Source organism: Alishewanella longhuensis (assembly GCF_014653435.1).
GTDB classification, from domain to species: Bacteria; Pseudomonadota; Gammaproteobacteria; order Enterobacterales; family Alteromonadaceae; genus Alishewanella; species Alishewanella longhuensis.
The window spans coordinates 93,757-151,219 of sequence record NZ_BNAO01000002.1; the positions used below are offsets into that span (position 1 = coordinate 93,757).

General features: G+C 48.6%; 61 protein-coding genes and 2 pseudogenes (1 of these 63 cut by a window edge). 30 read left to right on the forward strand and 33 right to left on the reverse strand.

Annotated features, from left to right (window positions below; translation table 11 throughout):
• Together IE163_RS17735 and IE163_RS04395 are read left to right on the forward strand one after the other, a co-directional pair.
• Positions 1-1,626 (forward strand): ice-binding family protein (locus IE163_RS17735; RefSeq protein ID WP_229833427.1); only part of this gene is annotated, 1,626 nt, incomplete at its 5' end.
• 29 nt (positions 1,627-1,655) lie between these two features.
• Positions 1,656-2,789, forward strand: a complete 1,134-nt coding sequence (locus IE163_RS04395) for an OmpA family protein (protein ID WP_189430636.1) — start codon at positions 1,656-1,658, stop codon at positions 2,787-2,789.
• 56 nt (positions 2,790-2,845) lie between these two features.
• Here the strand turns inward: IE163_RS04395 and IE163_RS04400 are convergent, their stop codons facing one another.
• Complete coding sequence (locus IE163_RS04400; protein WP_189430637.1) at positions 2,846-4,735, reverse strand: diguanylate cyclase; 1,890 nt, start codon at positions 4,733-4,735, stop codon at positions 2,846-2,848.
• 310 nt (positions 4,736-5,045) lie between these two features.
• On the opposite strand from IE163_RS04400, the gene IE163_RS04405 reads away from it, so the two are divergent.
• Positions 5,046-6,782: an Ig-like domain-containing protein gene (locus IE163_RS04405; protein WP_189430639.1), complete on the forward strand. Its 1,737-nt coding sequence runs from the start codon at positions 5,046-5,048 to the stop codon at positions 6,780-6,782.
• A 1-nt stretch (position 6,783) separates the two neighbouring features.
• Positions 6,784-8,577 carry a hypothetical protein gene (locus IE163_RS04410; RefSeq protein ID WP_189430641.1) on the forward strand — a complete coding sequence of 598 codons (1,794 nt, stop codon included), beginning with the start codon at positions 6,784-6,786 and terminating at the stop codon, positions 8,575-8,577.
• Between the two features lie 128 nt (positions 8,578-8,705).
• On the opposite strand, the gene IE163_RS04415 is transcribed toward IE163_RS04410, so the two are convergent.
• Positions 8,706-9,146, reverse strand: a complete 441-nt coding sequence (locus IE163_RS04415; protein WP_189430643.1) for a VOC family protein — start codon at positions 9,144-9,146, stop codon at positions 8,706-8,708.
• Positions 9,147-9,247: 101 nt separating this feature from the next.
• Between IE163_RS04415 and soxR the strand changes: the two genes are divergently transcribed.
• Positions 9,248-9,709, forward strand: a complete 462-nt coding sequence (gene soxR / locus IE163_RS04420; RefSeq protein ID WP_189430645.1) for a redox-sensitive transcriptional activator SoxR — start codon at positions 9,248-9,250, stop codon at positions 9,707-9,709.
• Here soxR and IE163_RS04425 read toward each other — a convergent pair.
• Entirely contained in the window at positions 9,706-9,924 is a 219-nt protein-coding gene (locus tag IE163_RS04425) for a DUF6500 family protein (protein ID WP_189430648.1), read from the reverse strand. The genes soxR and IE163_RS04425 overlap by 4 nt on opposite strands.
• Positions 9,925-10,354: 430 nt before the next feature.
• Here IE163_RS04425 and rsgA point away from each other — a divergent pair, with 430 nt between their 5' ends.
• The 3 genes from rsgA to IE163_RS04440 all read left to right on the forward strand — a co-directional run bounded on the left by rsgA (position 10,355) and on the right by IE163_RS04440 (position 12,674).
• On the forward strand, positions 10,355-11,395 hold the full coding sequence (rsgA, locus tag IE163_RS04430; protein ID WP_189430650.1) for a ribosome small subunit-dependent GTPase A: 1,041 nt from the start codon (positions 10,355-10,357) through the stop codon (positions 11,393-11,395).
• Between the two features lie 217 nt (positions 11,396-11,612).
• Positions 11,613-12,260 (forward strand): hypothetical protein, encoded by a 648-nt coding sequence (locus tag IE163_RS04435; protein WP_189430652.1) that lies wholly within the window; start codon positions 11,613-11,615, stop codon positions 12,258-12,260.
• A gap of 234 nt (positions 12,261-12,494) precedes the next feature.
• Positions 12,495-12,674 carry a hypothetical protein gene (locus IE163_RS04440; RefSeq protein ID WP_189430655.1) on the forward strand — a complete coding sequence of 60 codons (180 nt, stop codon included), beginning with the start codon at positions 12,495-12,497 and terminating at the stop codon, positions 12,672-12,674.
• Here the strand turns inward: IE163_RS04440 and IE163_RS04445 are convergent.
• From IE163_RS04445 to IE163_RS04465, 5 genes are all read right to left on the reverse strand, one after another.
• The gene (locus tag IE163_RS04445; protein ID WP_229833428.1) at positions 12,660-13,976 is read right to left on the reverse strand and encodes a sensor histidine kinase; all 1,317 of its coding nucleotides are present in this window, start codon (positions 13,974-13,976) and stop codon (positions 12,660-12,662) included. The two genes, IE163_RS04440 and IE163_RS04445, sit on opposite strands and share 15 nt — an antisense overlap.
• Positions 13,973-14,680: a response regulator transcription factor gene (locus IE163_RS04450; RefSeq protein ID WP_189430657.1), complete on the reverse strand. Its 708-nt coding sequence runs from the start codon at positions 14,678-14,680 to the stop codon at positions 13,973-13,975. Before IE163_RS04450 ends, IE163_RS04445 begins: the two co-directional genes overlap by 4 nt.
• A 38-nt stretch (positions 14,681-14,718) precedes the next feature.
• Entirely contained in the window at positions 14,719-15,837 is a 1,119-nt protein-coding gene (locus IE163_RS04455) for a type 1 glutamine amidotransferase domain-containing protein (RefSeq protein WP_189430659.1), read from the reverse strand.
• A 143-nt stretch (positions 15,838-15,980) separates the two neighbouring features.
• On the reverse strand, positions 15,981-18,455 hold the full coding sequence (locus IE163_RS04460) for an ABC transporter permease (RefSeq protein WP_189430661.1): 2,475 nt from the start codon (positions 18,453-18,455) through the stop codon (positions 15,981-15,983).
• A complete protein-coding gene (locus IE163_RS04465; RefSeq protein WP_189430663.1) occupies positions 18,448-19,146 on the reverse strand; it encodes an ABC transporter ATP-binding protein in 699 nt (232 codons plus the stop codon). The genes IE163_RS04460 and IE163_RS04465 overlap by 8 nt, the downstream gene beginning before the upstream one ends.
• Before the next feature lie 339 nt (positions 19,147-19,485).
• On the opposite strand from IE163_RS04465, the gene IE163_RS04470 reads away from it, so the two are divergent.
• The 10 genes from IE163_RS04470 to IE163_RS04515 all read left to right on the forward strand — a co-directional run bounded on the left by IE163_RS04470 (position 19,486) and on the right by IE163_RS04515 (position 27,651).
• Positions 19,486-21,879 carry a VolA/Pla-1 family phospholipase gene (locus tag IE163_RS04470; RefSeq protein ID WP_189430665.1) on the forward strand — a complete coding sequence of 798 codons (2,394 nt, stop codon included), beginning with the start codon at positions 19,486-19,488 and terminating at the stop codon, positions 21,877-21,879.
• Positions 21,880-22,003: 124 nt separating this feature from the next.
• Positions 22,004-22,642 (forward strand): TetR/AcrR family transcriptional regulator, encoded by a 639-nt coding sequence (locus tag IE163_RS04475; RefSeq protein ID WP_189430667.1) that lies wholly within the window; start codon positions 22,004-22,006, stop codon positions 22,640-22,642.
• Entirely contained in the window at positions 22,639-23,091 is a 453-nt protein-coding gene (locus IE163_RS04480) for a hypothetical protein (RefSeq protein WP_189430669.1), read from the forward strand. The genes IE163_RS04475 and IE163_RS04480 overlap by 4 nt, the downstream gene beginning before the upstream one ends.
• Before the next feature lie 100 nt (positions 23,092-23,191).
• Positions 23,192-24,112 carry a phosphate/phosphite/phosphonate ABC transporter substrate-binding protein gene (locus tag IE163_RS04485; protein ID WP_189430671.1) on the forward strand — a complete coding sequence of 307 codons (921 nt, stop codon included), beginning with the start codon at positions 23,192-23,194 and terminating at the stop codon, positions 24,110-24,112.
• 23 nt (positions 24,113-24,135) lie between these two features.
• Complete coding sequence (locus IE163_RS04490; RefSeq protein WP_189430673.1) at positions 24,136-24,516, forward strand: VOC family protein; 381 nt, start codon at positions 24,136-24,138, stop codon at positions 24,514-24,516.
• A 73-nt stretch (positions 24,517-24,589) separates the two neighbouring features.
• Positions 24,590-24,976, forward strand: coding sequence for a VOC family protein (locus tag IE163_RS04495; protein WP_189430675.1), 387 nt, complete (start codon positions 24,590-24,592; stop codon positions 24,974-24,976).
• Positions 24,977-25,006: 30 nt separating this feature from the next.
• Positions 25,007-25,807, forward strand: coding sequence for an SDR family oxidoreductase (locus IE163_RS04500; protein WP_189430677.1), 801 nt, complete (start codon positions 25,007-25,009; stop codon positions 25,805-25,807).
• Positions 25,808-25,846: 39 nt separating this feature from the next.
• Positions 25,847-26,437 (forward strand): dihydrofolate reductase family protein, encoded by a 591-nt coding sequence (locus IE163_RS04505; protein ID WP_189430679.1) that lies wholly within the window; start codon positions 25,847-25,849, stop codon positions 26,435-26,437.
• A 304-nt stretch (positions 26,438-26,741) separates the two neighbouring features.
• Complete coding sequence (locus IE163_RS04510; protein ID WP_189430681.1) at positions 26,742-27,380, forward strand: DUF2959 domain-containing protein; 639 nt, start codon at positions 26,742-26,744, stop codon at positions 27,378-27,380.
• Between the two features lie 43 nt (positions 27,381-27,423).
• The gene (locus IE163_RS04515) at positions 27,424-27,651 is read left to right on the forward strand and encodes a hypothetical protein (protein ID WP_189430683.1); all 228 of its coding nucleotides are present in this window, start codon (positions 27,424-27,426) and stop codon (positions 27,649-27,651) included.
• Between the two features lie 59 nt (positions 27,652-27,710).
• Here the strand turns inward: IE163_RS04515 and IE163_RS04520 are convergent, their stop codons facing one another.
• The 14 genes from IE163_RS04520 to IE163_RS04585 form a co-directional block, all read right to left on the reverse strand.
• Positions 27,711-28,862 carry a serine hydrolase domain-containing protein gene (locus IE163_RS04520; RefSeq protein WP_189430685.1) on the reverse strand — a complete coding sequence of 384 codons (1,152 nt, stop codon included), beginning with the start codon at positions 28,860-28,862 and terminating at the stop codon, positions 27,711-27,713.
• A 198-nt stretch (positions 28,863-29,060) separates the two neighbouring features.
• Positions 29,061-29,693 carry a response regulator gene (locus IE163_RS04525; protein WP_189430687.1) on the reverse strand — a complete coding sequence of 211 codons (633 nt, stop codon included), beginning with the start codon at positions 29,691-29,693 and terminating at the stop codon, positions 29,061-29,063.
• A complete protein-coding gene (locus IE163_RS04530; protein ID WP_189430689.1) occupies positions 29,690-31,465 on the reverse strand; it encodes a PAS domain-containing sensor histidine kinase in 1,776 nt (591 codons plus the stop codon). The genes IE163_RS04525 and IE163_RS04530 overlap by 4 nt, the downstream gene beginning before the upstream one ends.
• 71 nt (positions 31,466-31,536) lie before the next feature.
• Positions 31,537-32,580: a protein-glutamate methylesterase/protein-glutamine glutaminase gene (locus tag IE163_RS04535; protein ID WP_189430691.1), complete on the reverse strand. Its 1,044-nt coding sequence runs from the start codon at positions 32,578-32,580 to the stop codon at positions 31,537-31,539.
• Positions 32,577-32,999 carry a chemotaxis protein CheD gene (locus IE163_RS04540; protein ID WP_189430692.1) on the reverse strand — a complete coding sequence of 141 codons (423 nt, stop codon included), beginning with the start codon at positions 32,997-32,999 and terminating at the stop codon, positions 32,577-32,579. Before IE163_RS04540 ends, IE163_RS04535 begins: the two co-directional genes overlap by 4 nt.
• A 76-nt stretch (positions 33,000-33,075) precedes the next feature.
• Complete coding sequence (locus tag IE163_RS04545; RefSeq protein ID WP_229833429.1) at positions 33,076-33,972, reverse strand: CheR family methyltransferase; 897 nt, start codon at positions 33,970-33,972, stop codon at positions 33,076-33,078.
• Positions 33,908-34,480 carry a chemotaxis protein CheW gene (locus IE163_RS04550; RefSeq protein ID WP_189430694.1) on the reverse strand — a complete coding sequence of 191 codons (573 nt, stop codon included), beginning with the start codon at positions 34,478-34,480 and terminating at the stop codon, positions 33,908-33,910. The genes IE163_RS04545 and IE163_RS04550 overlap by 65 nt, the downstream gene beginning before the upstream one ends.
• A gap of 11 nt (positions 34,481-34,491) precedes the next feature.
• Entirely contained in the window at positions 34,492-36,126 is a 1,635-nt protein-coding gene (locus tag IE163_RS04555) for a methyl-accepting chemotaxis protein (protein ID WP_189430696.1), read from the reverse strand.
• Positions 36,127-36,151: 25 nt separating this feature from the next.
• On the reverse strand, positions 36,152-38,176 hold the full coding sequence (locus IE163_RS04560) for a chemotaxis protein CheA (RefSeq protein ID WP_189430697.1): 2,025 nt from the start codon (positions 38,174-38,176) through the stop codon (positions 36,152-36,154).
• Positions 38,176-38,481 (reverse strand): STAS domain-containing protein, encoded by a 306-nt coding sequence (locus IE163_RS04565; protein WP_189430699.1) that lies wholly within the window; start codon positions 38,479-38,481, stop codon positions 38,176-38,178. Before IE163_RS04565 ends, IE163_RS04560 begins: the two co-directional genes overlap by 1 nt.
• Positions 38,478-38,846 (reverse strand): response regulator, encoded by a 369-nt coding sequence (locus IE163_RS04570; protein WP_189430700.1) that lies wholly within the window; start codon positions 38,844-38,846, stop codon positions 38,478-38,480. Before IE163_RS04570 ends, IE163_RS04565 begins: the two co-directional genes overlap by 4 nt.
• 17 nt (positions 38,847-38,863) lie before the next feature.
• On the reverse strand, positions 38,864-40,033 hold the full coding sequence (locus tag IE163_RS17740) for a methyl-accepting chemotaxis protein (protein ID WP_229833430.1): 1,170 nt from the start codon (positions 40,031-40,033) through the stop codon (positions 38,864-38,866).
• A gap of 163 nt (positions 40,034-40,196) precedes the next feature.
• A complete protein-coding gene (locus IE163_RS04580) occupies positions 40,197-40,379 on the reverse strand; it encodes a type II toxin-antitoxin system antitoxin (protein WP_189430702.1) in 183 nt (60 codons plus the stop codon).
• A gap of 12 nt (positions 40,380-40,391) precedes the next feature.
• Positions 40,392-41,231, reverse strand: a complete 840-nt coding sequence (locus IE163_RS04585) for an SPFH domain-containing protein (RefSeq protein ID WP_229833431.1) — start codon at positions 41,229-41,231, stop codon at positions 40,392-40,394.
• Between the two features lie 313 nt (positions 41,232-41,544).
• On the opposite strand from IE163_RS04585, the gene IE163_RS04590 reads away from it, so the two are divergent.
• The 4 genes and pseudogenes from IE163_RS04590 to IE163_RS04605 all read left to right on the forward strand — a co-directional run bounded on the left by IE163_RS04590 (position 41,545) and on the right by IE163_RS04605 (position 43,565).
• A complete protein-coding gene (locus IE163_RS04590; protein WP_189430706.1) occupies positions 41,545-41,748 on the forward strand; it encodes a tautomerase family protein in 204 nt (67 codons plus the stop codon).
• 273 nt (positions 41,749-42,021) lie between these two features.
• Complete coding sequence (locus IE163_RS04595; protein ID WP_189430708.1) at positions 42,022-42,222, forward strand: hypothetical protein; 201 nt, start codon at positions 42,022-42,024, stop codon at positions 42,220-42,222.
• Between the two features lie 80 nt (positions 42,223-42,302).
• Positions 42,303-42,473: pseudogene (locus IE163_RS04600) on the forward strand (PepSY domain-containing protein); the annotation flags it as partial.
• Positions 42,474-42,608: 135 nt separating this feature from the next.
• Positions 42,609-43,565: a DMT family transporter gene (locus IE163_RS04605; protein ID WP_189430710.1), complete on the forward strand. Its 957-nt coding sequence runs from the start codon at positions 42,609-42,611 to the stop codon at positions 43,563-43,565.
• Positions 43,566-43,725: 160 nt separating this feature from the next.
• Here IE163_RS04605 and IE163_RS04610 read toward each other — a convergent pair whose 3' ends face one another.
• From IE163_RS04610 to IE163_RS04620, 3 genes are read right to left on the reverse strand one after another with little or no spacing between them, the layout of a single operon-like run.
• Entirely contained in the window at positions 43,726-44,148 is a 423-nt protein-coding gene (locus IE163_RS04610; protein WP_189430712.1) for a hypothetical protein, read from the reverse strand.
• Between the two features lie 50 nt (positions 44,149-44,198).
• Positions 44,199-44,402, reverse strand: a complete 204-nt coding sequence (locus tag IE163_RS04615) for a hypothetical protein (RefSeq protein ID WP_189430714.1) — start codon at positions 44,400-44,402, stop codon at positions 44,199-44,201.
• Positions 44,374-44,637, reverse strand: a complete 264-nt coding sequence (locus tag IE163_RS04620) for a hypothetical protein (RefSeq protein ID WP_189430716.1) — start codon at positions 44,635-44,637, stop codon at positions 44,374-44,376. The genes IE163_RS04615 and IE163_RS04620 overlap by 29 nt, the downstream gene beginning before the upstream one ends.
• A 278-nt stretch (positions 44,638-44,915) precedes the next feature.
• On the opposite strand from IE163_RS04620, the gene IE163_RS17745 reads away from it, so the two are divergent.
• The gene (locus tag IE163_RS17745; RefSeq protein WP_229833432.1) at positions 44,916-45,134 is read left to right on the forward strand and encodes a hypothetical protein; all 219 of its coding nucleotides are present in this window, start codon (positions 44,916-44,918) and stop codon (positions 45,132-45,134) included.
• Here the strand turns inward: IE163_RS17745 and IE163_RS04625 are convergent.
• Positions 45,073-45,222 (reverse strand): hypothetical protein, encoded by a 150-nt coding sequence (locus IE163_RS04625; RefSeq protein ID WP_189430718.1) that lies wholly within the window; start codon positions 45,220-45,222, stop codon positions 45,073-45,075. The genes IE163_RS17745 and IE163_RS04625 overlap by 62 nt on opposite strands.
• Here IE163_RS04625 and IE163_RS04630 point away from each other — a divergent pair.
• The 4 genes and pseudogenes from IE163_RS04630 to tnpC all read left to right on the forward strand — a co-directional run.
• A pseudogene (locus IE163_RS04630) lies at positions 45,211-45,738 on the forward strand (transposase); the annotation flags it as partial. The gene IE163_RS04625 and the pseudogene IE163_RS04630 sit on opposite strands and share 12 nt — an antisense overlap.
• A 48-nt stretch (positions 45,739-45,786) precedes the next feature.
• The gene (tnpA, locus tag IE163_RS04635; protein WP_229833433.1) at positions 45,787-46,077 is read left to right on the forward strand and encodes an IS66 family insertion sequence element accessory protein TnpA; all 291 of its coding nucleotides are present in this window, start codon (positions 45,787-45,789) and stop codon (positions 46,075-46,077) included.
• 2 nt (positions 46,078-46,079) lie between these two features.
• Positions 46,080-46,436, forward strand: coding sequence for an IS66 family insertion sequence element accessory protein TnpB (gene tnpB, locus IE163_RS04640; RefSeq protein ID WP_189430722.1), 357 nt, complete (start codon positions 46,080-46,082; stop codon positions 46,434-46,436).
• Between the two features lie 92 nt (positions 46,437-46,528).
• On the forward strand, positions 46,529-48,046 hold the full coding sequence (gene tnpC / locus IE163_RS04645; RefSeq protein WP_189430724.1) for an IS66 family transposase: 1,518 nt from the start codon (positions 46,529-46,531) through the stop codon (positions 48,044-48,046).
• A 12-nt stretch (positions 48,047-48,058) separates the two neighbouring features.
• Here tnpC and IE163_RS17970 read toward each other — a convergent pair whose 3' ends face one another.
• On the reverse strand, positions 48,059-48,226 hold the full coding sequence (locus IE163_RS17970) for a DUF4172 domain-containing protein (protein WP_189430726.1): 168 nt from the start codon (positions 48,224-48,226) through the stop codon (positions 48,059-48,061).
• Positions 48,227-48,436: 210 nt separating this feature from the next.
• Between IE163_RS17970 and IE163_RS04655 the strand changes: the two genes are divergently transcribed.
• From IE163_RS04655 to IE163_RS04665, 3 genes are all read left to right on the forward strand, one after another.
• Positions 48,437-48,721, forward strand: coding sequence for a type II toxin-antitoxin system RelB/DinJ family antitoxin (locus IE163_RS04655; RefSeq protein ID WP_189430728.1), 285 nt, complete (start codon positions 48,437-48,439; stop codon positions 48,719-48,721).
• The gene (locus IE163_RS04660; protein ID WP_189430730.1) at positions 48,718-48,996 is read left to right on the forward strand and encodes a type II toxin-antitoxin system RelE/ParE family toxin; all 279 of its coding nucleotides are present in this window, start codon (positions 48,718-48,720) and stop codon (positions 48,994-48,996) included. Before IE163_RS04655 ends, IE163_RS04660 begins: the two co-directional genes overlap by 4 nt.
• A gap of 87 nt (positions 48,997-49,083) precedes the next feature.
• Positions 49,084-49,242, forward strand: coding sequence for a BrnA antitoxin family protein (locus IE163_RS04665; protein WP_189430732.1), 159 nt, complete (start codon positions 49,084-49,086; stop codon positions 49,240-49,242).
• 92 nt (positions 49,243-49,334) lie between these two features.
• On the opposite strand, the gene gcvP is transcribed toward IE163_RS04665, so the two are convergent.
• The 6 genes from gcvP to pepP form a co-directional block, all read right to left on the reverse strand.
• Positions 49,335-52,226 carry an aminomethyl-transferring glycine dehydrogenase gene (gene gcvP, locus IE163_RS04670; protein WP_189430734.1) on the reverse strand — a complete coding sequence of 964 codons (2,892 nt, stop codon included), beginning with the start codon at positions 52,224-52,226 and terminating at the stop codon, positions 49,335-49,337.
• 172 nt (positions 52,227-52,398) lie between these two features.
• The gene (gcvH, locus tag IE163_RS04675) at positions 52,399-52,788 is read right to left on the reverse strand and encodes a glycine cleavage system protein GcvH (RefSeq protein ID WP_189430736.1); all 390 of its coding nucleotides are present in this window, start codon (positions 52,786-52,788) and stop codon (positions 52,399-52,401) included.
• Positions 52,789-52,849: 61 nt separating this feature from the next.
• Entirely contained in the window at positions 52,850-53,929 is a 1,080-nt protein-coding gene (gene gcvT / locus IE163_RS04680) for a glycine cleavage system aminomethyltransferase GcvT (RefSeq protein WP_189430738.1), read from the reverse strand.
• A gap of 217 nt (positions 53,930-54,146) precedes the next feature.
• The gene (locus tag IE163_RS04685; RefSeq protein ID WP_189430740.1) at positions 54,147-55,346 is read right to left on the reverse strand and encodes an FAD-dependent monooxygenase; all 1,200 of its coding nucleotides are present in this window, start codon (positions 55,344-55,346) and stop codon (positions 54,147-54,149) included.
• Positions 55,333-56,559 (reverse strand): 2-octaprenyl-6-methoxyphenyl hydroxylase, encoded by a 1,227-nt coding sequence (gene ubiH / locus IE163_RS04690; RefSeq protein ID WP_189430743.1) that lies wholly within the window; start codon positions 56,557-56,559, stop codon positions 55,333-55,335. Before ubiH ends, IE163_RS04685 begins: the two co-directional genes overlap by 14 nt.
• A 64-nt stretch (positions 56,560-56,623) precedes the next feature.
• Positions 56,624-57,463: the 3' portion of a Xaa-Pro aminopeptidase gene (gene pepP, locus IE163_RS04695; protein ID WP_189430745.1), read on the reverse strand. Its footprint extends 474 nt past the window's final position; the window shows 840 of its 1,314 coding nt (coding positions 475-1,314); the start codon falls outside the window, past its right edge — the gene reads right to left on this strand; it ends in the stop codon at positions 56,624-56,626.

Below are 57,463 nucleotides of genomic sequence, written 5' to 3' on the forward strand. Positions count from 1 at the left end.
ACCGGCGTCAGTGCTGGCACGGTGCAAATACAGGCGACCTTAGGCACCGTCAGCGCTCAAACTAACCTGACCGTGACCAATGCTATCTTAAGCTCAATCAGTGTGACCCCCATCAGCTCGACGGTGGTCGCAGGGTTAAACCGACAGTTTACCGCCACTGGCGTCTACTCCGACGGTTCAACCTTAGACATTACCCAAAGCGTGGTCTGGGCTTCAGCCAATACCCAGGTAGCCACCCTCAACGTGAATGGCAATACGAGCAGTGGTTTAGCGACAGGCCAGGCCGCTGGTGAGGTACAGATCAGCGCCACGCTACAGGGACAATCGGATGCCGTTACCTTAACCGTAACCACCGCCAGCCTGACCGATATCAGTGTTACGCCGCTCAACCCCACTGTCGTGGCAGGCTTAACCCAGCAGTTTAATGCCATCGGCAGCTATACTGATGGCAGCAATGCGGATCTGACAACGATAGCTAACTGGACTTCCGATTCTGTCAGCGTGGCCAGTATGAATGCCAGTCAGCAAGCTAATAGCGGTCAGGCAACTGCGTTAACAGCAGGTATGTCGCTAATCAAAGCCAGTTTGGCAGGTGTTGAAGGCAGTACTAACCTCACAGTAACCGAAGCGAGCTTAATGGCTATTGAAGTTAGCCCAGCCAATGCCTCAGTGCGTGTTGATGAAAGCCAGGCTTTTATCGCAACCGGTATTTACAGTGATGGCAGCTCACAGACGATTAGTAGCTCTGTGGTTTGGACTTCCAGTAATACCAATGTCGCCGTACTAAATAGCAATAATGAAGCCAATAGTGGCCAGGCTACGGCGCTTGCAATAGGCTCTGCGAATATCACCGCAACCCTTGGAACAGTGCAAGATAGTGCCCTACTAACCGTTAATGCTGCTTTACCCAATAACCCACAAGCCCCCGCAATGGGCGAGCTAAAACGTTTTCTGATGATAGCCAGCCAGGCTATTACCACAACCACTGGCTCGGCGTTGAGCAACGGTGATATGGCCATTCTGGATTTGGCTCGCACCGCTTATGCAGGTTTCACCCCTGGCCCTGTCGCTAGCCAGTTTACCGAGCTTAGCAATGGCGTGTCTTTCGCACCAGATGATACAACACCACCTTATGTGGTGCCGGCACCTTATGCCTCTATGGTGGCCTTTATTAACCAGATACGCACCGATCTGGGCGTAGCAGCTACCTTTTTAGCGGCAGATCCTAACCCGGCCGCAGCTACGCAGGCACTTCCTGTGGAGCTGGGTAACTTAGTACTAACCCGCGGTGTTTATCGCAATGCAGGTAATGTCATTATTCAGCAAGGCAATCTAACGCTGGACGCGCAAGGCGATCCTGATTCGGTATTTATTCTTGTTATTGCAGGTACCTTTACCACTGGTGCTCCTGGCGGCAACGTTGAACTAATTGGTGGAGCCAAAGCCGACAACGTTTACTGGCGTACCGGAGGCGCTACCGTGCTTGGCACTAATACCCGCTTTGCCGGTAACATCTTCGCCTGGCCCCAAATTAATCTGGGTACTGGCGCAGAGGTAACAGGCCGTTTGTTCTCAGTGACTGAGCAGGTCACGCTGGATGCCAACATGGTTACCAAGCCGTTATAACGGCTGGCAACATGCAAAAGGATTACAAAATGAAGAATTTAACAATGTCAAAAAGCAACAACACGTTACTGGTTATCAGTAGCTGCTTGCCCATGTTGCTGGCCTTCAACAGCCTGGCGAATACCGGTACGGATCACATCGAACAAGGTTGGTTTATCGGTGCTAATCTTGGTCAGTCTACAGCGAATATTGATAGCGACAGTATCTGGCGCAATTTAGAGAATAGCGGTTTTGCTGTGAATGAGATAAATGAAGACACCCGCCACCTCGGCTACAAACTCTATACCGGTTATACGTTTTCCCGGTATTTCGCGCTAGAAGGTGGCTACTTTGATTTGGGTAATATGGGTTTTAACGCCACAACCTCACCGGTATCAGATTATACCGGCAACACCGGGTTAAAAGGCTGGAATCTGGATTTAGTTGGTAGGTTACCGCTTTCTGCAAACTGGTCAGTGCTAGCCAGAGTGGGTGTTACCCAAAATAAAAGTAAAACCCGCTTTAGCAGCAATGGTTTAATCAATACCACGGCAAATAATCAGCAAAGCAGCTACACCAAACATAAGTATGGTCTGGGCGTACAGTATGCTATTTCTGATGCTTTTGTCCTAAGATTAGAAGCGGAGCGCTATCGCATGGATGATTTAATCGGTAACATCGGCGATATGGATCTTTACTCCTTAGGACTAGTGTATCGTTTTGGTGGGTCAAAGACGCACTATGTACCCACAGCCGCCCCCGATCCGGCCCCCACTACCAGACAGCCAGCACCGGCAATACCACCTGCCCTTGTAACAACAGAGCCTGCAGTGTTGGTGTTGGAAGATGTACATTTTAATTTTGATACCGCGGAATTAAATGCCAACACTAAAGTTATTTTACGCCGACATGTCGCCACGCTTAAAGCAAACCCACAAGCACGGATACGTATTGCCGGTTACACCTCCGCCAGTGGCTCTGAGGCTTATAATCAGGCATTAAGTGAACGGCGGGCGGAATCAATTAAAACCTTTTTGGTAAGCGAAGGCATAAATGCCAACCGCTTTAAAACCATAGGGTTTGGAGAACGTAATCCGGCTCAATACGAAGCAAAACCTTCAGTATTACGCTCAGATGCTGCCAAAGCCAATATGCGCGGTTTGTTTGAGATTATCGTTGAATAATTATTAACGTTAAAAGCTGCTACTAACCTTCGGGAGTTTACCCCGAAGGTTACTTATCAGCTGTTTAGATGCACACAATTACGCCCTTTATTTTTAGCAACGTACAGTGCTTTATCGGCTTCGAGGATCAGCGCGTTACTATCTTTGCCGTAACGATGATAAGCAACGCCGACACTGACGGTAACCACCGCAAAAGACGAATCTGGATGTGGTATCGCCAGAGCCTGAATGCTACTGCGCAGGCGCTCAGCCAGCCCGGCACAGCTATCATTGTTGCCAACAGCGTTGCATAACACGGCAATTTCTTCACCGCCGTAGCGATAGATGCCGGCATCCGTAACACCCTGCAGCGTAGCGACAATTTGCTTAAGTACATGATCACCCGCCAGGTGACCTTGGTTGTCGTTGTATAATTTAAAGAAATCGACATCAAGCAGAATCAGCTCCAGTTTCGCAGCCCCTTTGTTGGCTTGTGCAATAGCGTTTTGCAGATCCCGGTCGAACGCCCGCCGATTCATGGCACCGGTAAGGCCATCGACATGCGCCAACCGTTCCAATGCCACGTTTGCTTTGGCGAGTTCAGCCGTGCGTTTTTCAATCTGCTCAATCAGATCTTGCTGGTGATCTTCAATACGCTTTGCCATATCGTGCATGGTGCGATTAAGCAACCCGATTTCACTGCGCGCATGACTATCGGCTATGGTGGCGCGCGAAGCCTCTTGAAATTTACCTTCAGCAATCATATCGGCCACATTCACCAAGCGGCGTAACGGCAAAGCCACCTGCCGACGAATAAACCAAAATACAATCCCCATAATAAACAGCAGCAAGATTAAGCTCTGTAAAGCCTGTGCTATGGCACTGGTAATTGCGGCCCAGCGGATCTGCGCTGCTGGATAACGGGTAACGTAATACCAATCCGGCCCAGGCATAAGGGTAATGATATAAATATATTCATCGTCCTCAGGCATAATCATTACTGGGTTTTTGAGGCTAGGTGGCGTATTTTCTATAAGGCTAAATAATTCGGCATACCACGGGTTTAGCAAGCGATCGACATGCAACACACCGGAAAATTGCGTTTCTTCTGGTAATTGATTGGGGCTGGCAATCAACTGGCCGTGCGGGTTAAAAATAAAATGTGAGCTCAGGTTTTTAAAGGGCGTAATCAAGCGCTCAATAATTTGGCTTAAATACAAATCGTGACTAGGTGTTATCAGGTGTTGGCCATTAAAATCCACAGGATGCTGATAGGTCACCGCCCAGTATTTGGCAGAAAGATCATAGTAAAGGCCTGTCCAGGCGGCGACACGCGCTGGGTTATTGGCCTGCAGCGTTGCCGCAACAACGGCCCCACGCCGAATATCCAGCTTACTGTCGGCCAGCAGCCCCCAGGGTTTAGCAGGAGCATAATGCAGCAGTATATTTTCCGGCATGCTGATGTGGGTATTGGCAAAATCGTTTTGCCAAGCAGGAGCAAACGCAGCCAGCGTTTCACTGGCCAGCACCACGCGTGCTTTTAGCTCATCGTTATACGGCAGCTCATAGTGGCCAAGAAAGCCGGTTAGCCCCTTATAATAACGCTGAGCTATATAGCGCCCTTCAGCGAAGGAAGGGTGCATGCGAAGAATGCCATCAGAGGGCACAAACCACTGATCAAACTGGGCAATAATCTTGGGATCATCGCGAAAACGCTGATAGTCACGCAAAAAGGCCTCTGCTAGTAGCTGAGTATTGTTTTGCGCTTGTAAAAAAGGCGCCTGCTCACGCTCTACCCGAGCCTGACTTTGCTGTTTAAGATCGGCAATCCGGCTTTGATAATCCGTAGAATAGGCATGATAAAAACCAAAACCGGTGATAGCCAAAACAGCAACCGTAGAAAAAACTAAAATAGTGATTAGTAAACGTGTCGTTAAGCGACGTGCAAAGCGGCGGCGTTCGGCCATAGGGCGGTTTTAAACTTGCTTTTAATAGTTGACTTTAGATTACGACCCTTTGCTTAGGAGTTCAATGGCTAATCACTAATTTCTTAGCTAGTCGCTGCTAGGGTAACACAACCCCAGGAGCGTAAAGGTCGACGCGACTTAAATGCAACGCAGCAGATAATAGTACCAACTTGGCTAAATGCCGGTAAAAGTTTAGTTTGGATAAAAGCATTACTTCGTTAAAAAACAGTCTGCCATGTGATTGTTTTTAAATTTTTTTAACATTAGTATGTTTAACCGTGCATTGTTAATTTTTTATGGAAAGGATGCTATGCGCCATGCTCTGCAATCTTTGTTGTTTTGCTTATCCTTAACTTTTTTTCCTGTTAAAGCCAATATCATCCTTTTACAAGAGCTCACACCACCCTTTTCTGAACAAGTGGTGTTAACGCTAACCAAAGATTCTTTTGTGATAAAGTCTACCGGTCAAAAAGACACGGAAATATGGCGCCTTAACGCCAATACTCAAACTCCGCAAAGCTGGCTGCAATTTAGTGCTGTTTTTGGCACAGAAGCAATTAATCCGGTCTTTTTTTCCGCCAATGCGAGCAATTGGTGGATAGCCGGGATTTCCGAAGAAATTGGCGAAGAAAGCCCCCGCTTTGTCCATGTTGCTCACTACAAAGCGGACGGAAGTGCCAACTATGTAAAAATACCGGCCCATACTGAATTAGGTTTTAATTACAACAGCGTTAATCGATGGCTGTATCTTACTGAGCTAGACACCCTAGCAGGCGTTTTACCCACCAGAACAGGCACAAACCAATTATTGATGCTGTGTCAAAACGCCAGCCTCTTACAAAACGATAACTGTACCTTTCATTTAATTTCTGCGGGTGAATTATTTACGGCAGGTAAGTATTTGCTATTAAATGAACAACATTCGCTTAAAGTATATCGCCCGGATACCGCCTTAACATTGTTAGCTAATTATCCGAATGTATCCACTACAGGGACTTGGCCGGGAGCAACCCGCGTGCAGATGACTGAGTCTATTGTAGGCAACGGTACTATCACCGAACAAAAATATGAGTTAGACCTTGAACAGGATGTCTGGCCAAAAGCCTTGCAGTTAAGCCGCTTTAACAGCAACTTTAACTCACAAAGCTGTATTTTTTATCAGCGTGATAAAGCGCTCTGTAAAGCACTCACCCAACTGGTTGTTTACAGTTGGCAGCCAGAACAACATGTTAGTTTGAAGTTTGAATACTATGGCCCCTGGGAAGCTGTGCCACCAGGCGAGCTGTTAACGATGCTGGAAGGTAACAAATTCGTTATGGCGACGGATAGCAGTATTAGAATTTATGAAATGGCATTACCAACGCATACCATAAAAGAAATTCCAGAAGCGATATCACTGTTCGTGAGTGACGATTATCGACTAAACCAGGCGGACATTTTTGAGGGCATTGAAACATCCGATATTGAATTCGCTGTGCTGTGGGAGAGCGATTCTTCAACAGTGAGCACCAATATTTTAATACCGTTAAGCGCTACTATTTTTAAAATTGATACCTCAAAAGAACTTGCCAGACAAAACCCCAAAGGCTTATTGCAATTCTCTGCTACCGAGGGGTTATGGACAGCGTATTACAATATACCTTTGTCAATCACCAACATTAATGCTGCACCTATTGCGCTTGCCCCAGCTATTCAGCTCCCTTTAATAGAAATGGGGCAAACCTATCAGTTAACCCTTTTCGAGCTATTTAACGATCCAGATTTAGATCCGCTAGTTTTTACGCAATCTACTTTACCAGCTGGTTTTACCCGCTTTGATAATCTTATTCTGATTACGCCAACTCAGTCAGGCCGCTACAGTTTTTCGGTATCCGCCACGGATCCTGCAGGTTTATCGGCTACAGTGCAGCTCTCTGGTGAAGTAAAAACCGCAGCAAAAACAGAAGAGAAAAAATCTGGCGGCAGCCTAAGCTTTTCCTTTATTGCCATGCTCGCACTGCTATTAACTATTCGTCAGTCATCCTTTACTCAGTTAAGGCGCATTTAATATGAAACTTTATTTTCAATTATTGCTACTGTGCCTGCTGTTAGGGGGCTGTTCAGGCTCCGACAGTGACAGCAATAGCGGCAGTAAAGGCAAAACACTACACGTTACCTTAAATACTAACCAAGTAAACATTAAAGGCGATATGTATCGCATCGGATCTTTGCGTCAGGCTATCGGCACCACTAACCATGTTTTTGGTGTTGACCCAGCTCTCTCTTTTAGCATCAACATTAATCATACTATTTTGGATAGTGTTGAAATTAGTGCAGACAATGGTGTTGTTTATGCCAGCGTGTATAACAAACATGGCTATCCATTCGTTAATTTAAACGAGCCAACTACTATTACCTTAAGTGGCACTATTACTGCATGCGTACAAAATTGCGCAGTGGTATTACAAGGTACACCAGCGCCATTTACCATTAATATTATCTTTGAACCAGCGGAGGTTGCGGAGTTACCGGAACTGTTGACTTATACCTCTGCTCAAGCAGACAACCCGAATTGGCTAGAAATCTCTGAGATAATCCGTATTAACAATAGTACGCAAGATGCTCTTTTTAATGAGGTTACGTATTTTGATCCTGAGTTGTTACAGTCAGCTACATTGAGACGCGTAGCAGACAGCACTACCGATTATCGCTTAACCTTGCGTTTTAACCATCAGGACAACCTGGCAAACCGCCGCCATACCGGTCAGTTGGCCCTGCGTTTTTGTTACGACAGCGCCTGCCGCTATCCGGTAAAAAATGGACAGCCTCAACTAACGATACACTATGATCAACTCGGCGAACCTTATCAGACCTATCCAGAAATCACTTTAGCTGCACAGCTGCTCCCAGCAGACTTCTATATAAATGGCGATATACATTATTTACCCGAGACACAAACATTATTTGGCGTAATGCAAGGCTCTGCAGAGCATGAGCAAAAAGCCTATAGTATTAAAACTGCAAGCCAGAGCCAATTTCAAATAGAGGGAGATACGTATAACGCGGTATTAGGTGAAGGCTATTATGTTGCCTATTCAGCCAACTTTACTGAACAAGGCTATGTCTATCGACATCATCTTTATCGCTGGGAGCAGGATAAACTTAGCCAAAAAAGCAGCTTCGATTATATGCACCGCCCCTGGAACCCGATGGCGGTGTTTGCAGGTGCGCTTTACACCCATAGTAACGACGACACCACACCCTATCGCTATAACATAGCAACAGCAACCTTTGACTATGGTGGCTTTTATTTAAGCCATCAGCATCTTTTTGATAACGAAACCGCGCAACTTTATAATTTCCTATTGGGCGAACAAACTGTTATTAATCAATGGTCCTTACAAGATGAACACCCCAAAGAAATCATCTCAACCTTACTAACCAATAGTCGGCAAGATTGTTGGATTAACGTGCATGTCGTTAATCGAAAACTCCTGAACCGCTGCGGCGAAAGCTATAATTTGCCTATTGCGCAAACAGAAATAACGACTCCAGATCAAAAGCTTGTCGTGCCAGATTCACATGCAATCCATGCTATGACCAAAAACCATCAGAACCAATTGGTAGTGGTGCTTACGCCAAAAGAAAGTCCAAGATGTAACCCTATTAAATCCTACTGTAGCTGGATAATCACACGTTACAATGCGGACACTTTGCAATTGATTGATAGTTATGGCTGGAGCGACCAACCTCAAATCTTCGCTGCTATGACCAAGATCTTTTTTCAGCCAGGCAGCGATGCACTCTTGCTCGTCCGTTTTGAAGAGCAAGGGGTAAAGCTCTATCAACTGGAATGGCCCTAAGTAGCAAACCAAGAAATGCCAGGTTAAGTGAAATGCCACTACGACTTTGATCACTTAACCCTCTTTTATTACTGCTATCCCTAGCAACCTCATCCAGATCATGGTCATCTTTCTTGAAGCAAGAATTTTCATAGTACCGGCTTGCGGGCCTTGTCCAGGTTTAAGTTGCGCTCAGCCGGTATATCACTTAAATACTCAACAAACTCCACTTCAAACCCGGCTGGGTCAACAAAGTAGACGTTTTTACGATAGGGGTCGTCGGCACCGGGCTTAGCAATGGCGAAACCGGCGCTATTCAGCCTGGCGATAACGGCATCCAAGTTGTTAGTCACATAGGCAAAATGGGCCAGACCAACGCTATGCCCCGCCAACTCGCGGTTTTGGCCTTCGCCATGGTCGCTTAGCGCTAAGTAATGATAATCGTCACCAAAGTGCAGCCATTTACGCGGCTTGCCATACCATTCGCCCAAGCCCTCGTCGCGGATATGCCAGTGCGGAAAGGCCGCGCGGTAAAAGTGCAGCATGGCGTCGATATCCGCTACCACCAGATTAACGTGTTCTAAATACATAAGTTGTCTCCTTGCATTAAGTTGTCCGACAGGTTAAAACCTTAACCTAAGTTGAGGTAAAGTACTTTTTTCGGCTTTCAGAAAAAAATACCGGAGCAGATATGACCGAGAGCAGCAAGACGACAGAAGCCACCTGGAGTGTCGGGCGCGTAGCAAAGCGCTGTGGCGTGAAGGTAAGTACATTGCATTTCTACGAGCAAAAAGGCCTGATTAAAAGCTGGCGCAACGACGGTAACCAGCGCCGTTACAAGCCAGAGGTGCTGCGGCGGATTTCGGTCATCAAAGCCGCGCAAAAAGTCGGCATTAGTCTGGAAGAGGTAAAGCAGGCGTTTTTGTCGCTGCCCGATAGCCGCACGCCTACTATGGAGGACTGGCAGCTACTGTCAAGCAACTGGCAACAACTGCTGGATGCGCGCATTGCTTATTTACAAAAACTGCGCGATTACATGACAGGTTGTATTGGCTGCGGCTGCCTGAGCATGACAAAATGCCCGCTCTATAACCCGGAAGATAAACTGGGGGCGCAAGGCACAGGGCCAGTGATTTTGGAGCAGATAGACTAAAGCCCTCCTGCAACCAGCTGCTTTATCTTCAGCGCTTTTTCAAAATGATCCAGCTGGTGGGTTTGGATCCACCAGGTTGCCGCTTCCATTAATAGCGCTGGGTCGTCATTTTTATTGGCAAAAAAAGCGTAAAACGACACGCCCACTGTGTCGCCTTTAGCAAGGATCTTCTTGTCACAAACAGCAATAATTTTTTGTCTTAACGCAGCACGCATCGGGTGGTAATTCCTGAAATACAAGTTAGGTTCACCGGAGTATATGCGATCCTTGCTCAGTATTACTATGCAGACTATTTTTCGATACTTTAGGAGCTAGTCAAGCAGGTTTTCATGCCAAAAAGCCCCCTTACTCAACGAGAGAAAAAAGCCTACATAGCACACACAGCCAAATAGCTATTTCAGTACACCGCTGCTATAATTTATCGTGTTCTAAATTAAGAAGGAGACTTTGATGATTGCAGTAATTACCCACCCGGCGAAGGCTGCGGCGTAAGTTAAACGTTTAGCTTTTTAATTTAACCAGCCTTAGCCCGGTGTTTGCTGACCGGGATCTCTGAAAACCCTCTAGGGTTACCTTAACTTTTCCAGAGTTCCTCACCATTTTTACTGTGTGTGCAGTGCATAATTGCGCGCAGAAGGAAATGCAATGAACTTAGCCTTAACTTTACCACAACTGGGCTGGCAAGCCTTTTTTCAACAACAACTTACTTTGTCGGAATTTGAACAGGCGCTTATCGCCCGCGTCACAGCGCATCATCGTAGTGGTTATCAGTTGATGACGCAGCAGGGGCCATGCCATTTAACCGCCAGCGCAACCTTACCCGATATCACTATTGGTGATTGGCTGCTCTTGGATCAAGCCGGCGGCTTTATCCGCTTATTAACACGCAAGTCGCTATTTAAACGTAAAGCCGCCGGTAGTCAGGTTGGCGAACAGCTGATTGCCGCCAATGTTGATACGCTGCTTATCGTTTGCTCGTTAAATCACGACTTTAACTTAAGTCGCATCGAGCGTTATCTGGCTCTGGCGCATGAAGCCGGTGCCGAGCCATTATTGGTGCTGACCAAGGCAGATCTTTGCGCTGATGTTGATGCCTATCTCCAGCAGGTTACTAAGCTTGACCCTATGCTGCTGGTCGAGGTTGTGAATGCCCTCGACAGCAGTTGTAGTAGCAAATTACAGCACTGGTGCCGGGTTGGTAATACGCTGGCGGTAGTAGGTTCGTCTGGGGTGGGTAAATCAACTCTGGTCAATACCCTGACCGGTAATACGGCACAAAAAACAGCGGCTATCCGCGGTGATGATAGCAAAGGCCGGCATACCACCACCGCCCGTTCGATGCACTTTACTGCCACCGGCGCGGTGCTAATTGATACGCCCGGTATGCGTGAACTGCAACTGACAAACTGCGATGCAGGTATTCGCCGTACCTTTGCCGACATTGACGCCCTGGCCAGAGCGTGCCGCTTTAACAACTGCCAGCATACCGCAGAACCGGGATGTGCAGTGCAACAAGCGATTGTGCAAGGGGAATTAGATGCAAGGCGCTTAACCAACTACCAAAAACTGCATGCTGAACAAGCACGCAACGCGGCATCTTTGCAGCAGCGGCGTGAAAAAGAGCGGCAATTTAGTAAGTTAGTTAAATCGGTAACGTCACTTAAAGCGAAAAAGTACGCTGAGTAGCGGTTTAGTCACCTAACAGCAACGCCGGTTTGTTTGTCGAACCGGTGTTGCTGCCTATTCAGCGTTTAGCACCTCACGTCAAAACAATATAAAGCAGGACCTCACAGAAGACGCTATTCGCGCTTGGTGATATGACGCTAGCTATTACATTTCACGTCGTTTTCACGGCCTTAGGTTTAATGTCACTGCCTCTGTGGTTTTATAAAAAGGCATAAAGATGAAGAAAAATACGCTGGGGCCATTTTTAAGTGTTGGTATGGTGCTAAATATTGGTATCGCCCTACCCTTGCAACTTTGGTCACCGCCCGCTTTAGCCGTGCAGCAAGAAAGCCCGGCAACCGCGATATATTGGCAAACACTCACCCGAGAGGCGATTGCCAAATTTGAGCAAACGGCGTTGCAGGAATGGGCGTTTTGTCTTGCCAGTGCCGAAAACGAAGAAGGTCAGGTCAGCAGTAGCACGGAGTGCTTTGATCCCACCGTGCCACCCGCACAGCAATGGCAGCTGCGGCTTAGCAACGGCCAAACGCCCACTGCACAGCAACAGCGTCGCTACCTGACCAATAAACAAAAACACAGCGCACAAGGTAAAGCCTTTAATCTGACGTTAAAACTCAGCCGCGTGATCCAGCTCGACAGTGTGCAATTTGTCAGTGAAGATGCCACAAACTGGTATGGCAGCTTTGCGGTTTATATTGATAAGCTGGGTGCTGCCGCCAGTAACCAATTGCAAGGGCAGCTGCGCTTTAACAAAGCCGGTCATTTTATCGACCGTATTGAAATCAGCAACACTGGACCTTTTTCTGTGATGTTGGGCAGCAAAATTCAGCGCTTCCAACTTAAATTGGACTTTATACCCAAGTGACTTCAAGATACGGATTTCAGCTGGAGATAAAAGCGCTTTAGGCAAGGCCGCTGTTGGACGCTTTGGTGGTTCCAAAGCGAGAACAGCTAACGCAGCATAAAGCGCTTTTAGCCCAGCCCTGCGGGAGCCTCTGGGCGCTTCCACTGCGGCGTTACCCTGGCTAGCAAGGTGGTCGACATTGCGTCGCCAGTGTGCCTTGCATTGAAAGCGCCCAAAGGCTCTGAAACTCGCATCTTGAAGTCACTTGGGTATATACAACGTGAACATGCGATCCTGCAACGGCAGCAGGAAATGCTCCTGCAAGGCAGCTTTGCCTTTGTCAGCCAAATAGATGAAGTCTCCAGCGACGTCTTTTCTGACTTTCGTTATATCGGCCCGGCAACTCAAGCTGGCGCCGTGTCAGGGCAGGAATAGCACGTTAATCTGAGTGCCTTGCTCGCTATGCACGGTCAATTGCCAACCTTGATGTTCACACAGCCGCTTGACAAGCGACAGCCCAAAACCAAAGCCGGTGCTCTGCCGGCCTTTCACCCCGGGGGTCGCGAGCGCAGTTAATACTGCAGGTTCAATGCCTGGCCCGGTATCAGAAATTTGCAAGGTGCCGTTGCTAAAAGCAATCTTTACTTCGCCTGCTTGCGTGTAGTGAAACGCATTACTCAAGAGATTATCCAGCAACACTTTGAGGAGATCCGGATTAGCACGGACCTGCACCCGACAGCTATCACAGAGTGTCACCTCAACAGTTTTGCCCTGTAACAGCAGCCGGTTGTCTAAAATAGCCTGCTCCAACACCGGCATTAAGGCGGTGCCTGGCTGGTTCTGGTGGCTGTCAGCATTTGGGCTATGCTCTTCCCTCGCCAGAATTAACAAGGTTTGCACGGTTTTTTCCATTTGCTCAGCCGCTTCCACTATTCGCGCCATAACGTCTGCTGTAGCGGGATCGTCGTTACGTGTTTGACTCGCTTGATCTTGTTGACTGCGCCACAGCTCTACCGTGTTTTTAATCACCGCCAGCGGTGTACGCAGCTCATGGCTCACATCCCGGGTAAAGTTTTTCTCGCGTTGCAAAGCCTGTGCAATACGGTACAGTGTGTGCTCCAACGTGCGCGCCAAAATGCCGACTTCGTGGTTGGGAAATTGCTTGACAAAGTGCTCAGGCAAACGCTCAGGTGCCACGCCATCGACCAGAGCGGCCAGTTGTTTTAGCGGGCGTGTGGTGCGGCGGCTAACCAGCCAGGCAAGCAGACAGGCAATGCCGCTAACGATAAGCCCGCTAATCAGTAAAAATTGCAATACCCCGTCGCGAATGGGCCTAACCAACAATTCGTTGCTCACTTCTGCCAATAACCAGACTTGCGGCTGTGCCAGCACCGGATGCAGATGATAATGCCGCCCTTGCTGACCAAAAAACTCTTTGCGCTCTGGCTCAGCCAGTGCCCGGGAACGTAGCTCCTCTGGCAAGGTGTCGCGGGAAAAATACAATTGCATAGTGCTGCGTCTTGGTGCCGGCCAGGCAGCATTTTGCTGGTAATGCGCGCGCAAGTATTCCGCTTCTTGCTCAAGTTGCTGCTCAATAAAACTGTCTTCCAGCGTATACATCAGCGTCAATACAATCAGGCCGTACACTGCCGAGAGCAACAGCGTAAAAAGACAAAACTGCCAGACAATACGCCGGCTTAAACTGTGGGTAACGATAGATGGCTTATTAACGCTCACTGTGGCGGGATCTCCAGGGTAAAACCAACACCAAACACAGTTTTAAGCAGCGGATAGGCAAAAGGCTTATCCAACACAGTGCGCAATTGATAAATATGCGAGCGCAGCGCATCCGACTCTGTCGGCTCATCGCGCCACAACTTATGACTTAAGGTGCTGCGGCTAACTACTTGTGGATAGGCCTCCGCCAGCACCAATAAAATTTTGTAGCCCATGCTACTGAGTTCCAGTGGCATGCCATCGCGGCAAACTTGCTGGCGCTTTTTATCCAGCAACAGCGGGCCGAGTTCAATAGTGTCTTTAGATTGCAACAGATGTCGGCGCGACAGGGCTAAACAGCGCACTTCCAGCTCTTGCAAGGAAAACGGCTTGGTCAGGTAATCGTCTGTACCGTGCTGAAAACCAGAGACTTTATCGGCAATACTGTCGCGGGCAGTTAGCATTAAGATAGGAATATGCCGCTCAGCCTGTTGCCTAAGTTGCTGGCAAACCTGCAGGCCATCCAGGCCCGGCAGGTTTAAATCCAGAATGATCACATCGTAATAATGCGCTAGCGCCAAAGCCAAGCCGTGGTGGCCAGTGCTGGCAAAATCAAACTGATGGCCTTTTTGCTCCATGTAGCTGGCAATATTTTTGGCAATGCTCAGCTGATCTTCAATCAGCAATACCTGCAATCCAGCTTGTTCTGCCTTATTACTACCCATGTCTATCTGCCATCCTCTGCCTGTCAGTGATTATAGGCTTATAAGGTGTTTAAAAGATCTTGTGCGGCGGTTGCATTAGGATCTTTACGCACGATCTCTGCCAGCGTTGCTTTGGCTGAGGTTTTATCGCCCAGTTGCAGTTGTGTTTTGGCAATTGCCAGATCCAAGGACGCATGATTGATGGTACTTTGCCCTAGCTGCATCAGTGCCAACGCCTGCTGCCTTGCCAAATCAGTATTGGCCGCTTGCAGGTAGTAAAACCCATATGCCCCCGCTAATTCAAGCTGATATTGCTCAGGCGCAGCCGACATACTTGGCAGTGCTTGTGTATCTCCGGCTAAAAATGCGGCAACCTGGGCTAAGGTCAAATCATCTTTGTATGCTGGCAAAGCGACCGGTGTAACCCCTAACGCGGCCACCAGTGCCATCGTTACCGGTACCGTTGACGCCGGATTCTGTCCGGTAATAAGGCGCTGATCTGCCACAACATGGCTTAGCATCATCGGGCTGGCTTGAAAGCGACCGCCCCGCTCAATCAGTTTGTCTTCCAGCATAAACTCAAACTTAGACAGCCATTTTTTACCAAACAAACGCTCTTCCTGATTGGTAAAGCCGTTCACCGCCTTACCGGCAACTAAATAGCTACCATCGGCAAGCTGCACATTTACCAACGCCGCTGGCCCATGGCACACCGCCGCCACAACGCCATCTTGCTGATAAATAGCCGCAATCAATTGCTGCAACGCCAGATCTTTGGGTAAATCAAACATGGCTCCTTTACCGCCGATAATATAAATACCCTGATAAGATTCTGGTTTAAGATCGGCGATGGCCAAGGTATTAGCTAATTGGGCGCTAATGCCAGGATCATTTAGCACTTGCTGATTAAAAGGTGTATCAGGATCGAATTGATCGGCCTCCACTTTGCCGCCCTGCGGGCTGGCGACATCCACGGCAATACCATGGGCATTGAGCACCAAATAGGCTTTGGCAAATTCATCAAATTCATAGCCTGGTGCCTGTTGTTCCGGTTGACCGTAGCCACTTAGCACCAGTAACACCCTGGGAGCCGTTTGCGGTTGCGCCGCAACAATACCCGACCAGAGCATATTTAACAGCATAATCAATAACACTAGCGCACATTTCAAAGCATTCATTATTGGATATCCTTAAGTTATTTCTTAACCTTTACCGAGCTATCGACTCTCACAGCCGGGCTTAAAACCGAGCAGTGCCAGCATGTCTCACACCGCGTGAAATAAATGTGAAAATATCAACTACTGGCAACGCTTTATCACCGTTATTCCTGCATCAGTTGCCGCACAGAGGCCCGTAGACTGCGCTGGCTGACAGCAAAACCAAGTGCCGTTACCACGCTGAGCAAAATAAGCAACGTCGCCAACAGCCAAATAAAGTTGGGCTGATAAGGCAGAGCAAACTGCGATTGATAAATCAAAGACCCCGCTAGCCAGGTGGCGGCAATAGCACCACAGCCGGCAATAGCACCGGTGATCAGCCATTCCAGTAAATTAAGTTTTAAGCAGGTGCCTTTGGAGAGACCAAAGCTCAGGATCACGCTATTCTTTTTCCGCTCCTGCGACTCCACGGCATGCACGGAAATAACAATCACCAGCGCCGCCAGCAAGCTGATAAACACCACAAAGCCGCTGATAACGGTAGTCACCAACGCCAAGATACGATCAAAGCGCGCGGTTAACTCCTGTAGCGAAACCATCCGTAACGAGGGATGCTTTTGCCACAAAGCGCTAAGTTGGCTAAATTGCGCCGCAGTCAGTTCTAAACTCGCCATGCTATAGCGTGGTGCCTGCACATGCTGCAGTATCGCGGGTGGCACTTGCACCCAAAAAGTAATAGCGCCAACCCCGGACTGGTAAACATGGCTGGCATTAAGGATAAAATCGACCTGCTGCTGTTCAATCACAAAACCCAAGCGGTCGCCCAGCTTCAGCCCCAAATCGGTCATCACTTCTTGCTCCAGCGACAATTGCTGCCAATTCGCCGTACCCGCAGGCCACCACTCTCCTGCGCTAAGCCGGTTATTATCTGGCAATTGCGCTGTCCAATGCATGCGGATCGGCTGATTAAAGCTTGCCAGACTATCGCTGGGTTTGTGCTGCGTTTGGGCTAAGGCGACCCCGTTGATCTGTGTCAGTTTGGCGTACAGAAAGGGCTTTTGCTGGCGGATAGCAATGTTTTGCGCTGCCGCCCACGCCTCAATATCCGCCATTTGGGCTGAGGTGGCTTGAGACACCAACAAGTTGCCATCATGTTGGCGTTGATATAACGTCATGCTATTACCCAGATCCTTTAGCAGCATCAGGGTAAACAGCAGTAAAAATGCCGCCAACCCTGTGCCTAAAATCTGCGTGCTTTTGCTCATCAACCGCTGCTTCATCATATAAAGCACAAAAGGCAGTAAGCCGGAGAACGACTGGCTAAGCTTTTCGCCAGCGGTTAACAGTAACCAACTAAGCAATAGTAGTAAGCCAATACAACTTAGCAGTGCCAATAACACCATGCCGGTTAACAACAGATTATCGCTGTAATAGGCGGCGATAGCACTTAGTGCCCCGAACGCACTTAACAGGAAAAGCCCCTGATGCATGGGTTGCGGGCTTGGTTGGATTAACTGCCGGACACAAGCCTGTTGCAGGCTAAACCAGAGCGGTAATTGAAACAGCATAAAAACCAGCATGCAGGCAGCGACAGTCTGCAATGCCAAACTGGGGTTAAACCGCCAGTGCAGATCAGTGAAGGTATGCGCCAACCAATCGACGAGCAACCAATGACAAGCCATGGCGAATATCAATGCCAATGGCAACATACCCAACACGCCAAACAGCCATTTGCCTATCGCAATCTGCAAACTCGTTGGTCGGCTAGCGCCCAAACTAAGACAAACCGCCGTAAAAAAGTGCTCCCGCTGCCTTTGCAAACGACTTAATTGTTGCAGTGCAATGGCAGCCATAAAAAACAACACGATAGACGCCAGCCCCAACACATTCTCTGTACGCTGCCAAAACAGCGCCAGCGGATGTGCGCCTTGTTTATGGTATAGCTCTGCCGCTGGCAGGAACTGCTGTTGCCAGTCACGGATTTGGGCTATTTGCGCTTTGCTGGCCGCGACCAGATAACGATGCTGGATCCGATCGCCGGGGCGTTGTAACTGCGCCAAATGCTGACGATGCACCAAGGCTCGCATCTGCACACTATGGCCTTGCATCAAACGATCCGGTTCATGCTGTAAAATGCGCGATACCATAAGCTCAGAGGTACCAAGTGATAAAATGTCGCCTATTTGCAGTGCCAAACTGCTGAATAAGCGGGCATCTAACCAGATCTCACCAGGCATAGGCCCACGGCTACTGCTGGTATCGCTGCCACTGGGGTCCAGTGAGCTGCGCAGTTCACCTTGCAGCGGATAATCCGCTGCCACGGCTTTTAACAGCCCCGTTTGCCATTGCTGCTGGTGGGTAAAGGTTAATTCCAGACTTTGGGTTAACACGATTTGGCTCGACATACCCGCGAGTGCAGTTTGCTGAGTATCAGATAACGGCATAGCTTGGCTAAGCACCACATCGGCCCCTAATAACTGGTCCAGGTTCTGCGCTAAATAAGCCTGAATACTGGCACTGGTTTGGCTGAGTGTCAGGATAAAAACCAGCAAGATGCCTTGTACCCAGGTTAATAACCGTTGTTGTAGCGACGCCTGTCGATAAAAATGCCAGGCCAATTGCCAACGCTGTTTAAGCACGGTATACCTCCTGTAGCTTGCTCTGGCGCAGCTGACAATGGCCTTGCGCGAGGTTAAATATTTGCTCGGCCCGCGCGGCAAGTAGTTCACTATGCGTCACAATTACCAAGCCGGCACCTTGCTCCTCACAACAGGCAAACAAGAGATCCGCGATATCCTGCGCATTCTGGCTATCCAGATTACCGGTCGGCTCATCGGCAAAAATAAATTTCGGCGAAAACACCAGGGCCCGGGCAATCGCAGTGCGCTGCTGTTCTCCCCCACTAAGCTGCGCCGGTTTATGCTGTAAGCGATGACCCAAGCCGACTTTATCCAACCAGCTTTTTGCCAGCTGCTCAGCATGTTTAACGCCCCGCAGCTTCAGCGGCAGCGCCACGTTATGCAGGGCGGTTAATTCAGGCAATAAATGAAACTGTTGAAAGATATAGCCAATTTCTTTTGCAAGCCCGGCCAATGGCCGACGGCTGTCATTCTCCAGCCAATAGCCTTGCCCGGTGCTGGGCTGCGCTAAACCAGACAGCAGCATCAATAAGCTGGATTTACCCGATCCCGATGGGCCGGTAATAGCATAGGAATGGCCCTGAGCTATGGTGAGTGTTAAATCCTGAAATAACTGCACTTGCTGGGCGTTCTGGCTAAACGTTTGACTGACACCACAAAGCTCAATCCGGCTTTTTAGATGATATGCCATGGTGCTACCTCTTCGTTGCTAATGTCAGCGAAGCCTAGCCATATGGGCGTGAAAAGGGCGTGAAAGGGATGTGAAAGCCGATGCGGGATAGAAAAAAATAAAACATTTAAAAACAAAGTTTTAAATAAACCACCGTTTTACAGGAAAAAATTTCAGCGCAATTTATGTTATCGCTCTTTTCTTGCACAAATTTTAATGTCATAATTACTGACATTAAAACATTAAATCTCTCGCTGCTGTTTTAATCGCTGTATACAGACACAACCCGCCAAGTTCGGTGCACGCGTTCTGACAAACGCAGGCTAATGACGTGGCAATAAATAAATTTGAGGCAAACACGTGAAAAAATTTGCATTGACCCCTTTATTCATCGGCCTGTTAGGCTTAACCGCTTGTGGCGGTAGTAATAACGACAGCACCGTATCACCCCAACCTGCGCCAAGAGTAAATGCCAGGGTAGTATTTGATCCCGAAGTTGGAAAAATATCACTTCCGAACGACGTGTTATTTATTGGCAGTAAAGATGGCACGCTTACGCCAGATGACACCGGACAGGTTGACTATAGCCAACCTCATTTTGCTATGGGAGCCTTGGATGGGTGGTCAACAATAAGCCCATTCAAACTGCAGTTTGAAATCGCGTCAGGTGTGCAACTTGACAAAGCATCAACTCAATTTCCTGGTGCAGTACGCTTATTTCAGGTAGCGCTTGCAAATCAGAGTAATAGTGCTGAATGCCCACAATTGGCTGTAGGTGCTGCCTGCCAGCTGATTAAGGAGTTAGTGGTTAATCGGGATTTCGCTATAGTTACCAGTGAGCGGGATATTAGCATAGTACCACTACGCCCTTTGCAACCCGGCAGCAGTTATTTGCTTAGCCTAAGCTCGGCATTAAAAGATAGCAGGGGCTTCGCAGTCGCCGAGTCTATTGCTTATTCGCAAGTACGTCACCCTCCCGGAGTTGTGGCTCTACCTCCGCAACAAGCCAGGATCCAAGCACTGATTAATAGCTACGAACGACTATTAGAACTTAGTGCAGGGCAACGTCGCGAAGATATTATCTATACTGCTGCATTTAGTACACAAGATCCAACTGTCGTGCTAAAAACCGTGCAGCGCTTACTGGTCACAGACCTAGAAACCACGCAGAGCCCAAGTTTAGTCGTGACCACAGAACGCGGGCTTGTTGCAAATCATTTGTATCCAAATCAACAAATTGGCGAAAACGCTTCTGACCCTCGCTTCTATGCAAAGCTAGCGCGCGTATATCGAGCACAGGTTAAGCTGCCTTATTATTCAGCATTGCCGAGCGAACAAAACCCACTGGCACCGCTGCAACAGCCCTGGACTGCCCGCTGCGATAATAGCCTGATAGTCGCGGCACAGCAGAACCTACCATCGCAACCGGTATCGGATAATGATTTTGTTTGTCATGCGCTAAGTTACGGCAAGCTTCGTGACCTTGGGCTAGACCAGACTCGACATCTGACACGTTACAACGATATACCAAAAATCAACCAGCTGCAGACCCTGCAGGTGCAGCTTACGTTACCGAACCAGGATTACGGTATCACTAAACCGGCCAACGGCTGGCCAGTAGTAATTTTGCAACACGGTATCGGCTTACAAAAGGAAGTCTGGTTGCAGCTTGCAGCTAAACTTGCAGCTCAAGGTTATGCCACTGTGGCTATAGACTTACCGTTACATGGCAGCCGGGGCTTTGGTGAGTTAACCGCCACTATTAGTAACGGTGGCGACCCAAACAACTTTTTAAACCCACAGCACCTGCTTGTTAGCCGGGATAACCTGCAACAAAGTATTGCTGATACCTTGGGTTTGAGAATGGCGCTTAATTTCGCGCAAGGCGTTGAGCTAGACGTTAATCAGGTTCATTATGTCGGTCATTCATCTGGCGCTATTGTCGGCAGTGCGGTAGTTGCTCTGGCAAACAATCCCGAGCTGCCGCTACAAGGGCCTAATCAGTTTTTATTAAGGACCGCTAGTCTATTAATGCCAGGCGCAGGTTTGGGTGATCTGGTGCTGGATTCTGACGTCTTTGGTCCACGTAATACCGCTTCCCTGCTAGTTGGCGCCTATCCGGAGTTGCGTCAGGATTTTATGAGCTATGTTACGCAAAACGGCAGTTGCGATCCTTATGATCCAGCTAATGCGGCAGAATATCTAAACTGTGCCCAAATGCATGTCGAGGATTATCTGGAACAACTGGAATTCAGTAATATTAACCGGCTGCGGCAGGTGAACACACTGTTAGATAACTTCCGCTTTGCTGCGAGAAATGTTCTCAACAACGTAGATCCAGTTAATTTTGCTGCGCCGTTATTAGCTAGCAACACTCCGATCTATCTGGCGATGATCAGCGGTAGTCATGACGGCACAGAACCAGCTGACGAAATATTTCCAAGCGGTAATTCCGACCGGGAAGCAGCATTAGAGCGCTGCCGGCTTAATCTTACAAGCTGCGCATCCCCGTTATCTGGCGCAGAAGCCCTCAGCCAACTGCTGCAAAGTACTGCCGTGAAACGCGCACCCGCCACACAGTTATTTAATGGACCCGCCACTGCTCGATTTATTGAGGGTGATCATTTCTCCATCGTGAGCCCAGAGGCAAGCAACAGAGTGACCATGGAGCTACAGCAACACTTGAGCAGCTATATCGAAAACAACGGTACTAAACTCTATGTGTTACATGAAACCGTGTTAAAAGATCAGTAGTCCAGATCTCTATTGCCGGTACTCTTAATTTTAACAGATGTACCGGCGAGTCTGGCAGATTGGGCAGCTCTGGAAATCAGATTATCACTAAATTTAATGACATAAATAGAAGGAGGGTCGCCGTATGACCAATAAACGTAGCTACGACAATTCAAATCGGGAAGCCAAGGCAGAAGCCACCAGGCAAAAAATCATTGAGGCGCTGATACAGCAGTTGATTGAGAATAATTCACCCGAGTTTTCAATTGAGGAAGCGGCTGCGACTGCCGGTGTAACAACCCGCACCCTATTTCGTCATTTTAGTAATAAAGAAGAAATGCTGCTCGGAGTCTCAGAGGGCATTTTGAAACTGACTGGTCAGATTAAGGAGCCCTTGAATCCAAATGACTTTCTGCAGGTTTTTAAGAGCACCTATTGTTTGTTCGAACAACACCCGGACTTGATTAAAGCCACCTTATTATCAGATTTAGGCCGAGGAGCTCGCTCAACGCTGGCAGAACGGCGACGCAAAGCTAATATGAAAGCGCTAACGCCACTGGTCGCTCAGATGCCGGAAGAGGAGGCAAAAGCCGTGCAAGCCGTATTATGCAACTTAATCACTGCAGAGACTTGGTTAAATGTTACCAGCAACTTTAACTTGGATGGCAACCATGCTTATGCAGTGATCGAATGGATGTTAAAACTCGCTTTTGACGCTCTGCAAGCCGGAAATTACCCGGATTTACAGCAATCACTGTTTACTGATGGAGTAACGAAAAAATGATAAAACATATTTCTATTGGTGCCAAAAACCCAGCACGAACCGCAAATTATTTAGCGCAGTTCTGGCAAGTTAAGGCCTTACCTTTTCCTATGTACGATGACAGCTTTGTGGTGTTTTTAGGTGAGGATACTTCTTCCTGTATCGAAGTTTATCCATTGGGAGAGCTGTTATTAAATGATGATATCAGCCTTCCAGTCTTGGATCGCAGCAAGCCGATTAGTGCAGGCCCTTTTCACGCAGCCATTAGCGTATCGGTAAGTGAGCAGCAGATTGCCTGCATTTGTGATGAAGCTGGTTGGCGCTATCGTAAGGTAGATCGAGGCGGTTTCTTCCAGGTGGTAGAAGTTTGGGTTGAAAACAACACCTTGTTTGAGATTTTAACCCCACCCATGGCAGCAGCATATGAGCAATTTTCTAACATAAGCAACTGGCAACGAATTTTCAGTTAATCATATATTAAGCATGTGGTGAAACAAGCATCGTGCACAGCTAGCTTGCGCCAGGCAATACACCTGGCGCCGATCAACTAACACAGTGTGAAACACATTTATGAAGATTACTTTCAACGTTGGCAGACGCAAACGCTGCGACCAGAGCATCTGCCAGACCCTGCTTGCCAGTATCTGTTTTGTGCTATTTTCTGGCCAAACGGCAATGGCGCAAACAGATAATACAGATACCCTTGTCGTGGCGACCTATGCCTATCCGGGACTTGACCGAGAAAATGCTGTGGCGCCAATACAAGCCTGGCTGGCACAAGAAACCCAAAAGCCCGTGAGTATCAGAGTCGCCTCCTCGCCAACAGAATTGGCAAGTTGGGCTGAACAAAATATTATTGATATCGCCGTTCCCAATCTCACAGCATATTTAAAAATCCGGCAACAGAACATGGGTGCACACTTTATCGCGGTGCCAAAGAACTATAGGCCCCACGTGATCAAGTCACAGTACCAGGGAAGTATTATCGCTAAGGGCATCGGTTCCTTTAATGAGCTCAACAGGCAGTTAAATAAAGGAAACTCTGTTACCGTTTTTGCTGTGTTTCCAGATTCAACTACCGGCGCCTTAATTGGTCTATCTAAACTTCGACATTCGCTCAGCGAAAGTCAATTTAAAAAGCTGCAACTCGTATATGCCGGCAGTCATGAGCAAGTTATCGAACAATTGAGCAATCATGAATTTGGTATAGGGATCGTTGCGGCCAGCGCCTATAGGCGCGTCAATCAGGATAGCCGTATTACCGAGTTATGGCGTTCTAGTAATGTCCCCTTTGGACCTATTACCTGCATCCCGAAACGCCTGTCCTGTGAGGCGTTAAAACAGGCGCTGGCGCGCAATATCTCGGCTAATCAACAGATCCTAACCGGCTTAAAGAATGGCTGGCCCGAATTCGAACACACTGACTCATTATCATTCCATGAGCATAAAGTTTATTCGGATCTTCTTCGTGAACAATTGACAACCAGATAACTGGAATGCTCAGAGAGAATATCGTGATTGCTCATATTTCAATTTGGTCTAAGGATGTAGAAGCACTAAAGAATTTCTACACTACTTACTTTGAATGCCAGTTACAAGAACTGTACTTTCATAAAACAATGTTGTTCAAATCTTATTTTTTAACTTTCCCGTCTGGCGCAAAATTAGAATTGATACCCAGCGCAGTGAGCTTTGAAAATAAAACTAGCAATACTGAGCGCGGTTTCTCGCAAGTTTCTATTTCAGTCGGCTCAAAGAGCAGACTTTATAAACTTTATTCCGTGCTATTAAGCTCAGATACGCCAATGGTTCGTCACCCAGTAAAGGCTGATAGTGGCTACTACGAGTTAGTGGTTCTCGACCCCGAGCAAAACCGTATCGCAGTAACCAATTAGCGCGCCTAATACTGTAACTATAAGGTGCTCTAGCGCTAACATCTTAACAAAAATACACAAACAGGATTACGCAATGATTGAACATGTAGCTATCTGGTCAAAGGATCTGGAACAACTAACAGCCTTTTATCTCAGGTATTTTAACTGCCAGGCCGGCGAACGCTATTGCAACTCAAGAAACGGCTTTGCGTCCTATTTTCTGTCATTTGCCAGCGGTGCAAGGCTGGAGCTGATGCAAATGCCCGGCATTGATAGCCTGGTCAAACAACCAACAATACAGTACTTCGGTTTTGCGCATCTGGCGATAGCACTAGGTTCTGCGGCGGCGGTGGATGCCCTGTATCAGCGCTTGCTTGCCGATGGCGTTGAGGTGCTGGACCAGCCACACCGTACCGGTGATGGTTACTATGAATTTACCCTGTTGGATCCGGAAGCTAACCGGATTGAGATCACCATTTAACCGGCGCTTGTCGCCAAAAGGAGCGCCTTAATGCCTCGTTTAGCAAATAAAATTGCCTTGATCACCGGCGCAGCCCGGGGCATAGGCGCCGCCATCGCTCGTGCCTATCTGGCCGAGGGCGCGGTGGTTTATCTGACGGATATTAATACAGACGCCGGCCAAGCTCTGGCAACTGAGCTGGGTGAGCTGGCCAATTTTATGACACTGGATGTGCGTGATGAACAAGCCTGGCAACAAGTTACCGCCAGCATTGTTGCGCACGAAGGCAAACTGGATATCTTGGTCAACAATGCCGGGATCACCGGCTTTGAAGAAAGCGTTGCCGCTCATGATCCGGAACATGCCAGCCTGCAGGACTGGCGCGCTGTTCATGCCACTAACTTAGACGGGGTTTTTCTCGGCTGTAAATACGCCATCCGGGCGATGCGGGCGCAAGGCTGTGGCGCCATCATCAATATGTCGTCGCGTTCTGGCATCGTTGGTATTCCGGGTGCAGCCGCTTATGCCGCCAGCAAGGCCGCCGTGCGTAACCATACTAAGAGCGTCGCCCTATATTGCGCTGAACAAGGGCTGGCTATCCGCTGTAACTCTATCCATCCGGCGGCGATCTTAACTCCGATGTGGGAGCCGTTGCTGGGTGAAGGCCCTGAGCGTGAAGCCAATATGGCACTCTATGTCCAGGATACGCCACTACGGCGCTTCGGCAAGCCAGAAGAAGTGGCAGCAATTGCCGTGCTGCTGGCCTCAGATGAATGCCTGTACCTCACCGGAGCTGAAATCAATATCGATGGTGGTATTCTGGCAGGTTCAGCCGCGACGCCTTCGCAATAGGACAGACGCAAATTCGGATTTAGCACCAAGGAGAATCGCATGACAAAAGTGCAATATTATACGGCCGCGAGCCTGGATGGTTTTCTGGCTTCCGCAGACGATTCATTAGATTGGCTATTCAGTCTACAGCAACCTGACGAGCAATATTACCAAGATTTTATTGCTCAGGTTGGCGTTATTATTATGGGGTCTGCGACCTACCTCTGGTTGCAAGAGCATTTACAGCAGACTCCTGAAGCATCCTGGCCTTATCAACAACCTGTCTGGGTAATGACCAGCCAAAAACTGACCGCTATGGCAAATGCGAACATCAGTTTTGCTAGCGGCGACATTGCTAAACTTTACTCGACTCTGCTGCGACAGGCCGCTGGTAAAAATATCTGGGTTGTTGGTGGTGGCGAGCTCGCTGCTCAGTTTTATGATGCCGGCCTTTTAAACGAAATCATTGTTCAGATTGGCGCGGCGACACTAGTTAGTGGCAAACCATTGTTCCCGCGCCAGATATCTGGTGCGACCTTAACCCTCAGCGATGTAACACAGCTAAATGCGCAACTAGTCCAACTGGTGTATCAGGTTGCGTTTGATCTCCATACCACCAATAACGCCCTGTGCATGCGCACTAGCTTGTAAGCGATAGGAGCCGCAGGCCCCTATGATGCGATAGCATATTCCCCCCTTTACCATCCGCATCGATGTGCCTCACTGAGAGCATCAAAACCAACAGTCACAACCTGCGGGATCTGGCTCAAAAGGTGATTGAAAACACATTCTCCACAGCATCGTAAGGCAAAGACTGCGCGGGTAACGGCGTTCGGAATCTTCGAAGTTATCGGGATCTGCGCACGAAGGTTTAACCCATTGCTGATTTATTAAGTTTGTTCAATCAAGATTTAGTCGTTATTATTGAATAACAGTTTTTTAAGGGACTAATATTATGCGTTATCTCTGGGTGTTATTGCCCTTGTGCTTGATCCTTACCGCCTGCCAAAGTGCTTATTATTCAGCCATGGAAAAAGTTGGCGTACATAAGCGTGATATCTTGGTAGAGCGAGTAGAAAACGCGCAGCAGTCTCAGCAAGAAGCGCAGCAGCAGTTTAAATCCGCATTAGAGCAGTTCAGCAGCTTAATTAAGTTCGATGGTGGCAACTTACAGCGCATGTATGAGGCCACAGATAGTGAGTTTCAAGCCTGTAGCAAAGCTGCAGTAAAAGTCAGCGAGCGTATTAATAGTATCGAGACAGTTGCTGACGCGCTCTTCGACGAATGGCAGGACGAACTTGAGCTATATACCAATGACAGTTTAAAACGCGACAGCGCCACTAAACTTGCGACCACTAAACGACAATACAACAGTTTACTTAAAACTATGCGTCGTGCAGAGCAAAGCATGCAGCCAGCACTCTCATCATTACAAGATAACACTCTGTTTTTAAAGCATAACCTGAACGCAAGTGCAATCGGGACTTTGAAAAGTGAGTTCAATTCTATCCAAAATGATATCAATAAACTGATTACTGAAATGAATACAGCAATCAAACAGAGCGAACAGTTTGTAGCCACTCTAAAGCAATAGAAGTGCATCAGATACTTTGATATTTTAATAAAAGAGGTAAGTTATGGCTGGTCAAGGTTCAGGAGGCAATGTTATTGCCGCCCTATGTAATGTGTTTGTTCCAGGGTTAGGCCAGTTAGTACAAGGGCGAATTTTAGCCGCCATTATTTTCTTTGTGGTTTGTGCAGTAGGCTATGCATTATTTTGGTTGGTGATCCCCGCCATTGTTGCTGCCATTGCGCATTTGTGGGCAATTATTGATGCAGCAAAGTTTCGCCCCCTTAGGATCTGACCCTGTAGGTTCCTTAAAAAGCTCAGCCTGTAAACCTTTAGGATCTCCGCCCAAGGTGTTTAACTTTTTGGCAAGGCTGCCAACGACTTCGCGACGAGTTGATTCAGCTCGTCGCCATTGCCTATCCAGCGTGCAACCAGCAACAGATCATGCTCGCGGTCAAGATAGATAATATTGCGTCCTGCCCCTTGAAAGGTAATCGCACTCTCTGGTGCGCTCGGCAGTGCTTTACGCCCCGGGTTTAAAAACCAATTTGCAAAACCATACTCTGGGTTCACCCCGCCGCTGCTCGCCAAGTTAATCCATTCACGGCTAACCAATTGTTGATTTTGCCATTGCCCCTCGCGTAAAAACAGATAACCAAAACGCGCCAGATCCCAGGCATTAATAAAAATACCACCTCCCCAATGCCCACCACCCGATACCGACTGGATACGCTGGCCATCAAGTTCAATCCAGCTGTTATCGTAACCATACCAACGCCAGGTTGAAGACGCCCCTATTGGCTGCATAATCTGCTCGTTTAATACTTCAGGCAGTGACTTACGCCAAACATAAAGGGTTGAAAGGGCAAGCAAATTAATACGCACATCATTGTATTTATAATGGCTACCGGGCGTTCGCAATGGTCGGTTTGGCCAATCTGCCGGTGTCTTGCCTTCTGGCCTGTCCGCCCAATCGGGTTTACCCCAGAGCGTACCCTGCCAGTCACTGGTTTGCCGCAGTAAATGATCCCAGCGAATTTGGCTATTATGTTCGCCCTGATATAAGTCAACACCATGTGGCATATAAGGGGCCACCCTATCCTGCAGATCGCGGATTAGCCCGCGTTGCCAGGCAAGCCCGGTTACCGTGGTTAAGAAAGTCTTAGCAATACTATGGGTCATATCAACGCTATCCACATCACCCCACTGGGCGATAACCTTACCCCGATAAATAATCAGGCCGTTAGCTGCCGCGCGCACGCCCATCGGGCCGATAATCTGATCATAGGGCTCTCTAGCACCAAAGGTCGTCGCCTGCACAATGGCCTGATCTTTAGAGGCCGGATTTTCACTGGCAATAGCATAAGCGACTGCGTCCGCCAGTTTTTGTTCATTCACATTCAGTGAAGCCGGGCTTGCCATTGCCCACTGCCCTGGTGGCGGATAATAAGTTTCGGCTGCCAGTGGCAACGCCAGTAATAACAACAATGCCGCAGACAATCGCACAGCAGGCTCCTTTAACTCATTCAAAAATAGCGATAGACACTATACTGCGAGTTAGGCAAGTGTTGTGCAAGAGTTTGATTGACAATAAACCTTCAGAACCTTCGGGATCTGACCCTAAAGGTTAAAAACCGCTGCAAGACAGCGGTTTTCAATATTTGCCTGCAGCGACCAGTAGCGGCTGCTTAGAAAAAAACCTCGTTAAACCAGCCCATGCACTAACGCATAGCGCACTAAATCTGACATGGTAGTGATACCAAGTTTGTCCATTAAACGAGCTTTGTGGGTGCTGACCGTTTTCGAGCTAACGTACAGTTTATTGGCAATTTCACCAACAGATTTGCCCTGCGCAAGGTCAATGAATATTTCATACTCCCGCTTGGTTAATTTCACATGCGGGTGTTCTTCAGACAGTCCAGTCAGGCTTTCTCTGGCCAGTCTTTGGGCCAACTCCTGAGTAATGTAAATTTGTCCTCTGGCCACCACTCTTAAGGCTTCCACTATTTCTGCCGGCGGCCGCGTCTTAGTAATGAAACCTTGCGCACCCGCTCGAATGGTTCGGGTGGCATAGAGCTCTTCTTTATGCATACTGAGCACTAAAATACGGGTGTGCTTAGTACGATGACGGATCATTTCAATCAATTGCAAGCCTGAGCAACCAGGCATAGTCATATCCATTAAAAACACATCGGGTTCAATCGCTGGAACGTCCTGTAACGCTTGGTCACCGTCGGTTGCCTCTCCCACCACATCCATATCAGGAATAGAGGAAATCAGGGCCCGCATACCTTCGCGGACAATACTATGATCATCTGCTATATAGACTCTAATCATGCCTTGTTTCCTAAAGGTAAGCTCACCAAAATTTCCGTGCCCTGGCCTATGACAGCATTAACTGTCAACTGCCCGTCATGCATGACTACGCGTTCACGCATACTCACCAAGCCTAATCCTGTTGATTTTAATTTTGATTTATTAAAGCCCACACCATCATCTTTGACACACAATTGAGCCTGCTTATCTGTTTCTTCGTAGTGCACCCATACTGTTGTCGCCTTAGCATGACGAATAATATTGGTCATACACTCTTGTAATATGCGGAATAACGTAGTGGCGACATCGCCTTTAGCTTGAGGATTGTTATTGCTAGCTAGTTCAGCATGCCAATGTATCGTCATATCATCACGCCCTGAGTATTGCTTTAAAAACCATTCGGCTGTCGCCTCAAAACCTAAGTCGTCCAACATGGCCGGGCGTAAGTTCGCAGCGATGTCACGAACCCGCTCAATGACATCATCAATATAGTCAATCATTGCCTGCAACCGATTAAGTTTAGCCTTTGGCAGGTGTGACACATCACGCAGCGCTAAACTGAGATCCAGCTTCATCGCGGTCAGTGTCTGGCCTAAGTCATCATGCAAGTCCCGGGCAATCCGCCGACGTTCGCGCTCAATAATGGTATCTTGCGCCTTATTTAACAGTCGTAACTCACGTTGCGTCTGCAGCAGCTTCATTTGTTGGCGTTTACTCTCTGTAATATCTCGCTGCACCGAGGCAAAATACTCCCCCTGACCAATGTCCTTAGCAACAATAGGTACAATTTCAATTTCGTTCCAATAGGGTTTACCGTCTTTACAGTAATTGATTAACTCTTCCTTGATCGGTTGTTTAGCTTCTAAGGCTGCTCTGATACGTCTAAGCACAGCGGGATCCGTCTCAGGCCCTTGCAGTATCCTTGGAGACTTGCCCATCAACTCCTCAGGCTCATAACCTGTCATCTCTTTAACCGGTTCGTTAACAAAAACGATAGAGGGTCCAGGATCATCTAAAGGGTTGGTCTCGGTAATAATAATCACATCTTGAATTTGAGCAATGGCAGCCCTCAACATACGGCGGTTTTCGGCCACGCGATAGTATTCAGTCCGGTCACGAGCAATGCCAAAGACACCCACAACGCGGTCATTGACGAAAATGGGAATATGGGTAATCTCGACAATAGCGCTTTTACCTTCCCGGCTAATAATGCTACAGCGGTAGTTAGTCGCCGTACCTTCAAGCGTCTTCTGAAAGTTTTTGGTTACTATGGCGCGATCTTCCTCAGCAACAACCTGCTCCCAACTGCTTTGCAGCAGATCCTCTTCGTTATAACCCGTAAGGTCCCACATACTTTGATTGGCATTCAGAAACTGCCCTTGAGTGGATAAACCGAAAACAGCTTCGGGATTTTCAGTAAACAAAGAACGGTAGTACTGCTCGCTTTCAAAAATGCGATCGGATTCTGAACGATACTCACTAATATCAGTCAACTGCACAATACGACTGCCATCCTGATAGGCATGGCTGCCGGCAGCGATGCGAAAAAAGCGCTGACCGATACTGGCTTCAAACTCACACACATCGTCAGCGGCGCCCTTGATGCCTGACAGAATGGTCACCAGAGTATGTGCCGATAACGCATCAAGCCGGCTTATCATGGGCTGCCCCACCACCAGATTGCAATCTAAGCGCTGCGCCAGCGCATTTAACGCCAGCACATAGCCAAAAGCATCTACACGCAGTGCAGCCGCCGGAATAAATTCAAGTAACTCAGCATTTAATCTTGGCACCGGTTGCTCCGTCTTATACTCGTCTTTAATCAAGTGGTCTCTAGTATAGACTAGCAGCTTCCATAAGAATGTCAGCGTTGTTGCACTATGGCTTGCGCCAGACTGGCCAATGGTAGAGTCTCTATCGCCGCACCTCTTGCTATGGCTTCACGTGGCATGCCGAACACCACTGAGCTATCACGATCTTGCGCAATGGTATGAGCCCCCGCCTGACGCATCGCCAGTAAACCATTGGCGCCATCATCACCCATACCGGTCATAATAATACCGATGGCATTTTCCCCAGCGACATTCGCCACTGAGCGAAACAGCACATCCACTGAAGGTTTGTGTCGATTAATGGCAGGGCCGTCACCTACAGCTACCCGGTAATAATTGCCGCTGCGACGAAGCTGCATATGCAAGCCACCAGGTGCAATTAATACCAGCCCTGCTGTCACTTTGTCACCGTCAACCGCTTCTCGTACCTCACAATAACAAAGTTTGTTTAAGCGCTGGGCAAAGGCTGCGGTAAATTTTTCAGGCATATGCTGAACTACCACTATACCCGGACAATTTGACGGCATCTGGGTCAAAACCACCTCAAGCGCCTGAGTGCCGCCTGTAGAAGTACCTAGTGCAACCACCTTTTCACTGGTATGGCTCAACCGCATGCTGGCTACTTTTAAAGCAAGCGGCCCCCGCAAAGCCCCTGACGCCAAGGCTCTGACTTTGGCGCGAGCGGCCGCTTTAACCACCTGCAGCATGTGTTGGCTGCTGGATTCCAGAAAATCACGCAAACCAACTTTGGGTTTGGTAATAATATCAACAGCGCCACTCGCCAGCGCCTGAAGCGTGGTATCAGCGCCTTTCTCTGTTAATGTAGAACAAATCACTACCGGCGTCGGATGCTCCTGCATCAGTTGACGTAAAAACGTAATACCATCCATTCTTGGCATTTCTACATCCAACACTATGACATCTGGCCAATTTGCTTGCATCTTTTGCAAGGCGAAAATCGGATCAGGCGCAGATCCAATCACATTGATTTGGGCATCAGCACTAAGCAGTTGTGTTAATACCTGGCGTACCACCGCTGAATCATCAACGATAAACACCTTAATTTGCCCGCTCATAACAGACTACCCGGCGCAAAGAGGTTGCTGTCTGTATCAGGCATGGTATAGCGCACACCTTTACGCAACCACACTGAGCCATCGTCACTATTAAAAATCAATTGCCGATAGCAGTCACCACCCACATCTTCGGCCACTATAGCTATACCATAGTGCTCCAGCAGTTGACGTGCACATGCCACATTACGGGCACCGACTGCCATGTCGCCCCAACATAAGTCAAACATATCAGCACCACCAAATACCTTCGCCTGATACTCTTTACAATTGCCTGAACGCTGCACAATCGCTTCTATCATCAGCGCCATGGCAACCTTGGCATAACGGGCATCTGCTGCTTCAGGCTTTGAACAGTCAGGCAGCAAGAAATGGCAAAGACCACCAATTTTCAGGCTAGGATGCCACAAGGTAATTGTCACACAGGACCCCAGTATGGTCTTTGCCCTGATAGCTGTGTCATCAAAGCACCACTCGCCGGGGTGAATGAAAATCTCTTTATTTATCATAATCAGTACCTGATATAGGAGCCCTGTATACAGACGGCTTAATCGCGTGTAAGTCGCTTTGAAAGCCATTGAGGGTCTCAGAGTGACCAATGATAAAGTAACCACCAGGTTTTAAACGGCTGCGCAAACGGTTGACAATCTGCCGTTTGGTCTCCTGATTAAAATAGATCATCACATTTCGCAGCATAATCACGTCAAATAGCCCTATATCGGGTAGCGTTTTATTTAAGTTAATCTGCGCAAACTGCACTCGCTCTCGTAGTTTCGCGACCACTTTAAAACTACCTTCAGCCTCACCAGTACCACGCAGACAATAACGCTTCAGCAAAAGCTCTGGGATCTTTTCCGAACGGGACATCGGGTAGCAAGCCCGGCTGCCCTGTGTCAATACCTGAGTACTGATGTCCGAAGCGACAATCTGCCATGGCGCTGTGCCAAGCACTTCAGCAATGACCATGGCCGCGGTATAAGCTTCTTCACCGCTGGAACAGGCAGCACTCCACAAGCGTAATGTGTTACCAGCACGATAAGCAGGCAGTACCTGCTGTTGCAAAAACTCGAAATGCCCCGGTTCGCGGAAAAAATAGGTTTCGTTAGTCGTTAACAAATCGACAGCGATTTGTTTTTCTTCCCGCTGTCGTTCTACATAATGCCAGTATTGACCATAGCTTTGCAGTTGCAGCGCCTTAAGTCGCTTGGCCAGACGGCCAGCCACCATAGTGCGCTTACTATCCGGCATATGAATTCCAGCCACAGCAAAGATCATGCGCTGAAAATCGCGAAACTCAGGCTCAGTCAAGGTCTGCAGCGGTGCGACTAAATCAACCATAATGACTTTGTTCCAATGGCTCAACAACACTGGCCAACTTAGCCATTTCTTCAACATTCAATGCTTTTTGCACGTTCAGCAAAATAACAAAGGCACCGTCAACTTTACCCATACCCGCTATAAACTCGGCTCTTAACCGCGTCCCGAAGGTCGGTGCCGGTTCAATATCTTTCGGCGCTATTTCAAGCACCTCAGACACCGCATCTACGATAATACCGACCTCCTGAAGCGCTGAAACCTCACTGCCGCTATCTGCAGCGCAACTAACTGCACTATCCACTTCCAAAATAACGATGCATGTCCGTCTGCTGAGCTGGCTCTGACCGCGGGAAAAACGTATCGATAAATCGATCACAGGCACCACACTGCCGCGCAGGTTAATCACCCCACTCACAAAGTCCGGCATCAACGGCACTGTAGTCAAATTGCCATATTCGATAATTTCCCGAATATGTAAAATACCCACCGCAAACATTTCCTGCCCCAGCTGAAACGTCAGGTATTGCTGTTCATTCGCCTGTTCAGTTTGCATAACAACGACATCATTGCGTTTCGACTGCTTCATAAGGCCCCCTATCAAAATTTTACGTAAGCAGACTCATCAATAAACTCATCCAGGCCAAGCTTTCTCACCTGTGGCTTTTTCGGCTTCTGTGTTGCGCTGGTTTTTGGGGCAGGTCTGGTTAGCTTAACCATGTCGCTTTCTGCCACCCGGAAGAATGCCATCGCTTGTTGCAACTGCTCAGCTTGCGCAGACATTTCTTCAGAGGTAGCCGCCAACTCTTCCGACGCTGAGGCATTTTGTTGCGTGATCTGGTTCAGTTGTTCCATCGCACTATTTATTTGCGAAACACCGGTGGACTGCTCTCGCGAAGCGGCAGAGATTTCCTGCACCAGATCAGAAGTTTTCTGAATCGATGGCACCATTTCAGTCAGCAAACGTCCCGCACGCTCAGCAAGCTCAACCGAAGAGCTAGCCACTTCGCCAATCTCCTGGGCAGCAACCTGGCTGCGCTCAGCCAATTTACGCACTTCGGCGGCCACTACGGCAAAGCCTTTACCGTGTTCGCCAGCCCGCGCCGCTTCAATGGCTGCGTTTAGTGCCAGCAAGTTGGTTTGATAAGCAATATCATCAATAATCGATATTTTTTCAGCAATACTCTTCATCGCCAGCACCGTTTGGCTGACCGCTTTACCACCTTCAACCGCCTCTTTTGCCGCCTTACTAGACATACCATCAGTGACTTTGGCATTTTCGGTATTCTGGCTGATGGAGGCGGTCATTTGCTCCATCGACGCACTGGTTTCTTCGACACTGGCGGCTTGCTCACTGGAGGCTTGTGACAAAGACTGGCTAGTCGCGTTAACTTCTTCAGATGCTGACGCCAAATTGTCGGCACCTGAGCGCACTTCACTAATCACCTGAGATAGTTTGGTCACCATCTCCTGCATTGCGCCTAATAACTGCCCTGTCTCGTCTTTACTGTTTACCTTGAGCTCGACAGTCATATCTCCTTCTGACAAACGCCGGGCAGCCTGCACAGCCGTGGTCAGTGGAGCAACGATGCCACGTGTGATCAGCCAGGCAAAAGCAATACCCAGTAATAAAGCAGCAACCGACAGCGCTATCACTATCATAATTGCGCTCTTAACCATTTCCGTGGTGTCATTACTGGCTTTTTGTACCAAAGTGTCCTGATACTCAAGAAAACTCTGAATACTAACAATGTAGCTGGCAAGTAAGCCACGGGTCTCGCTGCGCCAATAACGTACTGCACTTGCTCTGTCGCCCGACTCAAGTAAATCAAAGACTGCCTTGCGACTGGTCAGAAAGGCTTCCCGATCCGCATTGAGTTTGTCGAACATGCGATGTCCGGCCTCAGTGACCAGCAAGGATTGCAGACGACTGGCGGCTTTAGTTGCTTCTGCGGTCCGTTGCTCAATGTGTTTGTATAAGTTGGTCACTTCTGCAGCGGTACTGCTGTCATCCATCATCAATAAGTTCAGAGACGCTAAACCACTATTTTGAGTATAATAAATCAGACTATTTCCCAGCATCAGGCGCTCTGCCTGAGGACCGGCTAAATTATTAACCATAGCATCCAGCGTGGCAAAACGAGCCGATGCAACAGCAGACACTATAGCCAGTAGCAATAGCACAGTGCCAAAGGCAATCCCAAGGCGAACACCCACACGTAAATTCTTAAACATAATATTCTCCAACAAAACTGACTAGTTAACACGCCGCCAAAGGGGCACGGACGTGTCGGTTGTTACTCCGATCCAGGCTATCTTCGCGCTGACTGACTTGTTGCAGTAACGCTGGCACATCAAGAATCAATGACACCTGACCGCTCCCCAGAATGGTAGAGCCGGACAAGCCTTTTACATGACTAAAAATACCGCTAAGGGGTTTAATGACGGTTTGCTGCTCCCCCAGCAACTCATCAACGACCAGGCCCACTTTATGAGCGCCATGGCGGACAACAATGATATTCTGACGGCGCCCTGAGGTACCGGGCTGCATAAAGTGCTCACGCAGTAGAATTATCGGCAAGACTTCATCGCGCAGGTTAATGTAATGGCTGGTACTGACAACATCTGCATTACACAAGGCTTTGGGTAACTCAGTGCACTCCACCACCAGATCCAGTGGCACCACATAGGTCGCATCGCCAACCCGTGCCAAAAAGCCATCAATAATGGCCAGAGTCAGCGGTAACCGTATACGAAAGGTAGTGCCGCCCAGAGTGCCGGGAGAAATCAGCTCCACGCTGCCTCGCAGTGCCTCAATATTCCGTTTCACCACGTCCATACCGACACCGCGGCCTGACAAATTAGTCACTTGTTCAACCGTTGAGAATCCAGGTTCAAAAATCAGATTGAAAACCTCGCTGTCTGACAAATGCCCGTCTCCAGTCAGCAGGTGCTTTTCTTTAGCCTTTGCCAGAATTTTCTGACGATTCAAGCCATTGCCATCATCATTCACTTCAATAACAATGGCACCGGATTCATGATAGGCATTCAGCTGCACCAACCCCTGAGCTAACTTGCCTTTTTGCTGACGTACTGCTGGTAACTCAATACCATGGTCACAGGCATTGCGAACGAGATGCATCAGCGGATCGCCAATCTTCTCCACCACTGTCTTGTCGAGTTCCGTTTCGGCTCCCGTAATGTCTAGCTGAATGTCTTTACCAATCTCAGCTGACAGATCCCGCACCACACGCTGAAAGCGCTGGAAGGTTTCACCGATAGCGACCATGCGTAACTCAAGAGAGCTATTGCGAATGTCTTCTACCAATAAATTCAGGTTAGCCGCTGACTCGCGTGATACGGCATCACCACTGTGCCCGGCATTTAAGGATACTGATGCAGATGCAATCACCAGTTCGCCAACAAGGTTGATGAGCCTATCGAGCTTATCTGCCTGCACCCGAAAGTGCTGTGCCGGCGGTTTACGCCGATGTGCCTGGCCAGCGTCTTTATCAATGGTCCGCGCCAGCAGCTCCGGTGATGAGTCATTAGGGGGGCCAGCAGACAGCTTTGCCAACTGTGCCGACTGAACACACTCAAGCTGCACCTGATAGAGATCATTACCCAACTCAAAGGCTTCTTTTATCAGCGCTTCACTGGCATCAGTGGTCAAAGCAAGCTCAAAACTTAAGTAACAGCTTTCTGGTTCAAGCTCTGCCAGACAGGGTACGGCTTGGCTAGAGGTGGTCACCTGCAACTGCCCTAAACGGCTGAGATAACCAATAAAGCCAAGCGGATCCATACCGAAACGCAAGGCATCTGCAGCAATCTGAACCGACAAACGCCATTGATGCTGCTGGTGGCTATCAGCAACCACAGCCTGAGGTGTCTGCGGCGGCGTCACTGAGTGAAAGGGCCCCAGCTCTGTCAAAAGACGCTGGCTAGCCGATGCTAAACGCACAGCATCTTCAGGATCAGCGATATCCACCAGTAAACTAATGTGATCCCGACAACGCAGCAGCAGATCCGCCAATAACTGACTCAGATGTATTTCTTCGGTACGCAATCTATCCAGCACGTTCTCGACTACATGAGTAAAACTGACCACATGCTGAAAACCAAAGATACCGGCAGATCCTTTCACAGTATGCACACAACGAAACAAGGCATTGCGCAGCTCGGCATCGCCAGGAAAAGATTCCAGTTGCAGCAGAATGCGCTCCATATCCGTTAGTAATTCGCGACTTTCATCAAAAAAAGTCTGTAGAGCCAGTTCCATATTCATTAAACGCCTCCTGACAACGGATCCAGATCAAGCTCTGTCATCAAATTTGTTAAGCTAAGCACTTTGATCACCGCATCACTATGATGGCGCAGTTGTACTTCAGGGGCTGATTTCTTAAGTGCCAACAACAACTGCAGTCCGGCACTATCAAAGTCTGTTACCTGCGACAGATCCAGTTGCGTTAACTGCATCGAAGCGCAGGCAGCACGAAACGCTTGCAATGTGGCACTGGCCTGGTAGATGGTAAGTTCGCCCTGCACACGCAAGCAGCCTTGCTCAGCATTAAAATGGCAAAAATAACTCATAACGGCGCTAACTTGCTGACGGCTGCCAACATCTGTGCCGGTTGAAAAGGCTTTACCATCCAGGCTTTTGCGCCAGCAGCTTGACCCTGTGCTTTTTTATCGTCAGCAGATTCAGTGGTCAGCATGATTACCGGCGTAAAGCGGTGCTCAGGTAACAACTTGACTTCTTTCAAAAATGTCAGCCCATCCATGTTGGGCATATTCACGTCAGATATCATCAGATGTACGCGCTGCCCTTTGATTTTTTTAAGCGCATCAACGCCATCACAAGCCTCAATGACCTCAAAGCCAGCACTTTTCAGGGTGAGTGCCACCACTTGTCGGATTGAGGCCGAATCATCAACAATCAGAATACGTTTTGTCATAGCTCATTGTTCCTAGATTAAAAAAAGGTAATATCAGCACTAGCCAAGGGCTTGCTGCTGCGCCGAGCGTGATTATCACGCTCTTCCGTCATGGCATAAGAGGCTTCCAGTTCCTGCAGCGCTAAGGCAATATCCAGATCTTCGGCGTGACCACTACCCATGCGCTCAGTCATGCCGCGAATACTGTCATTGACATGGCAAAGCATTTGGCTGACACGGTCCTGAAACTGCAACTGGACAATGGATGCATCCACTTCCGCTTGCACTTCTGCGTTACTTTGCCGCAGCGATTCTGCAGTCCCCAGCATCGACATCGCCTGCTCACGAAACTGTTGCAGTACCTTTTGAATAGTGGCTTCCGATGTCTGCACAGCTGCACCATCGCGGCCACGAGATGCTTGCGCCGCATTGACTGCCGCGCGAATTGCATCACCGATAAAGCGCACTTTCTTGCTAATGCGTCCACCTGTGTCTGCTGAAAGCGAAGACAACTTGCGAACTTCATCGGCGACAACTGCAAAACCACGCCCATGAACACCGGCCCGCGCCGCTTCAATAGCGGCATTCAATGCCAGTAGATTGGTTTTGCCAGCAATTTCGGCAACATCTTTCGCCATAGCATTGAGTTCATCAACAAAGCTATCCAGTCCATCAATTTGGTTGAGTAAGCCATCGCGATCTTGCAGTGCTTTTTTTAGCGAGCTAACCACAGTCTCTAAATCCACTTCAACCTGACTAAAGGTATTGCCCAGCCCCCCTTGCAGTGAATCTGCTACCTGTGTAGACATAGTCATCGAATGGCCAACGTTCAGCGACAAGTTGGTGAACTGCTGCGCTAAAGTGGTAATGGCCTGTTCAGTTTGTTGACGTGCTGATTCGATTTGCTGTTGCCAAACAGGCAGTAACAATGCACCTACGTCCATACAGGCTTGCTGATAAGGATTCAGTGTTTGCTGATGTGCATCACGCTGCTCAATCATCTGGCGTTGTAACGCCTGCAGCCTTAGTAAAAAAGTTCGCCTCAGCCACCAGCCATAAAGTGCTGAACACAGCAGCAGCAAACCAATAAGCCCAACCCATGCCCCCCCCTGGGCTAGCAGCAACGGCAATACAACAGCGGCAACTAGCAGCGGTAAGGCGATAAGGCTATTCAGCTTAAAAGTGGGAAAATCATCAAATGTCGTCACGTCGTACTCCTGCTTTGGAGCCGTGATTATCTGCTGATTGTGGGGAGTGAAATAGTCGGTGCTGGACGATTTTCAGGTAAGGCAGTGGTCGCTGTTGAGTAGGGGGCGGCCTACAAACTTTAGTCTGACCACATCAGTGACTAAGGGTAAGTGTTGCGGCCAGTCATTCTGTCTTTTGGTCTGTGTCCTCAGTTTTTTTTGCAGGTAATCGCCCGGCTTTGCGCAGGGCATCATGTAGCAGATATTCTATCTGGCCATTCACGCTTCTGAACTCCTCATCTGCCCAGCGCTGCAAGGCGCTGAGCACCTTGTCATCTACGCGCAGGGCAAAGGCTTTTTTTGTCACAACAGCCCCTTACTAATATAGGCTACCAGCATTAACTACCGGCTGCACATGATGATCACCGCACAATACCACCAGCAAGTTACCTACCATAGCGGCTTTACGCTCGTCGTCCAGTTCTACCACGTTACGCTCTGATAAACGTTGTAAGGCTGATTCCACCATGCCAACGGCACCTTCCACAATTTGCTGACGTGCCGCGACAATGGCTGCGGCCTGCTGGCGCTGTAACATGGCACTGGCAATCTCCGGGGCATAGGCCAAATGGCTAATGCGCGCTTCCAGTACCTGCACCCCTGCTTTATTTAACCGTGCCTGAATTTCATTTTTCAACAGCTCAGTCACTTCATCCGTACTGCTACGTAAACTAATAGCCTGGTCATTACCGGCATCATAGGCATAGCTGGACGCTAAATGGCGGATGGCCGACTCGCTTTGAATGCTGACAAAGTTTTCGTAGTTATCCACTTCAAACACAGCCTCAGCACTGTCGACCACTTTCCACACGACTACAGCGGCAATTTCCACCGGATTACCGGCACTGTCATTGACCTTCATTTTGCTGCTTTCAAAGTTTCGCACCCGCAGCGACACTTTTTGTTTGCTATATAAAGGGTTAGACCAACGCAGACCATTATTTAAATCGGTGCCGACATAACGGCCAAATAACTGCAACACTGCCGACTGATTCGGCTGCACCATATAAAAGCCAAACCAGCACACAAAGACGACTATTGTGGCCACTAAAAATAGCGCTTTAACAATGCCTGGCATAAAGGCTACTGCGGCCAACATTATTAATTGCAGTAACAACAGCAGCCCTATCATGCCAAAACCGCCTTTACTGTTAATCATTCGCTCCTGCAGCATAAAACCCTCTCTCAAATTGATATCGATTTAATATCAATTTAATTTAATGCGCGTAAAAAGCAAGGAGAATTACTCCTATTTTTTCCAGTGAGGTGGTTTGACTTGAAATGAACAGTCCATAACAATGCGGTGCTGCTGGCCTCAGATGAATGCCTGTACCTCACCGGAGCTGAAATCAATATCGATGGCGGTATTCTGGCAGGAGCAGGCGAAAATTTGAATCTAGTGCAACGGGTGTATCAGCTTGCATCCGGTGTCGATACCACCAATAAATTATGCTAACTCAGGAGCTATATTAATGCCTTATGTAAATATTCAAATCACCGCGGGTGCGAGTAAACAGCAAAAAACCGAACTGGTGCAAGAAGTCACAGCGTCACTACAGCGGATCCTCGGCAAAAAACCCGAGTATACCCATATTGTGATCCAAGAAATTGCTGAGGAAAACTGGGGGTTTGCCGGTCTGCTCACTGACGAATGGAAGCGCCAGCAGCAGAACTAGCCTGATAGCATAAACGAAGGCTTGTCGATGAGCACTGCCCCTCGCGTAAAAACAGATAACCAAAACGCGCCAGATCCCAGGCACTAATATAAATACCACCACCCGAGCACGCCCATCGGGCCGATAATCTGATCATAGGGCGCTCTGATACCAAAGGTTTATATGTTAGTAACTGCTGCGACATAATGTCGCAGTAGTTACTGAAAGGCTTGTTAATCTCTCCTTTTATCATTAACTTACTTTTAAGTTTTTAATAAAACAATAGACCACATCATGCGATCGTTATTACTACCATTGCCCCTTCTGTTCACCCTAAGTAGCACCCTGCTTAGCACAGCATTTGCTGCCGAACTGCAACTAAAACAGGGCGAAGTGCAAGTCCCTATGCCTGGCCGCTCAGTCACCACGGAGTATTTTAAATTAGAAATTAACACGGCTACAGTCGAAGAACGGGTAAAGGCCAGCAATGAGTAAGCTTTGTCGGCAACTGCATAATTGGCTGGGATTAGTGCTGGTTGTGCAAGTGTTTTGCTGATTTTTAAGCGGTTTAGCTATGGCGATTGTTCGATTTTTTCTGGATGCTGCATATTATGGATTATAAAGATCGTAGTAACTTTAATAATCCACTGCTTATCTCAACTGCCGCAGCTGCCCTATTGTTTACCCTTACTGGTTTAGTGTTACTTTGGCAACGCTTTCCACCAAGACGTAAATTTTACCGATAAATCTTACTAAGAAAGCAAACCTGCTAAACCTTCAGGATCTAACGCTAAAAGAAGCTTAAAAGCGCCGCTCGTAAACCCCACTGAAAACCGGCATAATTTTATCGAGTGTGCTGCTTTTATTATTTGAGGTAAGTCATGGGTTTTTATATGCTGCTGGCGCTGGTGTCGGCAGTGGCGATGGCCAGTAGTGGGGTGATTGCTAGGCTTAGTGGCCTGGCTGCCGCCGAACTGACGTTTTATCGTTTGGCCGTTGGCGCACTGTGCCTATTGTTGTTATTGCTAGCTAGCGGCAAACTGGCGGTGCTAAAGACTAAACCCGACTGGCGAATTGCGTTAAACGGTGTGCTGTTAGCCAGCTTTATGTTGTGCTTTCTTAGTGCTATCCAATATATCAGCCTGGCCAATGCCATTATGCTGGTCTATCTGGCGCCGCCGCTATCGGCTGCAGTGGCACACTGGCTGCTGCAGGAAAAACTGGATTTACCCGATACTGGCCTTATCGCCCTATCCTTTTTGGGTTTTGCCATGCTACAGCAGTTCCAATTTCAACTGGTGCTGGATGCGGCGCAATTGCCCGGCTTAGTGTTTGGCCTACTGTCGCTACTGGCATACAGTGGCTTTTTGCTGTTAAACCGCCGGCCACAGCCTGGCCACTCGCAATTGCAACGTACCTTTTATCAGTTACTGATCGGCGCCTGCTGTGTACTACCGTTTTTAAGTGGTATGGCGCTGCCGACCAGCGATAGCCTGCTGTGGATTGCACTAGCCGGCATCTTCCCAGGCTTTTTAGCAATCTACTGTGCCATTGTCGCCTTGCAGCATTTACCCACCCGCGTTTATGCCACCCTAGCCTATCTGGAACCGGTAACCGTCATTCTCGCCGGCTGGCTGCTCTTTGCCGAACAGTTAAGTTTGTTACAAGGCGCTGGCGTGCTGCTGATTATGCTCACTGGCCTAATGCTGGCACTACGGCATAAACCGGCAAAAATGGTCGCGCAGGCAATTACTAAAGTCGAGCAGCAATTGGCCCCACTGGCTGCTAATGCTGATACCATGCAAGTGGCAGAGGATGCAGAGCTTGAAAAAACCTAAATCAAGTTTAAAAAGACCTGTTCAGCTGGGCGGCAAGTAACTTCGTAAAGATCACAATATCTTGCGATACACTTGCCGTCTCTAATGCCTGCATAAAATCTCCTAACGTGTTCTCTAGGTTTTAATGCTGCACCACTTATAGGTTTTAATGCTGAACTATTTACAGGTTTTGGCTATTACTATTCTTTTTTAAACCTTTGCCGGTAAGCCCCGCATACAACATACTGAGACCACCAATGCCAGTAACAACAAGACCAAAATAAAATCCCACCGGATTATCCGCCAGCCTTACGATAACGCGGCCATACTTGCCTGTAATCACCCCGTCACTATGAAAACTAAAAGCCATAAAAAATGTACCGATACCCGTTATCACCAAAAAAGTGCGACCTAATACCATTTTCACATCATGACTCTTTATTTCCTGTGCGCGCAACTCTGCCTGCTCTTGTTGCTGCCGCTCCGGCTTCGCCAGCTCAGCCATTAAGCGGGCATAATTTTCCGGATATTGTTCAGCGTCGATACTTTCCTGTGCCTGGCGCAACTCTTCTACACTGTAACGACTAAAATCTATTCCTGCCAAAATACCACTCCCTTAAAAGCTCCCAACATCAGCTTATCTGACAAAAATAATCAGCTAACTTGTTTAACTTTCTGCTGTAACAAGGTCAGTAACTGCTCACTATTATGCATCTCATGATTTAATATCAGCGAGGTTTTAATACTGCCGCCGCCGGCATCGCTAAAATGCAAAATATAACGCTGGCCAAAACCAATCCGAAACCAGGCTTGCCAGCCAGGGGCTGGCTCAACGGCCACTAAGCGCGTAAGCGGCACTACCAACCAGCAGCATCAATAGCATAAAAATTGCGGCGGCGGTTTTACTGGCGGGCGGCGAGAAAACCTCTAATGCCTCACCCGGTTCAAGGGACTCGATACGTTGTGTTGTTTTGGCCCCCACCAGCTCAGCGTCCAGAGCCTGCAGATACTGGTCAAGGTGAGTATCACCGGTAGCTAATTGTTGATCGAATTTTGGTGAAGGCAGACGGGAAAGTGTCCGTAACATAGTCATCACAGCTCCTTGGTTGTAAAAGTTCCCAATCTACAGCGTTAACTATTATTAACGCTAATCGGCCAGACCTTACTACAACCGGGAAAAGCTGTAAAACAAAATAAGCAGGCGTGTTTTTTTAATGAAATATTACGCTTTTTTAGGTTAACCGTACCCGAGTCGAAATCTTGGCAAGGCTCAGGATCACGGCAGATTTGCCGTCTGCAGTTAATCTCTCAGCGAACTTAAACTACTGTGCCGCCGCCCGCTTTATCTCAACCCTGATATCGTGAATACTAATGGCCGCCAAAGCCACTGATATGCTGGGCGCGATGCGCAGCTTCTCCGACTATATGGTAGAAAAGCTGATCCAGCTCATCGTGGTATACAGCCTGAAAACCCTGCTATTTCCGCTGTTATTAATGTATTTGCTGTGGCAGCTGGGCAGCTGGTTTGTTAGCCTGCTGTTTCCAACTTATCCAATTCATCAAGCAAAGCTAAACCTTGCGAGGCAGTAGCACGGGCGGCACGAACCTCATAGCTGACTTGCGCATCATATTCTGTAAGCGCAATAGTAGAAAGCTCTTCGATAAGCTGCTTGAGCAAACGCTTATCCGGGAAAAGTGCTTACACAGTGGTGTGGTACTGCATTCAGACAACGGTGCGCCAATGAAATCGCAAACCATGCGAATGAAAGCGTATGAACTTGGCGTGACCACATCGTACAGCAGACCTCGGGTAAGTAACGATAATCCGTTTGCAGAGTCACTGTTCCGCACCTGCAAATACCGGCCGGACTGGCCATCAGCAGGCTTTAAAAGCCTTGATGAAGCAAGAGCTTGGGTGTTGAAATTTACGCGCTGGTACAACTACGAGCATAAACACAGTAAGTTGCGTTTCGTGACACCACACCAACGTCATACCGGTCAGGACGTTGCGATACTGGCGCGACGCAAAGAACGGGTTGAAGCGGCGAAAGCAGCAAATCCAAGCCGCTGGGGAAACCGCGAAGTCCGGAACTGCACACCTGTGGGGCCGACAACGCTGAATCCAGAAAAAGAATTAGTTAAAAAAGTAGAGAAACAGGGTAAGCGTAACCCCAACCACACATTCCAAGCTTAGCTAAATCTTCTTACCCTGTCTGAATCTACAACCAGGCAGAGGATTAACATGATCCGCAGAACAACCGAGCAGTGGCTGGCGCTGTTTGACCAGCATAAAGCCAGTGGGCTAACTCAAACCGAATTTGCAAAACAGCAAGGCATCGACCCAGCCTATTTCAGCTATCGTAAGCGGCAACTTCTCGCCTGGCAACAGGAAGACGATACCGGCTTTGTCGAGCTGACCACCCAAGGCGTGATACTCAATCAAAGCATTATGTTGAAAAAGCGCGATGTTGAGCTGCACTTACCACCCGGCACAGATGCCTTGTGGTTAGCGGCCTTGCTCCGGACGCTTTAATCATGAAGATGTTTATCGACCCGCCAAAAATTTACCTGCATAAACAGCCGGTGGATTTTAGAAAATCCATCAATGGCTTGTCACTGTTAGTTGAGCAGGATATGCAGCAATCGCCGTTCAGCGGTGCCCTGTTTGTATTCTGTAACCGGCAGCGTACCCGTCGAAAAGTGCTGTACTGGGACAACACAGGTTTTTGCCTGTGGTACAAACGGCTGGAAAGAGACAAATTCCGCTGGCCGCGTCTTATGCCCGGTAAGGTGCTCTCTATCAGCGAACAGCAGTGGCACTGGTTGTTGCAGGGTATTGATATCCAAAAACTGACTCCGCATCAGCCGCTGCAATACCAAAGTGTGGGCTGATATGCCGATCAGCTATAAATCCTTGAGATCTCAGCTTAAACAATCTAAATAAGTACAGGCACTTAGCCGTATTGGTCGTTACAATAACGGCCATGAAAAAGACACCTTCAACACTGCCGGATGACATTGAAACGCTCAAGAAAATGTTGCTTGAGCGTGACAAACGCATCGCCAAATTAGAGCGGGTAAACCAAAAGCTCTCTGATAAGCTGCAGCAGTTGCTGGAGCAGTACAACCTTGCCCAGTACAAAAAATACAGCCCCAGCAGCGAAAGCTATCAAGGCGATGGCGAGGTGCTGAACGAAGCAGAGCAGCTTGCTGACGAAGAGCAAACCGAGTCTGAAGCCACTCAGACCGACGCGGAAAAACCGGTTAAACCGCGACGTCCGCGTATTGCGGCCGAGCTGCCACGGGTAGACGTTGTCCACGACATTACCGATAAAACCTGTGCCTGCTGTGGCCATGCGCTGCATCGGATGGGTGAGGAAGTCAGTGAGCAGATTGAGTTCCTACCGGCTCAAATTAGGGTGATTAAAAACATCCGGCCCAAATACAGCTGCCGGGCATGTGAAAGTCAAGGTACAGAAGTGGCTATACAAATAGCCGATGTACCGCCGGCTATCCTTCCCAAAAGCATGGCGACGCCCAGCCTGCTGGCTCAAATCATCAGCAGCAAAATGCACTACGGTATGCCGCTGTACCGTCAGGAAAAGCTGTTTGCCCAAGCCGGTATTGAATTGAGCCGCCAAACCATGAGCCGCTGGTTAATTACCTGTGCAGATAAACTCGAACCACTGCTGGCCCTGATGAAAAACACGCTATTGCAGCAACCGGTGCTGTGGGCCGATGAAACGACCGTCAACGTGCTGGATGTAGAAAAAAGTACCTGTTACATGTGGGTATACGGCTGCGGCATTGAGTCATCAACGGGGGCTAAGCTGGTACTGTTTGATTACCAGGATGGGCGTGGCGGTAAACATCCCAAAGCCTATCTTGATGGTTACACCGGTTATCTGCAGGTAGATGGCTATGCCGGTTATGAGCAAACACAAGCGACCTTAGTCGGTTGCTGGGCGCATGCCAGACGCAAGTTCGTCGAGGCACAAAAAGCCCAGGGTAAAAGCAAAACCGGTAAAGCCGACTGGGCCATCAACCATATCCAGAAGCTGTATGCGCTGGAGAGCAAACTAAAAACCAAGGCTGCAGAGGTTAAATACCAACAAAGGCAAGAAGTCGCCAAACCATTGCTGCAACAACTGTGGGACTGGCTGGAGAAATCCAAAGACACCATTCCAACAGAAAGCTTACTTAGCAAAGCCATCACTTACAGCCTGAATCAATGGCCGAAGCTGATAGGTTATCTGGAAGATGGCAGGCTGAACATCGACAACAATCGCGCCGAGCGCGCGGTTAAACCGTTCGTCATCGGCCGAAAAGCCTGGCTGTTTGCTAACACCACATCAGGGGCTAAAGCCAGTGCGGCACTCTACAGTCTGGTAGAAACCGCCAAAATCAACGGTCTGGAGCCGTATGATTATCTGACTACATTATTTAAAGCACTACCCACCGCTGATACCCCAGACAAACTGACAAAGCTGTTGCCATTCTGATATACACGGCAATCACACCGGGACGGTGTGGTTGCTGCAACGCTTACGGTTAAGCTGGGCAACCTGTCCTTGAAGATGCGAGGAAAGGTGCCTGTAATCTGCGATAACTTTATGTAAACCATCAGACTTATAGGTAAATTTAGGCCAGTTAGGATGCTGCCAGTTATATTTTAAACTCATCGTGCTGCCCTCGCCCTTATTCTAATCAAAATAGCACCTAATTTGATTAGAATAAGGGAGGCAATCTAATCAGGCTGAAAATCTAATCAGAAAACTATATTTTTTTGATTAGATTAAAGGCGTTATTCTCATCCCTCTTTAATGCTTTGTTAGTTGCCCTATCACAATACCAATGCTAACATTTGTACACACAAAGAAAAGGGGCTAACCATGGATACCAGAATTCAATTTCGTGTAGACGAAGAGATAAAACGCTTAGCTCAACAAATGGCTGAAAGCCAAGGCCGAACGCTTAGCGATGCTTGTCGTGAACTCACTGAACAATTGGCAGAGCAACAACGCAAGGCTTTATCTCATGACGCGTGGCTAACTGAACAAGTAAATCAAGCATTTGAGAAGCTTGACTCAGGAAAAGCGGTATTCGTTGAACATAACATAGCTAAAACTCGAATGGCTGAACGTAAAGCTAAAATCCGAAATCAAGGCCACGCATGATTTTCTGGGAAGAAGCCTCACTCAATGATCGTGAGAAAATTTTCGAATTTCTTTACGACTTTAATCCTACTGCTGCTGAAAAAACTGATGAACTCATCGAAAGCAAAGTCGAAAATTTGCTTGAACAACCACTAATGGGTGTTCAACGTGACGGATTTCGCGGTAGATTGCTGATTATCCCAGAAATATCCATGATTGTTTCATATTGGGTTGATGGTTCAAACATTCGTATAATGCGAGTTCTTCATCAAAAACAAAAATTCCCAACTTACTAAATTGTGGCCAACAGTGCCTGGTTTTATGCTTGATATAGCATTGCGTTTTTAATTATGTAGAAAAGCATAGCAGTGTTAACAGCACCCATGACTGCCAAATCAGAAAACAAGAAACAGCTATTAACGGTTCGGTATGATGCCGATGTGGTTGCGGCGTTTATAGCAACCTGCAAAGGCTGGCAAACCCGGATGAACGATGCCCTGCGAGACTGGATAAAAACGCATTCACCGCAAGATGACAATTAAATAAAAACCCGACACAAGGTCGGGTTTTCAGACTAGCTTAATTGAGGAGATCTGACACCGAACTTTTTGTTCGGGGTCAGATCCCGGCAAACTTACCGATACGCTTCCGGACTAGGACATGCGCACATTAAATTCCGGTCGCCATATACATCGTCAATACGGGTAACGGTTGGCCAGAACTTGTTTTCTGCCACATATTTTACCGGGAAGGCGGCGTAGGTGCGCTCGTAGGCGCGGTCCCAGGCTGGGTCGAAAATATCTTCCATGCTATGCGGGGCATAGGCTAATGGGTTGTTATCTACGGTCCACTCGCCGGCTTCTACCTTGGCAATTTCAGCACGGATAGTCGTCATCGCTTCGATAAACTTGTCCAGCTCGGCTTTGCTTTCAGATTCAGTCGGCTCAATCATCAGCGTGCCGGCTACCGGGAAGCTCATGGTTGGTGAGTGGTAACCAAAGTCCATCAGGCGCTTGGCAATGTCCATCTCGGTAATACCGCTGGCTTCTTTTAACGGGCGAATATCGATAATACATTCGTGCGCTACGCGGCCATGGGTACCAACGTAAAGTACCGGGAAGTGTGGGTTTAGCTTTTTTGCCATATAGTTGGCATTTAAAATGGCGAATTCGGTGGCTTGTTTTAAGCCTTCGCTACCCATCATGGCAATGTACATCCAGCTAATTGGCAGAATACCCGCGCTACCAAAAGGTGCTGCCGATACTGCGCCATTAGTGTCACCGGTGCCGTCAATTTTTACTACCGCATGGTTAGGTAAGAACGGCGCTAAATGGCTCTTCACGCCAATTGGACCCATACCTGGGCCGCCACCGCCGTGTGGAATACAGAAGGTTTTATGCAGGTTTAAGTGTGATACATCAGAGCCGATAAAGCCAGGTGAGGTTAAACCTACCTGCGCGTTCATATTGGCGCCGTCCATATACACCTGGCCGCCATAAGAGTGCACTACTTCGCACAGCTCAGCGATGGTTTCTTCAAATACGCCGTGGGTAGAGGGGTAAGTGACCATAATAGCGGCTAAACGATCGCCTACTTCGGCAGCTTTGGCTTTTAAGTCGGCCATATCGATATTGCCTGACTTGTCGCAGTCTACCAATACCACTTCATAGCTGGTCATGGCGGCGGTAGCCGGGTTTGTACCGTGGGCAGAGACCGGAATTAAACAGATATTACGATGGCCTTCGCCACGGCTTTCGTGGTACTTACGAATGGCGACCATACCGGCGTATTCGCCCTGTGCACCTGAGTTTGGCTGCATAGAGATATTGTCGTAACCGGTGATATTCACCAGCCAATCGCCCAGTTGGGTAATCATCTCGTAGTAACCTTCGGCCTGATCGCGTGGTACGAACGGGTGTAATGAACCAAACTCTGGCCAGGTGATTGGGATCATCTCGGCCGTGGCGTTCAGTTTCATGGTGCATGAACCTAATGAAATCATCGAGTGGTTCAGGGCTAAATCTTTGTTTTCCAGCTTTTTGATATAACGCAGCATCTCAGTTTCGCTGTGATACTGGTTAAATACCGGGTGGCTTAATACCGCAGAAGTACGGACTAAATCAGCTGGGATAGAGGTTGAGCCGTTCGCCACGATTTGAGCGTCTAAGGCATTTACGTCTAAAGCATGACCCGCACCTAATACGATATCGAATAGCTCGGCGATATCAGCGGCTTTGGTGGCTTCGTTAAAGCTTACCGCCAGGCTGTCTGCTACATCAGTGCGCAAGTTAACACCGGCCGCTAAGGCACGGGCAACAACTGCAGAGCGATCCGCCACTTTGAACGTCACGGTATCGAACCAGTGGCTATTGACCAGAGCGACACCTTTGGCTTGTAAGCCAGCAGCAAAAATATCGGCGCTGCGGTGAATACGCTCGGCGATATCTTTTAAGCCTTGCGGGCCGTGGTAAACGGCATAGAAGGAGGCGATATTGGCCAGTAAAACCTGAGCAGTACAGATGTTCGAGTTGGCTTTTTCGCGGCGGATATGCTGCTCGCGGGTTTGCATCGCCATGCGCAGTGCCTGATTGCCACGGCGATCTTTTGATACACCAATAATGCGGCCTGGCATAGAGCGTTTGTATGCATCGCGGGTAGCGAAGAACGCAGCGTGTGGGCCACCGTAGGCCATAGGTACACCAAAGCGCTGCATAGAGCCTAATACCACATCGGCACCTAACTCGCCCGGTGCTTTTAACAGCATTAACGCCATAGGATCGGTCGCCACGGCAACAACGGCTTTTTTCGCTTGTAAGGCCGCAATTAGGGCGCTGTCGTTACGGATATCACCGTTGGTAGTTGGGTATTGTAATAAGGCACCAAATACATCGTGCTCGCTGGCGTCGCTGGCTTTGCCCACAACAATGTCAAAACCAAACATTTCAGCGCGGGTTTTTACCACGTCGATGGTTTGTGGGTGTACATCATCAGCAATAAAGTACAGGTTAGATTTACTCTTGGCGACGCGCTTGGCCAGCGCCATGGCTTCGGCTGCGGCAGTGGCTTCGTCTAATAACGAGGCGCTGGCCAGCTCCATACCGGTAATATCTAACGACAATTGCTGAAAGTTTAATAATGACTCTAAACGGCCCTGCGCAATCTCTGGCTGATAAGGCGTGTACGCTGTGTACCAACCTGGGTTTTCTAATACGTTACGCAGGATCACATTGGGTGTTAGCGTTGGGTGATAACCCATACCAATGTATGATTTATACATTTTATTTTTTGACGCAACGGCTTTTAAGTAACTTAATGCATCGTCTTCTGTTTTGCTGTCGCCAATGGCTAATGGCTTAGGTAAACGAATACTGGCCGGCACGGTTTGCGCAATCAATTGCTCCAGGCTATCTACGCCCAGCTCTTGTAACATAGCGGCGGTTTCGGCCTCATCAGGGCCAATATGGCGCTGAATAAATTCGTCGTGTTTCGCAAGTTGCGTCAGAGTTTTCACTGCGGTATGGGTCATGCTAGTTGTCCTGGTGTTGATACAGGTTATTACACGGTACGGGTACCCGGTTTGCTTATACTGGCCAGCCAATTTTGGTGGTTGTAAGCAAGATAGTTTAAACAGCATTTGGTCTTACTAACGTAAAGCCCCGTTTTGTACGGGGCTTTACGCTGGCAGGATCTGCCGTTTTTTATGCTTCGTCGATAACGCCTTGATAACCGGCGGCATCTAACAGTGCGCTCAGTTCAGCTTCATCAGCAATTTTAATTTTAAACATCCAGCCATCTTCGTACGGGCTGCTGTTAACCAGCTCTGGAGAATCGCTTAGTGCGTCGTTTACGGCTACCACTTCACCTGATACCGGTGCATAGATATCTGAGGCGGCTTTTACCGACTCGGCCACAGCGCAATCGTCGCCTTGGCTAACTGTGTCGCCAACTTCTGGTAATTCTACGAATACCATGTCACCTAATAATTCCTGGGCGTGTTCAGTAATACCAACAGTGTAAACACCGTCACCGTCTGCACGCAGCCACTCATGACTGGAAGCGTATTTTAAATTTGCAGGGATGTTGCTCATGTTGTTTTCCTTAGCTGCTCTATTAACAGTTATATTGTTGTGTTACTTGGTATTACTACTATTAAACTAATTTTTTGCCGGCGCGCACAAACGCAGGTTTAACTACCTTTACTGCGACCATTTTACCACGGATATCTACTTCTGCTGTGTCGGTGGTAGCAGCAGGCACGCGGGCCATCGCAATACTAAAACCTAAAGTAGGTGAAAAAGTCCCCGAGGTAATCACACCCTCACCGGCTGGCGTGACTACGCGCTGACCGTGGCGTAATACGCCTTTTTGTTCCATCACTAAACCCACCAATTTCTCGGTACCGGTGGCTTTGGCTTGTTCCAGCGCCGCACGGCCAATAAAGTTACGCTCGCTTGGCTCCCAGGCAATGGTCCAGCCCATATTGGCCGCTAATGGTGATACGGTTTCGTCCATATCCTGACCATATAAGTTCATACCCGCTTCTAAACGCAGGGTATCGCGCGCGCCCAAACCACAGGGTTTTACGCCAGCGCCAACCAGTTGCGCCCACAAGGCTGCAGCTTGCTCATTAGGTAAAGCAATTTCGTAACCATCTTCGCCGGTGTAACCGGTAGTGGCAATAAATAAATCGCCAGCTTGAACACCAAAAAAGGGCTTCATACCGGCTACAGCAGCTTGCTGCTCAGCAGTTAATAAGGTGGCAACTTTGGCTTTGGCATTTGGGCCTTGTACCGCAATCATCGCGAACTCCGGGCGCTCGGTTACAGTAACATCGAAGGCTTTGGCTTGCGCACTGATATGCGCCAGATCTTTTTCGCGGGTAGCAGAGTTAACCACTAAACGGAAGAAATCTTCTTGCAGGAAATAAACGATAAGGTCGTCAATGACACCGCCTTGCTCATTCAGCATGCCGGTGTACAGGGCTTTGCCGGGCACCGTCAGTTTAGCAACGTCGTTGGCCACTAAAAAACGCAGGAAATTACGGGTATTGGCACCGGTTAAGTCAACGATGGTCATATGCGACACATCAAACATACCAGCGTCTTGACGCACAGCATGGTGCTCTTCAATCTGTGAGCCATAGTTAATTGGCATTTCCCAGCCGAAGAAATCGACCATCTTGGCACCTGCAGCCAGGTGGCTGGCATGTAACACGGTTTTTTGAGCCATTATTTTTTCCTACTTATTATGAGGGTAGGCAGCAGAAAAATGATTACAATTAAAAGCTGTTAATTTTCAGCTAGTTAAGTGCAAGCCCTGCTACCTCAACTAAAAAATACCGCTCGATTATACCGCAAGCACCGCCCTGTAAACAGCCCAATTTGGATTACTTTTTGTAATGCGACAGCAGCGATTACCAAAAAATCTAAGGTGAATTATGACAATATTAATACTTAGCAATCTCCGGCAAGTCACCGCTATTACCCAGAGCAGCTGCCATCAGTTTTTGTTTTACACCCGGTAATTTGTCGGCCAGCACTAAACCGACACCCCGTAACAGTTTTAAGGGGGCCAGATCATTACTAAAACCACGTTTAAAGGCTTCCATGGTGGCGATCATGCTTTGTGCTTCGGCTTTGCGCCAGCGCTGATAGGCCAGCAAGGCGCGGGCTTCGTACAGTGGCTTACCGGCCGTTAACTGGCTACCCAGTATTTGCGCCAATGCTGCAACGTCCATTAGCCCCAGGTTCATACCCTGCCCGGCTAATGGATGAATACTATGGGCTGCGTCGGCCACTAAGACCACCCGGCCACGTACCCATTCGCTGGCATAACGCATTTTTAGCGGGAAAGCTTGTCGGGCGCTTTGTAAGGTTAGACAACCCAGTACACTTTGGCTGGCCGCCGTCAGTGCCTGATTAAAGGCGTTATCGTCCAGCGCCATTAATGCTTCAGCGCGATCGGTGTCAGCACTCCAAACAATAGAGCACAAATTCGCATCCGGTAAGGGCAATAAGGCTAAGGGGCCGCTGGCTAAAAAGGCCTGACGGGCGCTAGCCTGGTGTGCTTCTTCGCAAGCAATAACGGCGACTATGGCCTGCTGATTATAGTCCCAATGCGTCAGCGGTAATTGCTGCTGTTGCCGCACAAAAGAATTAACGCCATCGGCACCAACCAATAATTGACTGAGCAGGATTTGGCCGTTATTGAGCTGCACCAGCACATCGCGCTCGGTTTGCGCTAATTGGCTTATCTCGACATTAAAATAGCATTGAATAGCCGCCTGTTGCTGTACTTTTACGTACAGCTGCTGGCGAATGGCTTCGTTATCGCAGATCCAGCCCAGTTCTGGTAACTGTGGTGGCTCGGCACTAAAAGCAATACGACCAAAACTGTCCGCTTCCCATACCTGCATCTGGCTATAGGGTGCGGCTTGCGCGGCAATACCCTGCCACACACTGAGCTTACTTAGCACCCGCATCGACGCGGGGTTAAGGGCACTCACGCGCTGATAGACTGGCGTGGCCAATTCTGGCGCAGCGCCCCTTTCAATCACGGCAATCGTTAAGCCAAGCTCGGCTAGCAATAAGGCCAGCGTTAAACCGGCGCTACCGGCGCCGACAATAGTTACATCAAGATTTTGCATACTGCGCTCCAAAACCCATGGTCTGGCGAGCCAGTGGTGTTTTTAAATCATCGCACATCAGCATAGCAAAAAGCCCCAGGTTGCGCGCCAGCGCCACCAGCCGTGAACGATTAGAAAAGGTGCGAACTAAGGCATCGGTTAACCAAATTACCCGTTGCATATCGGCCTGCCGGGCCTGCTCGTATTGCCGCAATTGCGCATAACTACCTACGTCGCTGCCACCTTGCGCCAATAACATACTTAGGCTATCAATATCGCGCAGCGCCAAATTAAAGCCCTGACCAGCAATAGGATGTAAGCTATGCAGGCTATTACCCAGCAAAGCAGCCCGATGGCTAACTACCTGCGGGCTTTGTCGCAAAACCAAAGGGTACGCCACGCGTTTGCCACAACCGCTAAATACCCCGGCGCGATAGCCAAACGCCTGTTGTACTCTGGCCAGGAATTCTGGCTCTGACAGGGCTAACAGCGCATCAGCCTCTGCTGGAGGCACTGTCCAAACTAAAGAGTAGCGATTAGCGGTGAGCGGCAATAAGGCAATGGGGCCATGTTCGGTAAAGCGCTCGAAGGCCTTGTTTTGATGGCGCTGCGCCAAGGCTAAATTGGCGATAATGGCGGTTTGTTCATAAGGGGTTTCGTGCTGCGGCACGGCCACTAATTGGCGGGTAGCCGATTGGCCCCCTTCGGCAATCACCAGTAGGCTGGCCTGTAACTCGCTGCCATCATTAAGCCTAATTTGCTGCGCTTTATCACTGGGGGTAATGGCGCTGATGTGCTTTGGCTGCAAACGGGTTAATTGTGAAGAAGCCGCTAGCTGTGCGGCTAACACGGCGCCGATATGCTCTACTTCTATTACCTGGCCTAAAGCAGGCACCCGATATTCAGCGGCACTTAACCAGGTTTTGCCAAAATGACCACGATCGGATACCGCAATATCCATGATCGGGCAGCCAAAAGGAGCTAGCCTTTCCCAAATACCAAATTGCTGCAACAGCTGCACGCTGCCGGCCGACAGTGCAATGCTGCGGCTATCAAAACTGGCTTTAGGGGCGCTATCGGCTTGCTGCTCTACGATGGCCAGTTTCAACTCGGGGCAACGCTGGGTTAACGCAAGCGCCAGCATAGAGCCGGCCATGCCGCCGCCGGCAATCACTACGTCATAATGTGGCCGCTCGCCCGGTGTCGTACCCGAAAGGTTAAGGATCTCAGTCATGCGTTTTTTGGTCTTCTTAGCTTTGGCTTTACTGTCACGTTAAGCTACCAGGTTAGCTAGCAAGTTAAGCGCTATTTTGGCGCATTAGCTGTTCAATATCCGTCAGGCTTTTAACACAGGCGGCAGTCATATTCTCGGCGCCTTCGCTGGTAACCAGAATATTATCTTCAATCCGCACCGCCAGGCCCCACCACTTTTCTGCGGTATCGGCGCCAGACGCGATATAAAGACCGGGCTCTATGGTTAACACCATACCGGCGGCAAAGGGCCTGTCTGCACCTGCCACTTTATACGCGCCCACATCATGTACGTCTAAGCCCAGCCAATGGCCTATACCATGCATAAAATACTGCTTGCAGGCTTTGCTTGTTATGAGCTCGGTCAAATCTCCCTGCAAAATTCCTAATTTTAGTAAGCCTTCGGTTAGGATCTGTTCGGCAATATGATTAAGCTCGGTAAAGGTGGCGCCAGGTTTCACTGCAGCAATACAAGCCAGTTGTGCAGCTAATACCAGCTGATATATCGCCGCTTGCTCAGCGCTAAAACGCCCATTTACCGGAAAAGTACGGCTAATATCGGCGGCATAGCCGGCGAGTTCACAACCGGCATCAATCAGCACCAGATCACCGCTTTTTAACGGGCAGCTATTTTCGGTGTAATGCAAAATACAGCCGTTTTCACCGCTGCCAACAATGCTGTTATAGGCAGGAAAGCGCGCGCCCTGCATAGCAAATTCGTGCAGAATTTCCGCTTCTAATTGATATTCAAAGGCACCGGCGCGGCAAAACTGCATAGCGCGATGATGCGCCTGGCTGCTAATTTGCGCGGCGCGGCGCATAGTCGCCAGCTCTGCCTCATCTTTAATTAACCGTTGCTCACTGCTAAAGGGGCGTAAATCGTGCAA

Bases quoted from the DNA above. Each gene is read 5' to 3' on its own strand.
- IE163_RS04515 (WP_189430683.1), top strand. From the start codon at position 27,424: ATGGCTGGTCAAGGTTCAGGAGGCAATGTTATTGCCGCCCTATGTAAT.
- IE163_RS04435 (WP_189430652.1), top strand. From the start codon at position 11,613: ATGAAGAAAAATACGCTGGGGCCATTTTTAAGTGTTGGTATGGTGCTA.
- IE163_RS04590 (WP_189430706.1), top strand. From the start codon at position 41,545: ATGCCTTATGTAAATATTCAAATCACCGCGGGTGCGAGTAAACAGCAA.
- IE163_RS04510 (WP_189430681.1), top strand. From the start codon at position 26,742: ATGCGTTATCTCTGGGTGTTATTGCCCTTGTGCTTGATCCTTACCGCC.
- IE163_RS04655 (WP_189430728.1), top strand. From the start codon at position 48,437: ATGGATACCAGAATTCAATTTCGTGTAGACGAAGAGATAAAACGCTTA.
- ubiH (WP_189430743.1), bottom strand. From the start codon at position 56,559: ATGACTGAGATCCTTAACCTTTCGGGTACGACACCGGGCGAGCGGCCA.
- IE163_RS04585 (WP_229833431.1), bottom strand. From the start codon at position 41,231: ATGATTAACAGTAAAGGCGGTTTTGGCATGATAGGGCTGCTGTTGTTA.
- IE163_RS04425 (WP_189430648.1), bottom strand. From the start codon at position 9,924: ATGCGTGCTGCGTTAAGACAAAAAATTATTGCTGTTTGTGACAAGAAG.
- IE163_RS04685 (WP_189430740.1), bottom strand. From the start codon at position 55,346: ATGCAAAATCTTGATGTAACTATTGTCGGCGCCGGTAGCGCCGGTTTA.
- IE163_RS04535 (WP_189430691.1), bottom strand. From the start codon at position 32,580: ATGAGCGGGCAAATTAAGGTGTTTATCGTTGATGATTCAGCGGTGGTA.
- IE163_RS04395 (WP_189430636.1), top strand. From the start codon at position 1,656: ATGAAGAATTTAACAATGTCAAAAAGCAACAACACGTTACTGGTTATC.
- tnpB (WP_189430722.1), top strand. From the start codon at position 46,080: ATGAAGATGTTTATCGACCCGCCAAAAATTTACCTGCATAAACAGCCG.
- IE163_RS17970 (WP_189430726.1), bottom strand. From the start codon at position 48,226: ATGAGTTTAAAATATAACTGGCAGCATCCTAACTGGCCTAAATTTACC.
- IE163_RS04495 (WP_189430675.1), top strand. From the start codon at position 24,590: ATGATTGAACATGTAGCTATCTGGTCAAAGGATCTGGAACAACTAACA.
- IE163_RS04410 (WP_189430641.1), top strand. From the start codon at position 6,784: ATGAAACTTTATTTTCAATTATTGCTACTGTGCCTGCTGTTAGGGGGC.
- tnpA (WP_229833433.1), top strand. From the start codon at position 45,787: ATGATCCGCAGAACAACCGAGCAGTGGCTGGCGCTGTTTGACCAGCAT.
- gcvT (WP_189430738.1), bottom strand. From the start codon at position 53,929: ATGGCTCAAAAAACCGTGTTACATGCCAGCCACCTGGCTGCAGGTGCC.
- gcvP (WP_189430734.1), bottom strand. From the start codon at position 52,226: ATGACCCATACCGCAGTGAAAACTCTGACGCAACTTGCGAAACACGAC.
- tnpC (WP_189430724.1), top strand. From the start codon at position 46,529: ATGAAAAAGACACCTTCAACACTGCCGGATGACATTGAAACGCTCAAG.
- IE163_RS04400 (WP_189430637.1), bottom strand. From the start codon at position 4,735: ATGGCCGAACGCCGCCGCTTTGCACGTCGCTTAACGACACGTTTACTA.
- IE163_RS04485 (WP_189430671.1), top strand. From the start codon at position 23,192: ATGAAGATTACTTTCAACGTTGGCAGACGCAAACGCTGCGACCAGAGC.
- rsgA (WP_189430650.1), top strand. From the start codon at position 10,355: ATGAACTTAGCCTTAACTTTACCACAACTGGGCTGGCAAGCCTTTTTT.
- soxR (WP_189430645.1), top strand. From the start codon at position 9,248: ATGACCGAGAGCAGCAAGACGACAGAAGCCACCTGGAGTGTCGGGCGC.
- IE163_RS04480 (WP_189430669.1), top strand. From the start codon at position 22,639: ATGATAAAACATATTTCTATTGGTGCCAAAAACCCAGCACGAACCGCA.
- IE163_RS04405 (WP_189430639.1), top strand. From the start codon at position 5,046: ATGCGCCATGCTCTGCAATCTTTGTTGTTTTGCTTATCCTTAACTTTT.
- IE163_RS04455 (WP_189430659.1), bottom strand. From the start codon at position 15,837: ATGAATGCTTTGAAATGTGCGCTAGTGTTATTGATTATGCTGTTAAAT.
- IE163_RS04620 (WP_189430716.1), bottom strand. From the start codon at position 44,637: ATGACTATGTTACGGACACTTTCCCGTCTGCCTTCACCAAAATTCGAT.
- IE163_RS04550 (WP_189430694.1), bottom strand. From the start codon at position 34,480: ATGAAGCAGTCGAAACGCAATGATGTCGTTGTTATGCAAACTGAACAG.
- IE163_RS04465 (WP_189430663.1), bottom strand. From the start codon at position 19,146: ATGGCATATCATCTAAAAAGCCGGATTGAGCTTTGTGGTGTCAGTCAA.
- IE163_RS04665 (WP_189430732.1), top strand. From the start codon at position 49,084: ATGACTGCCAAATCAGAAAACAAGAAACAGCTATTAACGGTTCGGTAT.
- IE163_RS04500 (WP_189430677.1), top strand. From the start codon at position 25,007: ATGCCTCGTTTAGCAAATAAAATTGCCTTGATCACCGGCGCAGCCCGG.
- IE163_RS04565 (WP_189430699.1), bottom strand. From the start codon at position 38,481: ATGAGTTATTTTTGCCATTTTAATGCTGAGCAAGGCTGCTTGCGTGTG.
- IE163_RS04450 (WP_189430657.1), bottom strand. From the start codon at position 14,680: ATGGGTAGTAATAAGGCAGAACAAGCTGGATTGCAGGTATTGCTGATT.
- gcvH (WP_189430736.1), bottom strand. From the start codon at position 52,788: ATGAGCAACATCCCTGCAAATTTAAAATACGCTTCCAGTCATGAGTGG.
- IE163_RS04475 (WP_189430667.1), top strand. From the start codon at position 22,004: ATGACCAATAAACGTAGCTACGACAATTCAAATCGGGAAGCCAAGGCA.
- IE163_RS04560 (WP_189430697.1), bottom strand. From the start codon at position 38,176: ATGAATATGGAACTGGCTCTACAGACTTTTTTTGATGAAAGTCGCGAA.
- IE163_RS04555 (WP_189430696.1), bottom strand. From the start codon at position 36,126: ATGTTTAAGAATTTACGTGTGGGTGTTCGCCTTGGGATTGCCTTTGGC.
- IE163_RS04605 (WP_189430710.1), top strand. From the start codon at position 42,609: ATGGGTTTTTATATGCTGCTGGCGCTGGTGTCGGCAGTGGCGATGGCC.
- IE163_RS04545 (WP_229833429.1), bottom strand. From the start codon at position 33,972: ATGTTGAAGAAATGGCTAAGTTGGCCAGTGTTGTTGAGCCATTGGAAC.
- IE163_RS04660 (WP_189430730.1), top strand. From the start codon at position 48,718: ATGATTTTCTGGGAAGAAGCCTCACTCAATGATCGTGAGAAAATTTTC.
- IE163_RS04505 (WP_189430679.1), top strand. From the start codon at position 25,847: ATGACAAAAGTGCAATATTATACGGCCGCGAGCCTGGATGGTTTTCTG.
- IE163_RS04415 (WP_189430643.1), bottom strand. From the start codon at position 9,146: ATGTATTTAGAACACGTTAATCTGGTGGTAGCGGATATCGACGCCATG.
- IE163_RS17745 (WP_229833432.1), top strand. From the start codon at position 44,916: ATGGCCGCCAAAGCCACTGATATGCTGGGCGCGATGCGCAGCTTCTCC.
- IE163_RS04525 (WP_189430687.1), bottom strand. From the start codon at position 29,693: ATGATTAGAGTCTATATAGCAGATGATCATAGTATTGTCCGCGAAGGT.
- IE163_RS04570 (WP_189430700.1), bottom strand. From the start codon at position 38,846: ATGACAAAACGTATTCTGATTGTTGATGATTCGGCCTCAATCCGACAA.
- IE163_RS04595 (WP_189430708.1), top strand. From the start codon at position 42,022: ATGCGATCGTTATTACTACCATTGCCCCTTCTGTTCACCCTAAGTAGC.